This window comes from Pseudoalteromonas sp. MMG033 (assembly GCF_057197785.1).
This window is the reverse complement of record NZ_CM170070.1, coordinates 1,552,672-1,610,342: the sequence shown is the minus strand read 5'-3', so window position 1 is coordinate 1,610,342 and position 57,671 is coordinate 1,552,672. Positions and strand designations below refer to the sequence as shown.

At 44.2% G+C, this 57,671-nt stretch carries 50 protein-coding genes and 4 tRNA genes (2 of these 54 only partly in view); 27 read left to right on the top strand and 27 right to left on the bottom strand.

Annotation, left to right across the window (positions count from 1 at the left end; genetic code table 11):
* From AC2CZC_RS07065 to AC2CZC_RS07045, 5 genes are all read right to left on the bottom strand, one after another.
* Positions 1-444, bottom strand: the beginning of a protein-coding gene (locus AC2CZC_RS07065; RefSeq protein ID WP_484584313.1) for an HAL/PAL/TAL family ammonia-lyase. The gene continues 1,104 nt to the left of window position 1, outside the view; the window shows 444 of its 1,548 coding nt (coding positions 1-444); it begins with the start codon at positions 442-444; the stop codon falls past the left edge of the window.
* Between the two features lie 197 nt (positions 445-641).
* Positions 642-989 (bottom strand): ApeI family dehydratase, encoded by a 348-nt coding sequence (locus tag AC2CZC_RS07060; RefSeq protein ID WP_484584312.1) that lies wholly within the window; start codon positions 987-989, stop codon positions 642-644.
* Positions 982-2,337 carry an AMP-binding protein gene (locus tag AC2CZC_RS07055; RefSeq protein WP_484584311.1) on the bottom strand — a complete coding sequence of 452 codons (1,356 nt, stop codon included), beginning with the start codon at positions 2,335-2,337 and terminating at the stop codon, positions 982-984. The genes AC2CZC_RS07060 and AC2CZC_RS07055 overlap by 8 nt, the downstream gene beginning before the upstream one ends.
* 390 nt (positions 2,338-2,727) lie before the next feature.
* On the bottom strand, positions 2,728-2,994 hold the full coding sequence (locus AC2CZC_RS07050; protein WP_237139103.1) for a phosphopantetheine-binding protein: 267 nt from the start codon (positions 2,992-2,994) through the stop codon (positions 2,728-2,730).
* 218 nt (positions 2,995-3,212) lie between these two features.
* A complete protein-coding gene (locus tag AC2CZC_RS07045) occupies positions 3,213-3,848 on the bottom strand; it encodes a beta-ketoacyl synthase chain length factor (protein ID WP_484584856.1) in 636 nt (211 codons plus the stop codon).
* A 509-nt stretch (positions 3,849-4,357) separates the two neighbouring features.
* On the opposite strand from AC2CZC_RS07045, the gene AC2CZC_RS07040 reads away from it, so the two are divergent.
* Both AC2CZC_RS07040 and AC2CZC_RS07035 read left to right on the top strand, forming a co-directional pair.
* Positions 4,358-4,633, top strand: coding sequence for a hypothetical protein (locus AC2CZC_RS07040; RefSeq protein WP_484584310.1), 276 nt, complete (start codon positions 4,358-4,360; stop codon positions 4,631-4,633).
* 18 nt (positions 4,634-4,651) lie between these two features.
* Entirely contained in the window at positions 4,652-4,930 is a 279-nt protein-coding gene (locus tag AC2CZC_RS07035; protein ID WP_484584309.1) for a hypothetical protein, read from the top strand.
* A gap of 139 nt (positions 4,931-5,069) precedes the next feature.
* Here the strand turns inward: AC2CZC_RS07035 and tuf are convergent, their stop codons facing one another.
* The 8 genes from tuf to murB all read right to left on the bottom strand — a co-directional run bounded on the left by tuf (position 5,070) and on the right by murB (position 9,619).
* A complete protein-coding gene (gene tuf, locus AC2CZC_RS07030) occupies positions 5,070-6,254 on the bottom strand; it encodes an elongation factor Tu (RefSeq protein ID WP_063359275.1) in 1,185 nt (394 codons plus the stop codon).
* A gap of 139 nt (positions 6,255-6,393) precedes the next feature.
* Positions 6,394-6,469 (bottom strand) — tRNA-Thr (locus AC2CZC_RS07025).
* A gap of 12 nt (positions 6,470-6,481) precedes the next feature.
* Positions 6,482-6,556 (bottom strand) — tRNA-Gly (locus tag AC2CZC_RS07020).
* Between the two features lie 45 nt (positions 6,557-6,601).
* Positions 6,602-6,686 (bottom strand) — tRNA-Tyr (locus AC2CZC_RS07015).
* Between the two features lie 43 nt (positions 6,687-6,729).
* Positions 6,730-6,805 (bottom strand) — tRNA-Thr (locus AC2CZC_RS07010).
* 117 nt (positions 6,806-6,922) lie between these two features.
* A complete protein-coding gene (locus AC2CZC_RS07005; RefSeq protein WP_484584308.1) occupies positions 6,923-7,621 on the bottom strand; it encodes a type III pantothenate kinase in 699 nt (232 codons plus the stop codon).
* A complete protein-coding gene (gene birA / locus AC2CZC_RS07000) occupies positions 7,621-8,616 on the bottom strand; it encodes a bifunctional biotin--[acetyl-CoA-carboxylase] ligase/biotin operon repressor BirA (protein WP_484584307.1) in 996 nt (331 codons plus the stop codon). The genes AC2CZC_RS07005 and birA overlap by 1 nt, the downstream gene beginning before the upstream one ends.
* Positions 8,609-9,619 carry a UDP-N-acetylmuramate dehydrogenase gene (gene murB / locus AC2CZC_RS06995; RefSeq protein WP_484584306.1) on the bottom strand — a complete coding sequence of 337 codons (1,011 nt, stop codon included), beginning with the start codon at positions 9,617-9,619 and terminating at the stop codon, positions 8,609-8,611. Before murB ends, birA begins: the two co-directional genes overlap by 8 nt.
* 129 nt (positions 9,620-9,748) lie before the next feature.
* On the opposite strand from murB, the gene AC2CZC_RS06990 reads away from it, so the two are divergent.
* Entirely contained in the window at positions 9,749-11,593 is a 1,845-nt protein-coding gene (locus AC2CZC_RS06990; protein WP_484584305.1) for a M1 family metallopeptidase, read from the top strand.
* A 56-nt stretch (positions 11,594-11,649) separates the two neighbouring features.
* On the opposite strand, the gene AC2CZC_RS06985 is transcribed toward AC2CZC_RS06990, so the two are convergent.
* Positions 11,650-12,249, bottom strand: coding sequence for a DUF2057 domain-containing protein (locus AC2CZC_RS06985; protein ID WP_484584304.1), 600 nt, complete (start codon positions 12,247-12,249; stop codon positions 11,650-11,652).
* A 155-nt stretch (positions 12,250-12,404) separates the two neighbouring features.
* On the opposite strand from AC2CZC_RS06985, the gene AC2CZC_RS06980 reads away from it, so the two are divergent.
* From AC2CZC_RS06980 to AC2CZC_RS06960, 5 genes are all read left to right on the top strand, one after another.
* Positions 12,405-12,776, top strand: a complete 372-nt coding sequence (locus AC2CZC_RS06980) for a histidine triad nucleotide-binding protein (RefSeq protein WP_046354251.1) — start codon at positions 12,405-12,407, stop codon at positions 12,774-12,776.
* Between the two features lie 227 nt (positions 12,777-13,003).
* The gene (locus tag AC2CZC_RS06975; protein ID WP_023400213.1) at positions 13,004-13,660 is read left to right on the top strand and encodes a helix-turn-helix transcriptional regulator; all 657 of its coding nucleotides are present in this window, start codon (positions 13,004-13,006) and stop codon (positions 13,658-13,660) included.
* A gap of 179 nt (positions 13,661-13,839) precedes the next feature.
* On the top strand, positions 13,840-15,999 hold the full coding sequence (locus tag AC2CZC_RS06970; protein ID WP_237138623.1) for an ATP-binding protein: 2,160 nt from the start codon (positions 13,840-13,842) through the stop codon (positions 15,997-15,999).
* 260 nt (positions 16,000-16,259) lie between these two features.
* Positions 16,260-19,580, top strand: coding sequence for an amidohydrolase family protein (locus AC2CZC_RS06965; RefSeq protein ID WP_484584303.1), 3,321 nt, complete (start codon positions 16,260-16,262; stop codon positions 19,578-19,580).
* A gap of 352 nt (positions 19,581-19,932) precedes the next feature.
* Positions 19,933-23,241, top strand: a complete 3,309-nt coding sequence (locus tag AC2CZC_RS06960; protein WP_484584302.1) for a methyl-accepting chemotaxis protein — start codon at positions 19,933-19,935, stop codon at positions 23,239-23,241.
* Between the two features lie 29 nt (positions 23,242-23,270).
* Here the strand turns inward: AC2CZC_RS06960 and AC2CZC_RS06955 are convergent, their stop codons facing one another.
* Both AC2CZC_RS06955 and AC2CZC_RS06950 read right to left on the bottom strand, forming a co-directional pair.
* Complete coding sequence (locus AC2CZC_RS06955) at positions 23,271-24,041, bottom strand: nitrilase-related carbon-nitrogen hydrolase (RefSeq protein ID WP_484584301.1); 771 nt, start codon at positions 24,039-24,041, stop codon at positions 23,271-23,273.
* On the bottom strand, positions 24,029-25,168 hold the full coding sequence (locus AC2CZC_RS06950) for a methionine aminotransferase (RefSeq protein WP_484584300.1): 1,140 nt from the start codon (positions 25,166-25,168) through the stop codon (positions 24,029-24,031). The genes AC2CZC_RS06955 and AC2CZC_RS06950 overlap by 13 nt, the downstream gene beginning before the upstream one ends.
* Before the next feature lie 96 nt (positions 25,169-25,264).
* Here AC2CZC_RS06950 and AC2CZC_RS06945 point away from each other — a divergent pair, with 96 nt between their 5' ends.
* Genes AC2CZC_RS06945 through AC2CZC_RS06935 form a run of 3 tightly spaced genes read left to right on the top strand, consistent with a single transcriptional unit; the run spans position 25,265 to position 27,104 of the window.
* Positions 25,265-25,882, top strand: coding sequence for a methylthioribulose 1-phosphate dehydratase (locus AC2CZC_RS06945; protein WP_484584299.1), 618 nt, complete (start codon positions 25,265-25,267; stop codon positions 25,880-25,882).
* A complete protein-coding gene (mtnC, locus tag AC2CZC_RS06940) occupies positions 25,879-26,547 on the top strand; it encodes an acireductone synthase (protein WP_484584298.1) in 669 nt (222 codons plus the stop codon). Before AC2CZC_RS06945 ends, mtnC begins: the two co-directional genes overlap by 4 nt.
* 14 nt (positions 26,548-26,561) lie before the next feature.
* Positions 26,562-27,104, top strand: coding sequence for a 1,2-dihydroxy-3-keto-5-methylthiopentene dioxygenase (locus AC2CZC_RS06935; RefSeq protein ID WP_484584297.1), 543 nt, complete (start codon positions 26,562-26,564; stop codon positions 27,102-27,104).
* Positions 27,105-27,156: 52 nt separating this feature from the next.
* On the opposite strand, the gene mtnA is transcribed toward AC2CZC_RS06935, so the two are convergent.
* A complete protein-coding gene (gene mtnA / locus AC2CZC_RS06930; RefSeq protein WP_484584296.1) occupies positions 27,157-28,164 on the bottom strand; it encodes an S-methyl-5-thioribose-1-phosphate isomerase in 1,008 nt (335 codons plus the stop codon).
* A 124-nt stretch (positions 28,165-28,288) separates the two neighbouring features.
* Between mtnA and mtnK the strand changes: the two genes are divergently transcribed.
* Positions 28,289-29,491: an S-methyl-5-thioribose kinase gene (gene mtnK / locus AC2CZC_RS06925; protein WP_484584295.1), complete on the top strand. Its 1,203-nt coding sequence runs from the start codon at positions 28,289-28,291 to the stop codon at positions 29,489-29,491.
* 35 nt (positions 29,492-29,526) lie between these two features.
* Here the strand turns inward: mtnK and AC2CZC_RS06920 are convergent, their stop codons facing one another.
* Positions 29,527-31,293 (bottom strand): DUF885 domain-containing protein, encoded by a 1,767-nt coding sequence (locus tag AC2CZC_RS06920; protein ID WP_484584294.1) that lies wholly within the window; start codon positions 31,291-31,293, stop codon positions 29,527-29,529.
* Positions 31,294-31,602: 309 nt separating this feature from the next.
* Between AC2CZC_RS06920 and AC2CZC_RS06915 the strand changes: the two genes are divergently transcribed.
* The 11 genes from AC2CZC_RS06915 (at position 31,603) to hemB (ending at position 41,281) form a co-directional block, all read left to right on the top strand.
* A complete protein-coding gene (locus AC2CZC_RS06915; RefSeq protein ID WP_484584293.1) occupies positions 31,603-32,610 on the top strand; it encodes a GGDEF domain-containing protein in 1,008 nt (335 codons plus the stop codon).
* 106 nt (positions 32,611-32,716) lie between these two features.
* Complete coding sequence (gene ubiE / locus AC2CZC_RS06910; RefSeq protein ID WP_284023022.1) at positions 32,717-33,472, top strand: bifunctional demethylmenaquinone methyltransferase/2-methoxy-6-polyprenyl-1,4-benzoquinol methylase UbiE; 756 nt, start codon at positions 32,717-32,719, stop codon at positions 33,470-33,472.
* A gap of 20 nt (positions 33,473-33,492) precedes the next feature.
* On the top strand, positions 33,493-34,092 hold the full coding sequence (locus AC2CZC_RS06905; protein WP_484584292.1) for a ubiquinone biosynthesis accessory factor UbiJ: 600 nt from the start codon (positions 33,493-33,495) through the stop codon (positions 34,090-34,092).
* Positions 34,093-34,108: 16 nt separating this feature from the next.
* A complete protein-coding gene (gene ubiB / locus AC2CZC_RS06900; protein ID WP_484584291.1) occupies positions 34,109-35,722 on the top strand; it encodes a ubiquinone biosynthesis regulatory protein kinase UbiB in 1,614 nt (537 codons plus the stop codon).
* Between the two features lie 63 nt (positions 35,723-35,785).
* Complete coding sequence (tatA, locus tag AC2CZC_RS06895; RefSeq protein ID WP_237138609.1) at positions 35,786-36,022, top strand: Sec-independent protein translocase subunit TatA; 237 nt, start codon at positions 35,786-35,788, stop codon at positions 36,020-36,022.
* A 5-nt stretch (positions 36,023-36,027) separates the two neighbouring features.
* Complete coding sequence (gene tatB / locus AC2CZC_RS06890; RefSeq protein ID WP_237138608.1) at positions 36,028-36,345, top strand: Sec-independent protein translocase protein TatB; 318 nt, start codon at positions 36,028-36,030, stop codon at positions 36,343-36,345.
* Positions 36,346-36,370: 25 nt separating this feature from the next.
* A complete protein-coding gene (tatC, locus tag AC2CZC_RS06885; RefSeq protein ID WP_237138607.1) occupies positions 36,371-37,117 on the top strand; it encodes a twin-arginine translocase subunit TatC in 747 nt (248 codons plus the stop codon).
* A complete protein-coding gene (locus AC2CZC_RS06880) occupies positions 37,110-37,379 on the top strand; it encodes a type VI secretion system-associated protein TagO (RefSeq protein ID WP_484584290.1) in 270 nt (89 codons plus the stop codon). Before tatC ends, AC2CZC_RS06880 begins: the two co-directional genes overlap by 8 nt.
* Before the next feature lie 215 nt (positions 37,380-37,594).
* On the top strand, positions 37,595-38,386 hold the full coding sequence (locus AC2CZC_RS06875) for a TatD family hydrolase (RefSeq protein ID WP_484584289.1): 792 nt from the start codon (positions 37,595-37,597) through the stop codon (positions 38,384-38,386).
* The gene (locus AC2CZC_RS06870; RefSeq protein ID WP_484584288.1) at positions 38,386-40,260 is read left to right on the top strand and encodes a sensor domain-containing diguanylate cyclase; all 1,875 of its coding nucleotides are present in this window, start codon (positions 38,386-38,388) and stop codon (positions 40,258-40,260) included. The genes AC2CZC_RS06875 and AC2CZC_RS06870 overlap by 1 nt, the downstream gene beginning before the upstream one ends.
* Before the next feature lie 10 nt (positions 40,261-40,270).
* On the top strand, positions 40,271-41,281 hold the full coding sequence (gene hemB / locus AC2CZC_RS06865; RefSeq protein WP_484584287.1) for a porphobilinogen synthase: 1,011 nt from the start codon (positions 40,271-40,273) through the stop codon (positions 41,279-41,281).
* Between the two features lie 65 nt (positions 41,282-41,346).
* Here the strand turns inward: hemB and AC2CZC_RS06860 are convergent, their stop codons facing one another.
* The 4 genes from AC2CZC_RS06860 to AC2CZC_RS06845 all read right to left on the bottom strand — a co-directional run bounded on the left by AC2CZC_RS06860 (position 41,347) and on the right by AC2CZC_RS06845 (position 46,645).
* Positions 41,347-41,772 carry a hypothetical protein gene (locus AC2CZC_RS06860; RefSeq protein WP_484584286.1) on the bottom strand — a complete coding sequence of 142 codons (426 nt, stop codon included), beginning with the start codon at positions 41,770-41,772 and terminating at the stop codon, positions 41,347-41,349.
* A 414-nt stretch (positions 41,773-42,186) separates the two neighbouring features.
* Positions 42,187-44,274: an elongation factor G gene (fusA, locus tag AC2CZC_RS06855; protein ID WP_023400238.1), complete on the bottom strand. Its 2,088-nt coding sequence runs from the start codon at positions 44,272-44,274 to the stop codon at positions 42,187-42,189.
* Positions 44,275-44,437: 163 nt separating this feature from the next.
* Positions 44,438-45,226, bottom strand: a complete 789-nt coding sequence (locus AC2CZC_RS06850; protein ID WP_039611344.1) for a TIGR00266 family protein — start codon at positions 45,224-45,226, stop codon at positions 44,438-44,440.
* Positions 45,227-45,343: 117 nt separating this feature from the next.
* Positions 45,344-46,645, bottom strand: coding sequence for a GntP family permease (locus AC2CZC_RS06845; protein WP_484584285.1), 1,302 nt, complete (start codon positions 46,643-46,645; stop codon positions 45,344-45,346).
* 913 nt (positions 46,646-47,558) lie between these two features.
* On the opposite strand from AC2CZC_RS06845, the gene AC2CZC_RS06840 reads away from it, so the two are divergent.
* A complete protein-coding gene (locus tag AC2CZC_RS06840; RefSeq protein ID WP_484584284.1) occupies positions 47,559-48,968 on the top strand; it encodes a sensor domain-containing diguanylate cyclase in 1,410 nt (469 codons plus the stop codon).
* A 4-nt stretch (positions 48,969-48,972) separates the two neighbouring features.
* On the opposite strand, the gene ylqF is transcribed toward AC2CZC_RS06840, so the two are convergent.
* Positions 48,973-49,917, bottom strand: a complete 945-nt coding sequence (gene ylqF / locus AC2CZC_RS06835; protein ID WP_046354279.1) for a ribosome biogenesis GTPase YlqF — start codon at positions 49,915-49,917, stop codon at positions 48,973-48,975.
* 103 nt (positions 49,918-50,020) lie between these two features.
* On the opposite strand from ylqF, the gene AC2CZC_RS06830 reads away from it, so the two are divergent.
* Both AC2CZC_RS06830 and AC2CZC_RS06825 read left to right on the top strand, forming a co-directional pair.
* A complete protein-coding gene (locus AC2CZC_RS06830; RefSeq protein WP_063360014.1) occupies positions 50,021-50,557 on the top strand; it encodes a YaeQ family protein in 537 nt (178 codons plus the stop codon).
* Positions 50,558-50,565: 8 nt separating this feature from the next.
* Complete coding sequence (locus AC2CZC_RS06825) at positions 50,566-51,171, top strand: esterase/lipase family protein (protein WP_484584283.1); 606 nt, start codon at positions 50,566-50,568, stop codon at positions 51,169-51,171.
* A gap of 1 nt (position 51,172) precedes the next feature.
* Here the strand turns inward: AC2CZC_RS06825 and AC2CZC_RS06820 are convergent, their stop codons facing one another.
* Positions 51,173-51,382, bottom strand: coding sequence for a hypothetical protein (locus AC2CZC_RS06820; RefSeq protein WP_039611328.1), 210 nt, complete (start codon positions 51,380-51,382; stop codon positions 51,173-51,175).
* A 353-nt stretch (positions 51,383-51,735) separates the two neighbouring features.
* Here AC2CZC_RS06820 and AC2CZC_RS06815 point away from each other — a divergent pair, with 353 nt between their 5' ends.
* The gene (locus AC2CZC_RS06815; RefSeq protein WP_046354281.1) at positions 51,736-52,203 is read left to right on the top strand and encodes a Dps family protein; all 468 of its coding nucleotides are present in this window, start codon (positions 51,736-51,738) and stop codon (positions 52,201-52,203) included.
* Here the strand turns inward: AC2CZC_RS06815 and AC2CZC_RS06810 are convergent.
* The 3 genes from AC2CZC_RS06810 to AC2CZC_RS06800 all read right to left on the bottom strand — a co-directional run.
* Positions 52,200-52,601: a hypothetical protein gene (locus AC2CZC_RS06810; protein WP_484584282.1), complete on the bottom strand. Its 402-nt coding sequence runs from the start codon at positions 52,599-52,601 to the stop codon at positions 52,200-52,202. The two genes, AC2CZC_RS06815 and AC2CZC_RS06810, sit on opposite strands and share 4 nt — an antisense overlap.
* Positions 52,602-52,646: 45 nt before the next feature.
* Positions 52,647-54,713 (bottom strand): S9 family peptidase, encoded by a 2,067-nt coding sequence (locus AC2CZC_RS06805; RefSeq protein WP_237138595.1) that lies wholly within the window; start codon positions 54,711-54,713, stop codon positions 52,647-52,649.
* A 280-nt stretch (positions 54,714-54,993) separates the two neighbouring features.
* Positions 54,994-57,671, bottom strand: partial view of an efflux RND transporter permease subunit gene (locus AC2CZC_RS06800; protein WP_484584281.1) — the 3' portion only. 463 nt of this gene lie beyond the right edge of the window; 2,678 of the gene's 3,141 nt are visible here — the last part of the coding sequence; its start codon lies off the right edge, out of view; its stop codon occupies positions 54,994-54,996.

Here is a 57,671-nt window from a genome sequence, read left to right as displayed (position 1 = left end):
GCTGGCCCCTACAGAGCCCTCCTGTGGGATCTGTGGAATAACATCATGGTTAATGAAATCTCGCAGCAGTTCTAACATCGGCCAATCAACCCCAGAATACCCTTGGCATAATGAAGCTAGGCGCGTTGCTAAGATTGCTTTACCTTGCACTTCATCAAAATACGCCCCAAGCCCACAACCATGAAAACGCGTCAGATGCAGTGGCAATTCATTGACAAGATCTAGTGGTATATCCACGGTGACAGAGTCACCATACCCGGTTGTTACGCCATAAATAACGCCTTCTTCTTGCAATAACCCATCTAAAAAAGCCACCGCTGAATTTATTTTTTGTTCAAACTGGGGGTTGCAACTGATCGATGCTGTGGCGCGGCTCATCGCAATATCAACCACATCTTTAATCGTCAGCCTTCCTTCGCCAAACGTGATAAAACTGTTACTCACTCACCTACCCTCTTCACATTAAAATGCGTTGAACCACATGATCACTTTGCCAATGGTTGTGCTTGGTTTGTGACTATCACATCACGACATTCATACCTTGCAAGCACACAACTTTAACAAGCTCATTCAACGTTTCCTTACGTCATTCAAATTGCCCACCCATACGAGACACTTTGAATCCTCAAACTAATCATAAATTAAAACAACAACCTGCCAGTGCCATGCTGCCCCTCACGAGAGTGATATTTAAACATCACCTTGTTGCCCCCTGACTTATTCAGATTTAATATCACCTGACTATTTGGGTGGACAACTTTTTGAAATTTCAGCGCTTGCACTTCCATCACAGGAGCTGAGAAAAATGGAAAATAACGCAGTGCGAAGTACACCGCCCAATCGATCAACACAACACCAGGCAAAACGGGGGCATTGGGAAAATGACCTTGAAAGTACATTACGTCAGCTGTAATACTGAGTTGTAGCACCACCTCTTGCTGGTTTTCAGTGACAACCTGATTCTCGGGTATTTTTATCTCGTTATTCAAACAAACCCTCCAAATTTGCAATGGTCACTTTGCCTTGTTCATTGACTGGCAGAGTCTCAACATAACGCCACTTTTTAGGCACACAGATCAGCTCAAACTTACTTGCTAAGTGTTTTCTTAACTGTTGGCTTAACTCAAACCCTGACCTTTCGCCAACTGACTCATTAAGTACCACAACAGCCGCCAACTGTGGCCTTTGACGCTTAATAATCAGTAGCCGACACGTGTCTACTCCATCATGTTCACAGAGGTAGCGCTCCAAATCTGATAAATTGACCCGCTTTTCTTCGATTTTGACCGTCCTATCAATACGCCCTAACAACTTAAACTGGCCATTTGGATATATCTCAACTTTGTCATCCATCTTGATTTCAACGTTGTCTAAATAGCCAGAGTCCAATATCAAACGCTGCGTATTCGCCTGCGCACGCACCTTAATAAGCTCAAACGGCGTCCAAAGCGGTTGGAACGCTTGGCCGTGAATACGCTGAGCAATGCCACCTGACTCTGTACTGCCATACACTTCATAAAACATGGCGCTAAGGTTTCCATAGAGACTGCTCACCGCATGCTCGCTCAGTACGCCGCCAGAAGATACGAAACAACAAAGCTTATCTGCGTAATCATCAAGCACCGTGTCTTCACTTAATCGCTCAAGAAATGCAGGGCTCGAAACCACCACCACTCGACGAGTTTGTGGCTGAGCTAAAATAGGTAAAAAATGTTCGGGGTATGCCTTTGTCGCATAGGTCGTTGCACCCAGCTGCATAGGTAAAAGCACTCTAAATAGCAAACCATAAATATGATAATGGGGCACTGTTGGAATAAAAGTGGTCGCACCTTGGTGAGGAAACTGACCCACTAACTGATTAAGCTCCCTGAGCAAAGCTACCCAAGACTTAATGATCAATTTACTTTTGCCCGTCGAGCCTGAGGTTGAAAATACGAGCTGTCCAGTACTAGGCCAAATTGCCTGTTGGGCAAACTCATTCTCGCCACGCACAGTCATTTTATCTATATGATGTGACTTAGCTTGCCATGGGGCATTGCCGCACACCAAATCGCAATTTTGCTGCGCTTCAGACAAGGTCTCGGGCTGCATATTGGCGGGTAAAACGACCTCAACGCCTTGGTTGAGTAATGCAAATAACTTGTAGCAAAACGCCCCTGGTTCAGTATCGAATAAGGCAGCCCTTATCGCCGTTGCTTCAGTATTATTGGCCTGTATACGCTTTATTTTTTGCTGGTACTCGGCACAATAACGCCAGAAAGTATCAGCATTCATTTCATTGTGTTCGTGATCCACAAACGAAAAAGCCTGTGGTGAACAGTCGATTGATTCAAGCATAAGTTACTTAGTGTATGTCCTTATTTTCGGCCATTTTAAATGGCCAGTTCTACCAATGCCTGGTGTCATTTGTTATAGCTCGCACAAACTTTGCGGTTGAAAGTGTTTTTCATACCAACAAAGAACAATGCATAAACTAAAAGCCATCAGCGTTGAGAACTAGCTCCCGCTTTACAGCCAATAATCAGACAGGATACACATCCTCACCACCCAAATTCAGCGCAGTTACAGCTCAATATCTGGCATAATTTCCTTTTTAAATCCCTAACAAGGTACTTGACGCTTTTCACAGACAATCAACGCATTTGTGTTAAGCGAGTAGGCTCGTCTTTCATTTAAAGCGCTTTCACAGCCAACCTTGATGAAGATTGACCGTTGGGAAATACAAGTTTATGCAGGCTCATGGCTGGCAATAAAAGCGCATAGACTCGCAACAGAAGCAAAATGCTGCTTCGTGCCTTCGCTGTTTGCGTCAATTTTTACGCCATATTGCTTTTTAATTGCTAATCCCAGCTCAAGTGCATCAATACTGTCCAAGCCAAGTCCATCAATGAATAGAGGCTCATCATCAATGATCTCCTCTGGTGAAATATCCTCAAGATCGAGGCTTTCAATAATCAATTTTTTAACTGCTAAATTCAGTTCAGCGTGTGCCATTTTGTTCAACTCCTTTTTTCGACTCTCGGCAAATCATGCATAACCTAATGCTCTAGAGAGTTTGACCATATGTAGTGAATAGAAGCCCGACCAAACTTTAACAAAAGGTTAATCAAAGGTTCCCAATTGGGATACTATCACTGTTTTTTTGTTAAAACACTTTAATTTTATTAAATTTGAAATGGGCATAAATCTATTAGCTTATGCCTGTATCTGCGCTAATTTAGTCGCTCAATAGCCCAACTTTGCTTACTACCCGATAAGTTTAGCTGCGCTTGATTTGCATCTAACCACTTTGCAAACTCACACACAGGCGGCTCAGCGGTATCATCAGCATGAGGGACATGTTGATCGCGAACAAAACGGAGAGCATGAGGTCGCGAGCCTTGACGCTCATCTACTTTGGACACAACCATCGCGAGTGCATAATCTTTCTGCTGCTCATCACTGTATTGTGCAAACTGCTCTGGCAAACTTTGGTCGACTAATACCACCACAATCTTGCTTATTTGCTTACTTTCCAAGCGTATATACGCGTCTGTTAACGCTGCAAATAAGCCATCTTTGCCCGCAGCAATAGCGGTGATGGGCACTTTCTTTTGCATAAATATTGAGTACATGCCTGCTACGGCATTATGAACGGATAAACTAAATCCTGAAGGAGAAACACTTTCATTTAGCGCTAAGCTGGTAAGTAATTCGCTGGTTTTATGAAAATCACCATGGCGGCTGGCAAACACTAACTCCCAATCTTCATCTTCTAACAGCTGCTCATCTAGGTTCAATAAAGCACCTATCGCAAGCTTTGAAAAGTTGCTTAGACGCCTTTTTTGCATTGGCTTTAATTTGCTGATCGATCTTTTAATTCAATTTTCCCTATTTGGGTAGAACTAATAAAAAAACTGTCATCTATTGCGAGTTCAAATCTCATATGACGCTTCCCATATACATGTTCAGTAAGTTTAAATATTTCTAAACGAGGTATCCTTAACCAATTTATGTTACCTCAATCGATCTGTGCTCGCTATGGGTAATTAGATAAAAAGGTTAAAAAACGCACCAAAAAAGGAATTTATTAATCCAAAAAAATGAAAATAAACATATATTTTATCGATTTAACGGTCTTTTTTTTGTCATAAAATAAAGTGTAAAAGGTTAGCGACAGTGAACGAAGTGAGCCCGCTCTTTTTACGCAAGGTGAATATCGTGCGAAAGGTTTGTGACACAGCGCGAAGCGCTGGCACTCTTTTCGCGCAAGGTGAAATAAGCCATTTTAACCGAACAAAACCAATAGCCCTTTCCAAGCACAGCAGCCAACTCAAGACAGAAAACATGGATCCTGAAACGAGTTCAGGATGACGTAGTGCCAAAGGTTGATGACAACGAACACAGTAAGTACATTTCTTTCACGCAAGAAAGGTGCAAAAGGTTAGCGACAGTGAACGAAGTGAGCCCGCTCTTTTTACGCATGGTGAATATCGTGCGAAAGGTTTGTGACACAGCGCGAATCGCTGACACTCTTTTCGCGCAAGGTGAAATGAGCCGTTTTAACCGAACAAAACCAATAGCCCTTTCCAAGCACAGCAACCAACTCAAAACAGAAGACATGGATCCTGAAAACGAGTTCAGGATGACATAGTGTAAAAGGTTAGCGACAGTGAACGAAGTCAACACGCTCTTTTTACGCAAGGTGAATAACGTGCAAAATGCAACGACAACGAGCGAAGCGAGTACGTTCAATCTGCGCAAGGTGATTAACGTGCAAAATGTAACGATAACGAGCGAAGCGAGTACGTTCAATTTGCGCAAGGTGAATATCGTGCGAAAGGTTTGTGACACAGCGCGAAGCGCTGGCACTCTTTTCGCGCAAGAGGAGTGTAAAAGGTTAGCGACAGTGAACGAAGTGAATTCGCTCTTTTTACGCAAGGTGAAGTGAGCCATTTTGACAAACGATGAGACAAGCACCAACTAAGTTTAAAAAGTGCTAACTCTATTTATGGCAAAAAAACATAAAAAAAGCCGCTCAATGAGCGGCTTTTTACTATTCGTATATCGAATTAGTTAACGTGTAACTATTACTCGATGATTGATGCTACAACACCAGCACCAACTGTACGGCCACCTTCACGGATAGCGAAACGTAGACCTTCGTCCATCGCGATTGGGCAGATTAGCTCTACAGTCATCTTGATGTTGTCACCAGGCATTACCATTTCTACGCCGTCTGGTAGCTGGATGTCACCAGTTACGTCAGTTGTACGGAAGTAGAACTGTGGACGGTAACCTTTGAAGAAAGGAGTGTGACGACCACCTTCATCTTTAGAAAGTACGTATACTTCTGAAGTGAACTTAGTGTGCGGCTGGATTGAACCAGGAGCTGATAGTACTTGACCACGCTCAACTTCGTCACGCTTAGTACCACGTAGAAGTGCACCGATGTTCTCACCAGCACGACCTTCGTCTAGAAGCTTACGGAACATTTCAACACCCGTACAAGTTGTCTTCGTAGTTTCTTTGATACCTACGATTTCAACTTCGTCGTTCACGTTGATGATACCAGCTTCAACACGGCCAGTTACAACTGTACCACGACCCTGGATTGAGAATACGTCTTCGATAGGCATGATGAATGGCTTATCGATGTCACGCTCTGGCTCTGGGATGTAAGAATCTAGTGCTTCTGCAAGCTCAACGATCTTGTCTTCCCACTCTTTCTCACCTTCTAGTGCTTTAAGCGCTGAACCTTGGATTAGTGGTAGGTCATCACCTGGGAAATCGTACTCAGAAAGAAGTTCACGAACTTCCATCTCTACTAGTTCGATTAGCTCTTCGTCATCAACCATGTCACATTTGTTCATGAATACGATGATGTAAGGTACACCAACCTGACGTGAAAGTAGGATGTGCTCACGAGTCTGAGGCATAGGACCGTCAGTTGCAGCAACTACTAGGATCGCGCCGTCCATCTGAGCAGCACCAGTGATCATGTTTTTAACGTAGTCAGCGTGTCCAGGACAGTCAACGTGTGCGTAGTGACGAGTTGGAGTATCGTACTCTACGTGTGAAGTTGCGATTGTGATACCACGCTCACGCTCTTCTGGAGCGTTATCGATTTGAGCGAAGTCACGTGCTTCACCACCGTATACTTTTGCAAGTACGTTAGTGATTGCTGCTGTTAAAGTAGTTTTACCGTGGTCAACGTGGCCGATTGTACCAACGTTAACGTGCGGTTTCGAACGTTCAAACTTTTCTTTTGCCATGACGGAACCTATAAGTTTTTGTGTATCTAGATTACATATAAAAATAATCCACGCGCGCGCGCGGGGACTATGATTATTCTTTACAATTATAAATGTTTTTGTGACAAATCAAAGGAAGTATTTGGGAAGATCCGGAGACTGGTGCTGATAGGCAGATTTGAACTGCCGACCTCACCCTTACCAAGGGTGCGCTCTACCAACTGAGCTATATCAGCACACCAGAAATCTGGAGCGGGCAGCGGGAATCGAACCCGCATCATCAGCTTGGAAGGCTGAGGTAATAGCCATTATACGATGCCCGCTTTAGGAACCTGTTCTTAACTACCTCAGAACCGTCAAGAATAAAGTGGTGGAGGGAGCTGGATTCGAACCAGCGAAGGCTGAGCCGTCAGATTTACAGTCTGATCCCTTTGGCCGCTCGGGAACCCCTCCACATAAAAATTCTTTTCTAAAGCGTGTTCTAAATCTTGAAAAATGGTGCCGACTATCCGAGTCGAACGGATGACCTACTGATTACAAGTCAGTTGCTCTACCAACTGAGCTAAGTCGGCACTGCTTTAGTACGGGGCGAGATATTAGAGCAACCGCTGACACTATGCAACAGTTAAATCAAAAAAAATCGCAATTTCTTGTTTAAATGCTCATATTTACAACAAAAACTCTACTATTTAATCGTTTTGTTGATAATTACGCCAATGAATCAACCCTTGCATGACCAAATCGTCAAAATAGATACCTTTAGGATCAAGGTGTTGCTGAATAATCTCACCATATCCACCCGCATAAATGAGCTGTACTTTTCCACCCATTTGCGTCACCGCACGCTCGGCCAGTGCAACAGTCGCGCTCAGCGCTGCATTTTTTACCGCATTGGGCGTATTGGTCCCCAGCTTTGTATCGAACAATGTATGCGTATCACTGAATACTTTTTGTGTATTGGCCACCAAGCTGTCGATCATCATATCTAATCCAGGCAAAATCCATCCCCCTTGGTGCTGACCCGTTGCATCCAATACATCGACTTTAGTCGCTGTTCCTGAGTCAACAATCACACAAGCTTGGTTGGGGAACAAATGAAAGCAGGCAACCACGGTAAGCCAGCGATCTATGCCTAAGTTTTGAAACTCTGCATACGCACATTTTAGTGCGCCTAAAGTGGGTGAGACTGAAGCAAATAGATAAGGCACTTGATGAGACTGGGCTTGTTGCAATATCGGTGTTAAGTCCTCGTTACTGCCAACTTGCGCTATCAAGACTTCTTCGATTTTGTGCCAAGGCACTTGCGCTTCATTAATAAGCACAATCTCACCTTGCAACTCAGTGGCAACTTTCACGGCAGTATTACCGACATCAACGAGCAAACGCATCACGGCTCCTTACGCAGTGAAATTTCACCGCCATAATAAGTTTTACGCTCACCATCTTGGCGCAAAATTAAACCGCCTTGATGATCAATGCCCTCACAGATCCCCCGCCACTGCCTTTGTCCTGTGCTCAAACTGACTACTTGGTCACGAAACGCATTCAACGCATTCCACTGTGCGACCATGTCACTTAAACCATTTTTTTGATACATATGTAGGCGCTTTTGCAAACATAGGGTCAACACTACGGCCAGCTGATTTTTATCTATCTCGGATACATGCTGACTTAAATCAGTCCAAGCTTGGTCAATATGCTGAGCAGCACTGGTTGGCATGGCCACGTTTAAACCAATACCAATTACCAGATGACATGGCCCTTCCATTTGCCCATCTAGCTCTACTAACACACCTGCCAACTTATGCTCATTAATATAAATATCATTTGGCCATTTAAGCTGAACATCCAAATCATACAAGGCGCTGAGAGTATCATGCACTGCCAATCCGACTGCCACAGACACACCCATAGCCGCCTGCATACCGTCCTCAAAATGCCAGTAATAACTGTAATATAAATTGGCACCAAACGGAGATTGCCATTGCCTGCCGCGTCGACCTCGACCAGCTTGTTGCATTTCTGCCACCAGCACCTGCCCTGATGTTAACGCCGCGTCTTTAGACTGAATGCGACGCATCAGCTCACTGTTGGTCGAGTCAATGATAGGCTGCACTTCTATGTGACAAGGTTTGTCGGTCAGCGCCTGCCAAACCGGTATGATTTTACTTTGGTCTAGTAATGGTAAGCTATGATTTAAGCGATACCCTTTGCCAGTGACTTTAAAGATATCAATGCCCATATCTTGCAATGATTTTATATGCTTTGAAACAGCAGCACGGCTTATCCCCAACTGCTCTCCCAATGCCTGACCAGAAATAAAATGATCTCGGCTCAGCGCACTTAATATTGCTAATTTATTTCCAACAGGTGCTTTAACCATGCATGCCCCCAGCTGAATGTTCTCCTTGCGCTGCGATCAGACGCACTTCAGGCATTAACGCAACCGAAAACTTATCCCATACCGACTGTTGAATATGCGCAATCATAGCAAGTAATTCAGTGCCATTACCCTGTTGATCATTAACCAGTACCAGTGCTTGCTTGTCATACACGCGGATACCCCCAATACGATGATCTTTTAAACCGGCTTGCTCAATGAGCCACCCAGCGGCCAGTTTCACTTTGCCCTTTGTGACCGGGTATATTGGCATATCAGGGTATTGTTCTTTCAATGTATCAACTATTTGCGCTTCAACAACAGGGTTTTTAAAAAAGCTACCCGCATTGGCGCACACTGTTGGATCAGGCAATTTACTGCGTCTTATTTGTATCACTCGATCAGCCACTAATTGTGGACTAACAGCCTGTCCTTGCAACGCTTTCAATGGTCCATATGCCAATATCGGTTGCCACTGCTTAGGGAGTTTTAGCGTGACTTCTGTGATCACAAATTGGCCTTGCAATGGCCCTTTAAAGACCGAGTCACGATAACCAAACTGGCACTGAGCTTTGTTAAGCTGTACAAACTCTCGTTTTACAATATCAAAGCCTGTTAGTGAGTCAAAAACATCTGCCAGCTCCACACCATAAGCGCCGATATTTTGCACCGGTGCTGCACCGACGGTACCGGGTATTAATGCCAGATTTTCAAGTCCGCCTATGCCCATATTCAGTAATTTGATCACCAATTGATGCCAGTTTTCACCTGCAGCGACATGCACATGATAATGCAGCTCGGTTTCGGTGATCTCGATACCACGATTTGCTATCTGCAGTATGCTGCCTTGGAAATCTTCTAAGAAGACGCAGTTACTCCCCTCTCCCAAAATAAAAAAAGGAGGTTCAAAATCTATTTCTTTTAACTGCTCTGGCGCCTCAACCACCACCAATTTTTGGCAATGAGAAGGCAAAGCAAACGTATGTAAGGACTGCAAAGCGTGCACAGAAAGCACCTATAAACTACCAACTATTCCTCCTAGTTTACCTGATTGATGCCGCTAACGCATCCAAGTGCCATTTACGTTGTGAAGTGGTATAACAATGCGGACACTCAATCATGAGCAAGGATAAAAATGAAACTCTCAGCCTTAACATTCGGCCTCACATTGGCAGGCCTCTCTCATACTGTTTTGGCGGCAGATGCCGTCGATGAGCATACTTTTTCGAATCTAAACGATGTAGTAAGCACACACTTGCACCTAGACCTTGATATCGACTTTGAAGACAAACAGCTCGAAGGGTTTGTTGAGCACACCCTAGCATGGCAAAACAGCCATGCACGTATACTGGTACTGGATACACGCGATCTTGAAATAGATAAAATCCTCTATCAATCACCGCAGGGGAAATGGCTACCCGCACAATTCACGCTCGCACCGCGCAGTGGGGTGAAAGGCGCTAAGCTCACTATCCAATTCAAACATCAAGCGAGCAAAGCACGCATTTACTATAACAGCTTGCCACAAGCGTCTGGCTTACAGTGGTTAACGCCAGTGCAAACTGCAAGTAAAACTCACCCTTTCATGTACAGTCAATCTCAAGCCATCCATGCCAGAAGCTGGATCCCTGTACAGGATACGCCCGCGATGCGCACCACCTATACAGCGCGTATTCAAACACCCAAAGATGTTCGCGCAGTCATGAGTGCAGACAACTCCGAAGCATTTGTGAAAGATGGCGACTACTGGTTCGATATGCCACAAGCTATCCCACCATATTTAATCGCCATCGGTGCTGGTAACCTTGAATATAAAGAAATGTCTCATCAAACGGCGATATTTGCGGAGCCGCAAATTCTCGATGCTTCTGTGGCGGAATTTAATGACACACAAGCCATGATAGACAAAACCAATGCCATGTACGGTGAATACGCATGGGGCCGCTACGACTTGCTTATGTTGCCACCGAGCTTTCCATTTGGTGGGATGGAAAACCCACGCTTGTCATTTATTACGCCGACTGTCGTTGCTGGTGATAAAAGCCTGGTTAACTTGATTGCTCATGAACTGGCGCACTCTTGGTCCGGGAACCTAGTGACAAACGCGACTTGGGAAGATCTATGGCTCAATGAAGGTTTTACGTCCTATGTTGAAAACCGCATCATGGAAGAGGTGTTTGGTCGTGACCGCGCTGTGATGGAGCAAGCACTAGATGCTGCTGGCCTGCGCGCACAGCTCAAAAACATTCCTGCACCGGATACACGGTTAAACTTAAAGCTCAATGGTCGCGATCCAGATGATGCCTTCAGTAAAGTACCGTATATCAAAGGCCAATTATTCCTTATTTATTTAGAAGAAAAATTTGGTCGTGAAAAATTTGATGTATTCGTCAAAGGGTATTTCGATGCCTATGCATTTAAGTCGCTTACCACTGCAGAGTTTGTTAAGTACCTTGATAAGCACTTATTGCAAAAGCATCCGGGTATCGTTTCATTAGAAAAAGCCAAAGAATGGATATACCAACCAGGCTTACCAGCCGATGCGCCTAATCCAACCTCTGATGCTTTCAATCAAGTTGATAACCATATGCAAGCTTGGCTCAGTGGTAGCAAGTCTCTAAATACATTGCCTACCAGCAACTGGACAGTGCATGAGTGGCTACACTTTTTAAATAACCTGCCAAGAGATCTCGCTCTAGACAGGATGGCAGCGCTAGACAGCGCATTTAATCTGACCAATTCAACGAATGCTGAATTAGCATTCGCATGGTACATGTTGGCAGTTGGCAATGGCTATCAGGCTATTTACCCTGCACTGGATGCGCACCTGAGTGGCATTGGCCGACGTAAACTCATCGTGCCTTTATACAAAGCATTGGCAAGCACAGATAGACGTGATTGGGCATATCGTGTTTATCAAAAAGCACGTCCAGGCTACCACCCATTAGCGCAAGGTACCGTCGACGCTATATTTGAATAAGTTCCGGCGGAGATAAGGCTAGGCTTTATCTCCGCATGCTTTTTTACGCTTGTTCGTTAGCGCTGTGCATCAATGGTCGTTAAAAACGCAGCACGTTGCTCAGGCGTTGCCTGTTGCCACCAAAATTCCAACATAGATACGGCATCGGGCTTGCCTGCACTGGGCGCAACTTGTTCCACGTTCTCTTGTATTTTAGGGGCTGTTTTTACCGGCATAGGCACTGATTCACGGACGACAGGTACGGGTGCTACGACAATCTGTGCTTTCACTTGCTTCGCTACGACTTTACCGCCTTTTTCTGGCTGCAGCCAGATTTTTGGTGACTTGGCAAAAGCGCGCGCTTGCTCAACAGTATCGATTGGCTGTAAACGTACCTGATAATCATCATCGGTAATGCTTACTTCCACCCAAAATGGCTTTGAATCCACGACCTCATGCTCATCATAATCGAGTTCAAATAAATCTGAATACTTCACTTTTATGCGATGAACACCTGCCGGCAAGTCTAAAGTTCGGACTTTGTTAAAAAATGAGTGCTCTATTTCACGCTCATTAACCTGCAATGGCAGCAATTCTTCTGGGAAATTAACTTCCCCTGCAACAGAAAAACCACTATAAAGTGCTATAAATATTCCAAATATACTAATTTTCTTCATATTTCCTCTTTATTTGATTGCTACCTTGGTAGTGAAAGGTATTTGTGCCAAATTTAGTTACAATTATGAACAAGCGTCAGTTGTAATTTCCCTTGTATCTTGTTGAGTCCACGCTATGCTGAACAGCTAAACTAACGTATATAAGGATAAAAGTAATGGCCCAAGAAACGATTTTTACAAAAATTATTAATCGTGAAATACCTGCAGATATTGTGTACGAAGACGAAAAGGCACTTGCGTTTAAGGATATTAATCCTCAAGCACCTTTTCATGTATTGGTGATACCAAAGCAGCCAATCGCAACAATTAACGACGTAAATGAAGAAAATGCACACTTAGTTGGGCATTTACACTTGGTAGCGTCTAAACTTGCGAAAGAGCACGGATTTGCTGAAGACGGTTATCGCGTTGTAATGAACTGCAACAATGATGGTGGACAAACCGTATACCACATTCATCTACATGTATTAGCTGGACTTGAAATGGGCTGGCCTCCGTACCAAAGTAGGAAAAAAGTAGTATCTTAAATTATTCTTTGTTAAAAAATGTAATTAACTAAGCTATTACTCTACTAAAATTAATCATTAATATAATCAACAAGTTGAAGCTTTCACAAAATGAGTGCGTTTACAAAATAGGCAGTTGTGCCAAACTTTATATTGTAATGTTCTTTTTATTGATGAAATTTCTAATACAAAAGGTCTGATTCACGTGTTAGCATTGCGTTATCAGACAGAATGAGAGTGTTTTTCAAATGAGCAGTACTGCATTTTTATTGCTAGATAAAGAGCCTATCAACACGATAGGAATAAACGTTTTACAACCCCTGTTAAAAACGCAAGGGTTAGACGTCGTCACAGGAACTGATATTTCCGAAGTACCTGAAGATACTCGGTTGCTTTTTATTGAAACAGCAGTCAATGATGCATGGGGCAAACTGAAAGAGCAGTTAGTTAACCTCAAAGTAAGTTGCGACATCGTGCTGTTCAACTTAGATGAAAACCCAGAGTTGGCTAATCGTGCATTGCTAAGCGGTATTCGCGGGGTATTTTACACCACAGACAATGCAGACGTCCTGATGAAGGGGATCCGTTTACTGATGGAAGATCAGTTATGGTATCGTCGTGAAATCATGTGTAATGCGTTGAATCGTATGCTGCAATTCAACAAAGACGCCCTGCACAAGCTGACTGAAGGTGACATCGAGCCTGTTAAACTCACTAAACGAGAAAAAGCCATTATCTCTCTAATGAGTAAAGGTGCTAAGAACAAAGAAATTGCAGAAGATTTAAATATCAGCCCGCACACGGTTAAAACACACTTGTACAGTGCATTTCGTAAAACCAAATGCCGTAACCGTATCGAGCTATTGTCTTGGGCACAGCAAAACATCCCAGACGAAATACGCTAATACTCACTCGAGTACACTTGCAAATTCTGTAAAAAAGCATGCATTTAGCATGCTTTTTTGTTTTCTTCCTAGCATTTAATCAATTCACTTACCATCTCATTATTTTCTCGGCTCATTGCTTTACTGCACTTAGTCTTCGCTCTATCCTAGGTACGTCTATTAATTGTTAACAAAGCTCTATGTTGGACCATAAAACCCTGTATGTAGCCAGTGCAGCCATGACGGCGATGATGACGCTGATCAATTATTTAACTTGGCGTGCCAACAAAAATACGCCAGGTGTACTGTTATACATTTTCTACCCACTCATTTTATTTGCCGCAATCTCTATGTTTGCACTGCACAGCTTTTTGTCTCAGTGGCAGACAATTGGGATTGCCAATACCTTATTATTTTTGGCATCCATCATACACTGTTGGGCAATTAGTCAGTTTTTAGGCCAGCGGGGTATTGAGTTTCGAACTTATTTATTTGCAACGTTAGCCCTGTTGTCTGCGCTGATCTATTACGCCATGGTCGACGACAATTTACGAAAGCGTATTTTAATCTCTGACTTGCAGCATATCGTCGAAGCCATATTGCTGAGCTATTACTTTATCCGCTACGCCCGTAAGCAATATCCTAATGGCAGCATCGTTTATTTAATTGTTTTGAGCTTTATATTCACCGCCTTTATTGGCCGCTCACTGTTTATGGGTGACATTGACCAAGTGTCTCTGTTTGTCGACCCCTGGTTTTCAATTGCGATATTTTTCAATGGCGTACTCGCCCCCATATTTTATGCAACCGGTATGGCACTGCTGTGCAACGAACGACGGGAACTTAACCTCAATAAATTAACCGAAAAAGCACAAAAAGACCTCGAAATTCGCGGCTTATTTTTATCCACCATCAGCCACGAGATCCGCACCCCGTTGAACGGTATTCTAGGCAGTGCGCAACTGGTTCTTAACCGCAGCCATGATCAACATAGCAAAGCCTATTGCGAGGCCATCATCAATTCGGCTGAATCACTCAACTTATTGATAGATAAAGTACTCGATTACGCCAGTTTAGATCAAAGTGACGAAGTGCTCTCTTCCGAAGATGTTGAATTGAAGAGTTGGTTAGATAACCTCTGCTTACTAATGAGCCCACTGGCCGAGCAAAAGAAACTCACTTTTACCTTGCTCTATGATTTGCCAGACCAAGTTTGCTACTACTGCGACCAACAAAAGCTACGGCAGATTTTGCTCAATTTAGTGGGTAACGCCATCAAATTCACCGACAAAGGCGAGGTAAAGCTGCGCGTAGAATTACTCGAAGAAGCCAATATGTCTCATATTGTGCGCTTCAGCGTCGTCGACTCAGGCCCGGGCATCGAAGAGGAAGATATCGACAAGCTGACCGAACCTTATGTGCAGAGTAATGCGGGCAAAACCAAAGGCGGAACAGGCCTTGGCCTTGCCATCACTGCACGCTTGCTGAGTAAGCTAGGCAGTCAGCTTGAAATAATCAGTGAGCTGGGTAAAGGCAGTTCATTTAGCTTTGATGTGAGCCTGCCCGTGGGCGAATTGAGTTTAGTCGAACAGCGCCATCACAATCCAGAATACCCAACAGGGCTGTCTGTTTTACTGGTGGAAGACTTAGATCTTAACCGTAAAATTGCCATTGAGTTTATGGCTGCGGACGAGCATAAGATCAAGCTCGCGTACGATGGCTCCAGTGCCATTGAACACCTCAAAGAACATGTCTTCGATGTGGTCCTATTAGACATGAACTTACCTGATTTTACAGGGCAAGAAGTGCTGAGGCATTTGCAAACTATCGAGCACAAAAACAAACGCACACCGTTTTTGGCCTTTACCGCCAGTTTAAGCCCAGAAGAAATCAAAGAATATCTTTCTCTTGGTATCAAAGATGTGGTGGGCAAACCCATCAAGCAAGAAAAGCTTCGCCAAGCCATCAGTGATTCACAAAAAGCACAAAAGCCAGATATGCGCGTTGAGCTCAGTGACACGCTATACGACGACACTGCGGTTAACTCCCTGAAGAGCGGTTTCAGCGAAGATGAAGTCTCATCCATTTATAACGAGTTTGTTCTATCTGCACGAAATAAGTTAATCCATATTCAGCAGCTTCTCAGTGAAGATGAAGAGCAATGTATTAAATCACTACACCGCCAAGCAAGCACTGCACTGCAACTTGGCTTTAATCGCTATGGATTAGCACTGAAGAAAATCGAGCGTCGCTTACTAGATGGTAAGTCTTGCGATGATGATTTAACGCAAGCGATGGCCTTGTGGCAAAAGAGCCTCGAGGCCTATTTGCAATTTGTCCGCCAGCAAACACTCAATTAGTCCTATCGGTGCAGCATTCAATCATCAATGCTGCACCTGCTGTGTCCCCCTGCAAAGCATACTTTTCAATGCAAACAGCCAAAATTTGTATAAAAACACTGCAAAACTGCCGCATTTGAGCGCACTTTTATCGCCACCTTGTCGACTTTAGTCAAAAAATTCGCCATTCTACGCGGGTAAATAAAAATTAGCTCACAGCAAGACAAGAAACCAACACTCAGCGACAGACTGAGACTTGGCTTAAAAAATAGGAATACACCATGGCACTATTTAAATCACCGATTGCCATTGCTATCGGTGCCGCATTGATCGGCTTAAGTACACCAGCACTCGCCTCCGCTGGTGCACAAGACACTACAGCAAAATGGGATGTGCTTGCACCTCCTGGTGAAAAGCAAACAATCACCATAGACACCAATGAAACCACCTGGAGTAATGTGGATGTAAGCCCAGATGGCAAGCACGTTATCTTCGACATGTTAGGTGATATTTATGTCATGCCAATCTCTGGCGGTAAAGCAACTGCAGTCACTGCGGACCGCGCATGGAACTTCCAGCCGAAGTTTTCACCGGATGGCAAACATATCGCGTTTATTTCTGATCGTGCTGGTGCTGAGAATCTGTGGGTAATGGATATTAATGGCGACAACATGCGTCAGGTGTCTGATGAGTCACACAACCTTTTACACAACCCTGCTTGGTCTCCGGATGGTCAATATATCGCTGTCAAACAAGGTCAGGTAACAGGACGTACTATTCCAGGTGGTTCGATTCGTATGTACCACATTTCAGGTGGTAAAGGCGTATTAGTGCGTGAAAGGCTGCATGGCGCAAAATCACAGAAAAACATTGCTGAGCCAGCTTTCTCTACCGACGGTAAAAAGATTTACTATTCTGTTGATGCCACAGCGGGTGTGCAATGGCAATACAATAAAAATGCGCTGACATCTGTCTTTGAGATCCGTTCATGGGATTTAGCGACAGGTGAAGAAGAAACGGTGATCCGTGGTGCCGGTGGTGCAATTCGCCCAACGCCAAGTCCAGACGGTAAATCGATTGCGTTCGTAAAACGTGAAGACAATGGCGAGAAAATGATCAGCGCTTTATATGTCAAAGATTTAAAGTCAGGCATTGAAACGCAAATTTTCACCGGTCTTGACCGCGACTTACAAGAAGCCAATGGCGCGCAAGGTAATACGCCAGCATTTGCTTACACACCTGATGGCAAAGCCTTAGTATTTTGGTCTGGTGGTGTCTTCCATAAAGTGGACATTGCAACGAAGCAGGCACAAGTTATTCCAACACGCGTCGTGGCGGAAAAAGACATCACACCGGCCCTAAAATTTGCTGTAGATGTTGCCCCTGATAACTTTAAAGTCAAACTAGCACGTTGGTCACAAATTTCACCAGATGGTGAAACAGCGCTATTCCAAGCGTTAGGCCATTTATACATCAAAGACATTGAATCAGGTAAAGTTCGTCGAGTAACGAAACAAAACGATCACTTTGAGTTTTACCCTAGCTACTCTCGTGATGGCAAATACATTGTATACACCACATACGATGACCAAGAGCTAGGCAGTATTCGTATCGTTTCTGCAAAAGGCGGAAAAGGTCGCGTCATCACGCAAGATCCAGGTCACTACACTTCACCTAGCTTCTCGCCAGACGGTAAAAAAGTCCTGTTCAAAAAAGTCACGGGTGGTTACCTACTCAGCGGCGACTGGTCAATGCACCCAGGTATTTACATCGTGGACGCCAAAGGCGGTGAAGCAAAACGCATCGTGAAAAGCGGTGACAACCCACACTTTGGCGCGAATCCTGAGCGTATTTACTTCTCAGTTGCTAGCAGTAGCACCAGCAGAGAGCTAAAGAGTGTTGATTTAAACGGTCATGAAGAGCGCAGTCACTTCAAAGGCGAATTCATCTTTGATTATAAAGTCTCACCAGATGGCAACTATGTTGCATTTATCGAGCACTTCAACACCTTTGTCGCCCCATTTACTAGTACAGGTAAAACACTGTCAATCAATAAAGGGGGTAAAGCCTTCCCAGTGAAACAAGTGTCTAAATACTCTGGCGACTTCTTAAACTGGAAAGCAGACAGTAGCGCATTAACTTGGGCATTTGGTCCAAACCTATATCAGCGCAAACTCACAGATACTTTCTCATTTGTTGACAATGCATCTGACAACCTTGATGAACTGACAGCTGAAGGCATTGATCTGAGCTTCGAGCAACCTTCAGACAAGCCAAAAGGATTGCTAGCACTGGTTGGTGGTAAAGTTGTGACAATGCGCGATGCAGAGAATCAGCAGGAAATCATCGAAGACGGTGTAGTACTGATTGAAGATAACCGCATTGTCGCCGTCGGCGCTCGCAGCGATATGACTATCCCAAGTGCAGCGAAAGTAATGGATATCAAAGGCAAAACCGTGATCCCAGGTTTAGTCGATGCCCATGCACACGGCAGCTACGGCAGCCATAACTTGCAACCTGAGCAAAACTGGAACCAGTTCTCCAACGTCAGCTTTGGTGTCACAACCATTCACGATCCATCAAATAACTCTAACGAGGTATTCTCGATGGCAGAGCTACAACGTGCAGGTTTGACAGTCGCACCACGTATTTATTCTGTGGGTCGTATCTTATATGCAGGTGAAGCGCCAGGTTACAAAACCCCAATCAACAACTTAGAAGATGCCCAGTTCCACGTTAAGCGTTTAAAAGACGCTGGTGCAATCACGGTGAAAAGTTATAACCACCCTCGCCGCGATACTCGCCAGCAAGTGCTAGAAGCCGCGAAGCAAATGGAAATCATGGTCGTGCCTGAAGGTGGCTCAAAGTTCCAGCAAAACATGAACATGATCATCGATGGTCACACAGGCCTTGAACACGCCTTACCAATTCCAAATATCTACTCAGATGTCACACAAATGTGGAGCCAAACTGAAGCAGGATTTACACCGACTTTCAACGTGGCATATGGCGGTATTAAAGGTGAAGACTACTTCTACAACACAACCAATGTGTGGGAAAATGAGCGCCTGATGAGCTTTGTGCCTGAGTATGTTGTTAAACCAATGTCTATCCGTCGTGAAAAAGCGCCTGAGCACCACTACAACCATATCAATGCTGCAAAATCAGCGAAACAACTGCGTGATAAAGGCGTAACCGTACATATCGGTGCGCATGGTCAACGTGAAGGATTGGGCGCACATTGGGAATTATGGTCAATGGCACAAGGTGGATTTACGCCTTGGGAAGCTCTGCGCAGTGGTACGATTGATGGCGCAAGATACCTAGCAATGGATCACGATATTGGTACTATTGAAAAAGGCAAGCTTGCGGATCTGGTTATTATCGATGGTGATGTACTGAACGATATCCGTGAGTCTGAAAAAGTGACTTACACCATTTTAAATGGACGCGTCTATGATGCTGCCACCATGAATGAAGTCGGTAATTACCAGCGTAACCGTCAGCCGTTCTTCTTTGAGAATGGTAACAAAACGCCAATGCACCCTGATACTGAAGCGTATATGGAAGAAAAAGCGCATAAGTATCACTGGAAACATTGATAACCACTTATCGTAAGATTTAAGAAGCAGCGCATGCTGCTTCTTTTTTGTCTTTATCAGCATCATCAAAAATTCACACTGTCTTTTTATTTCATCTTTCTTATTCATGCAATAGCGCAATCGCAGCACCATCAAGCGATGCTGTCTTGTATTTCTTTTTTTGTGCAAGTTAAAGAAACACCTAGCGCCTAGATCTTACTGAGAACTGTTCTACACTAAGCTTAAATCTGTACAATTATTGACCACAATTTTTATAGGGTTATACCTGCTTGGCCAATAATCTTTTGACAGTGCAATGTAGCAAACAGGCATCAAACCGATGTCAGAAATACAAGGATCGGAGGGCAATTTTATGTCTCGCATACACCAATTTTTAAAATCACTCGATCTCGCCAAAAAGCTCATGGCCGCTTTTTTACTTGTCGCCCTCATCCCCGCCACTGTCATCATTACTTTTTCTCTTATTCAAGCTTCCAATGCCATCAGTGAACAGGTTTATGCCCAACTGGGTGCCGTGGGTAAAGTGAAAAAACGCGCCATAGAAAGGCATTTTAAAACAGTTGAAGACAAGCTTCACGCCTTAGCCATCAACCCCTACCTGATACAAGCAACACAAGACTTACTCGATGGCTTTGACGAAACACAAGCGGCGCAAACCATTCCTAGTAACCTACAACAGTTTTATCAAGACGCCTTTTTACCTCGCTTTGAACAGCAAACAAATAGTAAGGTCGCGCTCAATTCATTATTAGACTCACTCTCTGGTCAGGGCATGGCATTGCAGGCACGCTATTTAGCAGATAATCCCCACCCAATCGGTGAGAAAGATGCACTGAACGCCACAGGACATTTAGATGCTTATGATCTTGCACACCAGCGCCACCATGAATTTTTCCGCGAGATCACTGACGTTTACCAGCTTTATGATATTTTTATCGTCGATAATTACAGCGGTAATATTGTGTACTCAGTATTTAAAGAAGTCGACTTCGCGACTTCTTTGAGTACGGGCCCGTATGCCAATAGCAGTATCGCCGACGTATTTAATCGCGCCCTAATCGAACAAGACCAAATGCTATTTGCAGACTATGAGCCATACTTGCCCTCATTTAATGCGCCCGCCAGCTTTGTAGCTATGCCACTGGATTTTGATGGTATTTCTCAAGCCACCTTAATTTTTCAACTTTCCATTGACGCACTGAACGACATCATGAGTGAGCGCCATGGACTGGGAGAAAGTGGTGAAACCTACCTTGTTGGCCCCGATGGGTTAATGCGCTCTGACTCTTACTTAGATCCCATTAACCACTCCGTCGTGGCTTCCTTTGCAAACCCAGATAAAGGCACCATCGCAACAGAGTCCTATCAATTAGCGATGCAAGGGCAGCAAGGACAAAAAGTTGTCACCGACTACAATGGTAACCCTGTACTCTCCGCATACAGCGACTTACAAGTCTTTGATGTGAGATGGGCCTTGTTAGCAGAAATTGACGAAGCAGAGGCATTTGCTCCTGTCGGCGCGCTGCGCCAAACCATGGCAATTGTCATGCTGGTGAGTATTGGCGTAATTTTGTTAACTGCACTATGGTTTGCCAGAAGTCTTGCTCGCCCCGTACACAATTTAGTCAACACCATGCGTGAAGTGCAAACGCGAGGGGATTTTTCGCTGCGTGCTGACGTCAGCTCCCGAGATGAGATTGGTCAAAGCGCACAGGCCTTTAACTCCCTACTCGACGCCTTGCAGCTTTCCATTTCAGAAGCGAACCGTGTCCTCAATCAAATGGCCAAAGGCAAATTCAATGATCGGATAAGCGTGCCATGCAATGGCGAGCTCAAAGAGTTAAAAGAAGCCACCAATGAGTGCTCATCCAGTTTGCAAACTGCATTAACAGAGATCAACTTGGTCATGCAAGCCATGGCCAAAGGGCGGTTTAATCAACAGATCACGGCTCCGCTCAGTGGCGACTTAGATATGTTAAAAACCAATATAAATCGTTCTGTAATCTCTATTGACGACACCATGAACGATATTGTCAATGTCATGAGTTGTGTTGAAAAAGGAGGATTTAAGCAGCAAGTCACTGTCGAAGCGCGCGGCAGTTTAGCCCGCTTAAAAGACAGTGTGAACAACTCTATACAGGCATTGAGTGGCGCCATTGATGAACTCAGCTTAACCATGAGCGCCATCAGTAATGGCGATTTTTCGAAACGGATCACCCACCCACTGTCCGGTCAGCTCGCGCAATTGAAACATGACACCAACTTAAGTATGGATAATCTTGAAGCGATCCTCAAAGACATTGGCAATACCATGGCCGCGGTCAGTGAAGGCGACTTCAGACACCCGATAGAAGCATCAGCCCATGGCCAATTGGGGCAATTAAAAGCCAATGTAAACCTGTCAATTGCAAGCTTAGACCAAGCCATCAGTGAAATTTCATCTGTTATGATGGCCATCAGCCATGGCCGCTTTGACCGCACGATACAAACGCCTTTAAAAGGGCAGCTTGCAACATTGCAAAACGACATTAATCATACCGTCAACAATTTAAGCCAAGTTGTCGAAGAGCTTGCCAGTGTCATGGCGGCGATGAGTGAAGGCGATTTTTCCCATAAAATCGAGTCCTCATTGCAAGGCCAGTTACTACAACTAAAAGAGGATGTTAACAGCTCCATAGATACTATCTCTACCGCCATTCACGCGGTGACAGACAGCCTCAGCGCTATCGCAAGAGGGGATTTATGCACCTCAGTCCAAGGGCATTATCAAGGCGTATTTGCCACCTTGCAGCAAGACGTGCATACCACTACACACAAGCTCACACATGTCATTGAAAGCATTCAAAGCGCAGCAAGCTTGGTTGCTCACAGCACCGAAGAAATAGCCGCAAGCAATGCGGAGATCAGCCGACGTACTGAAGAACAAGCTGCGAATCTGGAAGAAGCTAACGCGAGTACTGGGCACATTCTGGAAGAACTAACTCAAGTCGCTTTGCAATCAGAAACCGCCGTAGAGAAATCACACAATGCAGAATGTATCGCCAAAGAAGGTGGTACGCTATCACAAGACACCGTGCACGCCATAGGTGAAGTCAATGCAGCCAGCAAAGACATCAATGAAATTGTCTCTGTGATCGATGAGCTGGCGTTTCAAACCAATTTATTGGCTTTGAATGCTGCCGTAGAAGCTGCCCGTGCAGGAGAGCATGGACGAGGCTTTGCGGTCGTCGCCAATGAAGTACGCGAACTGGCTGGGCGCAGTGCGTCATCGGCAAAGCAAATCAAAGAGATCATTGCCAACAGTAACGATAAAGTGCAGCAAGGCACCACGCTCGCCAATAGTTCAGGTGAAAAACTCGAGCATATTGTGCAAGCCGTTGCTGATGTAAATCAAAACATTGTGAGTATCAATCGTTCTACCTTGACGCAAAAGCAAGCCATTGCAGAGGTTGATGTGGTCGTGCAAAGGCTCACAGATCTCATTCAAGAAAACTCAGCCATCACCGAAGAAACCATGGCGGCTGCAAAACGCATGGCAGCCCAAGCAATGGAAATGAAAAACTTACTGGGGTACTTTACACTGCCGGACGATGATCATGGGCAATCTACTGAAGTCGCCACTCCTCAGCAAGCCCTATTGGTGCATCAATATAACGTCTAGTGATAAGGAGCAGCGTAGGCTGCTCCTATTTATAAGGGGAGATCAAATACATCCGCGTCTAAGTGTGCTGGAAATTGGCGTTTAAACTCAGCTAATTTGGCTTTATCGAGCGTCACCGTCACAACACCCGCTTCATCATCAGCGACGTGTGCCATAGGCTGGCCTACATAATCTAGTGCCACCGTTCCGCCGTTATGAGCGACGCCTTTGCCATCTTCGCCAATGCGATTAGCAGCTAAAACAAAGCACTGATTTTCAATCGCTCGAGCACATAATAATGTATCCCAAGCATGGCGTCTTGCCGATGGCCAGTTTGCGACATTCACCATTACATCATAGTCATTTTTACTGCGCTGGAAGACCGGAAAACGCAAGTCATAGCACACTTGAGGTAAGAGCTTAAAGCCGTTTATTTCAAAAATTTTTCGCTCGTTACCTTGCACTACGTGGTCCCCTTCATTGCCCAAGCAAAACAGGTGGCGCTTATCGTAACTGCGCTCAGTACCATCTGGCCAAGTCCAGTAAAAGCGATTGGCTTTTTTGCCTTTATGAGGCACCAACACAGACCCCGCGACAACGCACTGTAAACGTTTAGCCAGCTGTTGTATGAATGCCCTCGCCTTCGCTGCTTGTTCATCCGTTGCCTGTTGCAACGCAAATCCAGTGGCAAAGGTTTCAGGTAGCAATAGCAAATCACCAGGAGGCACATCCGCAACCAGCTTTTCAATCGTTGCGAAATTCTGCTCTGGCGCTAACCAAGCAATATCATATTGCACTATATTTACGGTTAAAGTTGACATAATTTCTCCGCTGCAGCGATTAAGGTCTCGGTTTCTTTGGCAAAGCACAGGCGAATAATTCTATCGCCATTAGGCTTGTCATAAAATACACTTAACGGGATCGCCGCCACACCAATTTGCTCAACCAATTGCTGGCAAAAAGTCACATCATCTACGTCTGATATATCACTGTAATCAAGTAACAAGAAATACGTGCCTTCACTTGGCAGGATCTTAAAACGGCTTGTCGCCAATGCCTCAACCAGTACATCACGTTTTTGTTGATAAAACAGCCCTAATTCATCCACATGTTCAGGTGTATCTCGCAGCATATCAGCCAAAGCCAATTGTGCAGGCGTAAAGCTTGAGAAGTTCACAAACTGATGGATTTTTCTAAACTCAACCGTCAAATTTGCAGGTGCAATACAGTAACCCATCTTCCAACCAGTACAGTGAAATGTTTTACCAAAACTGGATACCACAAAGGCCCGTTCTGCAAGTTCAGAGTCACGTAAGACACTCAAATGTGGGGCACCATCAAAGGTAATATGCTCATACACTTCATCACTGATCAAATAAATATCATGCTTATTGAGCAGCACTTTCAATGCATCGAGATCCGCTTGTTTCAGTGTTTTTGCACTCGGGTTGTGGGGGCTATTAATAATGATCGCACGCGTTTTTTGCGTCACAGCAGCACTGACTTGTGTCCAGTCAATGGCATAATCTGGTGCACACAAAGGAATATGTACCGTGCGACCACCGGCCAATTCAACCGCAGGGCGATATGAATCATACGCTGGGTCAAATACAATCACTTCGTCACCTTTACGTACTAGCGCCTGAATCGCCACAAACAATGCCTCTGTCGCACCTGCAGTGACCGTCACTTGTGCTGCCGCATCAATGCCTTGCTGATATCGACGCGCAATAAGTGCCGCAATCTCCTGCTGTAATACTGGCAACCCAGGAGAGGGGGCATATTGGTTATATCCCGCTAACGTATGTGCTGACAGCGCATGTTTGAGCTGGCTTGGGGTATCAAACTCAGGAAAACCTTGAGAGAGGTTCAGAGCACCATGCTCATTAGCAAGCCCTGTCATGGTAGAGAAAATACTGGTACCGACGTCTGGTAATTTACTTTCCATTTTGTAACTCTTTTGGTTATGGCGTAGGCGATAAAGCGATGCTATCATTGCCAAAGATAGAAGTATAGCCGTCCAAACCTCTTAGGATGATCGAATATGCAAACAAAGGCAGCAAAACAAGCGCTCATAGATGCTGGCCGTTGGGTTAGCCAACAAGGCTGGGTGCCCGCGACTGGCGGCAACTTTTCTATGAAAACCGATGATGGCTTTGTCGTCACCGCCAGCGGCTTTGATAAAGGCCACCTCACGCCAGAGCAGTTTTTAGAATTAGACCAGCATGGCCAAATCGTCTCAGGTGACGGTAAACCCTCAGCTGAAACTGCCTTGCACCTCAAGTTATATCAGTTACAACCGCAAGCAGGATGCATCTTACACACGCACTCAGTGGCGGCGACTGTCCTGTCACGCTTTATACGCAGTAACCAGTTTTCAGTGACAGGCTATGAGATGCAAAAATCACTGTCTGGGATTAAAAGTCACCTAGATACGCTATCCATTGCCATCTTTGATAACGATCAGGATATTCCCGCATTGGCGGCACGGGTTGCCAAGTACCATGAAACATACCCTGTCACACATGGGGTCTTGATCCGTGGTCATGGTTTATATGCATTGGGCAACAGCATTTTTGAAACTCGCCGTCATATCGAGGGGCTTGAGTTCTTGTTCGCCTGTGAATTAGAGCGAATAAAATTAGAAGGAGCAGTAAAGTGATAAAAGCCATTCTCACTGATATTGAAGGCACGATTGCCCGTATTTCATTCGTCAAAGACATTCTTTTCCCCTATGCCGCAAAGCACTTAGCTGATTTTGTTAAAGCGTCACAAGATGACCCTCAGGTGCAAATTCAACTTGATGCCGTCAGAGCAGAAATCGCTCAGCCAGAAGCAAGTTTAGATACCGTAATCGACACCTTACTTGGCTGGATTGAAGCCGATAAAAAAATCACGCCACTTAAACAGTTACAAGGTTTGATCTGGCAAAATGGCTATCAACAAGGCGACTTCACAGGCCATATCTACCCAGATGCCCATGCCTATTTGACTGCACAGCATCAAGCAGGCACAGCACTGTATGTATATTCTTCCGGTTCAGTGAAAGCCCAGCAACTGCTTTTTGCTCATTCAGATTTTGGCGATATACGTGCCTTATTTAGCGACTATTTTGATACCCGAGTGGGTGCAAAGCAGCAATCTGAGTCTTATCGCAACATAGTGCAAAGCCTGCCTTTTGAAGCAGCTGACGTCCTATTTTTAAGTGATGTCGTCGCAGAACTTGATGCGGCCAAAGCAGCCGGCCTACAGACTTTACAGCTGTGGCGCGATGATCAACCCAAAAGCACTCACCATGCTTTTATTACCAGTTTTGAGCATATTTAAAACGAGACACCGTCATGAGTTACTTACATATCTATCAAGAAGCGCAGCCACAAAAAGCGACGTTCCAAAGCGAAGAGGCAAGTATCATTGCTGAAAAACTGGCTGAGGTTGGGGTGCGCTTTGAGCAATGGCAAGCAACACAAATCTTAGCAAAAGAAGCCACTGAAACTGATATCATTAACGCATATAGCCAAGATATCGAGCGCTTAAAAGCACAAGGGGGCTACCAAACCGTCGACGTCGTTGCGCTACAAAAAGGCAATCCAAATGCGCCAGCGATGCGCGAAAAATTTCTTTTTGAACATACCCACAGTGAAGATGAAGTGCGTTTTTTTGTGGCCGGGTATGGGCTATTCTGCCTGCATATCGCAGATAAGGTCTATCAAGTATACTGCCAGCAAGGTGATTTGATCTCTGTGCCAGATCACACACCACATTGGTTTGATATGGGCAGCGACCCTGAATTCACCGCGATTCGCCTATTCAACAATACAGAAGGTTGGGTTGCCCAAGAGACAGGCTCAAGTATTGCCAAGCAATTCCCGCTTTTAGATTAACCCCTTATTCGCAAATTACACAGCAGGCGACTGCCCATGCCTGCTGTCATCATTACAAATTAATAAATTCCGGTGTGGTGTAAACACCACTATCAAACACCCACCCAGTAACTAACTTTGCTGGCGTTACATCAAAAGCAGGGTTGTACACTTCAGCCTCAGAAGGTGCCCACTGGCATTCACCAAAACTGCCACTCACCCCTGTCACCTCACCCGCACTGCGTTGTTCAATTTCAATCTCTTGGCCGCTAGCACAGGCCGGATCAAAGGTGGTTTTAGGTGCCACAACATAAAAAGGCACATTGTGGAAATGTGCTAACACAGCCAAATTATACGTGCCCACTTTATTTGCAAAATCCCCGTTTGCCGCCACCCTATCAGCCCCCACAAATATCTTATCGACCTTGCCCGCAGCCATTAAAGATGCAGCCATACTATCGCACAATAAAGTATAGGGGATCTGCCATCGCGCCAGCTCATACGCAGTTAAACGCCCACCTTGTAATAAAGGACGCGTTTCATCTACCCAGACATGGATATCACCATGACGCTGCATCGCTTGGTAAATCACACCAAGCGCTGTGCCAATACCTGCTGTGGCGAGCGCACCCGTATTACAATGAGTCAGGATATTGTCACCGGCATCCACTAGGTCCACCCCATGTTCTGCAATTCGAGCACATAAGGCGATGTCTTCTTCGAATAATTGCTCGGCCACTGTGATCACTTCAGTTATCTTTTGCTCGCTATGTAGCACCGCGCGGAGCCTGTCCATACAGTGTTTTAAATTTACCGCCGTTGGACGCGTGGCTTCTAAGTCGTCTATCGCATGACATAAGTCTTCTCGGGAACTGCCCTGCTCGGCGAGATAAGCCACCAACAAAGTCGCAGCTAAGCCAATTAAAGGCGCGCCCCGCACTTGTAAGTTGTTAATGAGAGCCTGCATTTCACTGACCGTTTTGCAGACATGCCAAACTTCTTGATGCGGCAACAAATATTGGTCAAGTACCTGCACTTTTCCATCTTGGTATTTCAAACTTTGAGCGATCAAATCTTTCATGTTGATTAAAGGGTGTACAGTTGTAATTACTGCTCATTCTACATAAAGATCTAAAGATGTATAGACATCTAAACATTTAAAAATATAGAATGCTAAAAGTTACTTTAATTTTTGGTGAATAACAGTGAGCAAATACGTTGCCTTTAATAACGACACGGCCTTAAGTTACGTCCAAGAACTGGGGCAATTTTTTCCAGCTAATGCAGAATTATCTTGCTATGAGTTTGGGGATGGTAATCTCAATTTAGTCTTCCGAGTTCAAGACACAGAAAAGCGCAGTGTTATTTTGAAGCAAGCACTGCCATATGCTCGCTGTGTCGGTGAAAGTTGGCCACTGACATTGGATAGAGCCAGAATTGAAGCCAGCGTATTGAGAAAGCATGGTGATGTTTGCCCTGAGCACACCGCACAAGTTTTACATCATAATAGTGAGCTCGCTGTCACCATATTGGAAGACTTGGGTGATATGGCGATTTTGCGAGGTGAGCTGAATCAAGGGAACACATTCAAACACCTGGGTACACACGTCGCAACTTACTTGGCAAAAACCAGCTTTTTCTATTCAGACTTTTCTTTATCTGCTGCAGACAAAAAAGCATTGGTACAAGAGTTCACCAACCCTGAACTGTGTTCCATCACCGAAGACCTATTTTTCGATGACCCCTATCGAATACATGAACGTAATAACTACCCAACAGCATTAGAAGAGCAAGTTTCTCTGCTGAGAGACAATACCGCCTTGTTAATTCACGTTGCGCAATTGAAGAGTAAATTCTTTTCATCACCACAAACCCTGCTGCACGGCGACGTCCATACTGGCAGCCTATTTGTGTCACCAAAAGAGACTAAATTTATCGACCCTGAATTTGGCTTTTTCGGTCCAATTGGCTTCGATTTAGGCTCTTTTATCGGCAATTTGCTACTCAACTATTGTGCGCAAAATGGCCGTGTTTCTGAAGCCCCTAAGCGACGTGATTTACATTCTTATTTATTACACACGATTTCCACCTGCCTGCAAGCTTTCGAGCAGCAGTGGTTAACACTGGCCAGCACACAGACCCGCGATTTAGCACTTCAAGCACCCGGCTATGCCGAACAATTTTTACAAGCAGTGCTGCAAGATACAATGGGATATTGCGGTACTGAACTGATCCGTCGCACCATCGGATTGGCACATGTGGCAGATATTGATGAGATTGAAGATGATGTAAAGCGCTTAGCGGTACAAAAGCAAACGTTACTTCTTGGCGAGCAATTGATTTTAAATGCAAAAAGCTGCCACTCAACGGATGACTTTTATCAGCTGATTATCAGCTTTGTGCACTAAGTAAAAAAGGCCGCTTTATAGCGGCCTCTGTTATTTTACTTTTGCTTTTGTGCTTGTTCAATATATTGCGCGATTTGCGCTTCAAGTACAAACAGCGGGACAGAGCCATTTTTCAGTATCTGATGGTGAAATTCACGAATATTAAACTGCTCACCCAGCGCCTGCTCCGCTTCTGTACGCAAGCGTCTGATTGTCAGCTCACCGAGCTTGTATGACAGCGCTTGGCCAGGCCAAGAAATGTAGCGATCAGTTTCTGTTTTAACGTTGTGTAGAGACAGTGCTGTATTATCTTGCATAAATTGCATCGCCTGCTCGCGACTCCAACCAAACATGTGCATACCTGTGTCCACAACTAAACGCGCTGCACGCCACATTTCATAAGTAAGTCGGCCGAAATTACTATATGGGTCTTGGTAAAAACCAGCTTCCAATCCTAAATATTCAGCATACAACCCCCACCCTTCACCAAATGCTGAAATGTATTCATTGCGATACTCAGGTAAATGTGTGAACTCGTCATTTATGGCAATTTGTAAATGATGACCCGGCACCCCTTCGTGCAAGGTCAATGCCTCCAAAACATAAAGAGGCCTTTTATCAAGCGCATAAGTGTTTACCCAATAATAGCCAGGATCTGTTTCTTTGGATGGTGGTAAGTATCTTCCAGTGGTGTACTTAGGTGCGATGCTATCAGGCACTGGGGCTACGCCATAAGGTACTCTGGGCAAAGTAGACACATAAAAGAACTGTGGCAGCTTAGCATCCATCTTCTTGGCGATAAATGATGCCTCTTTTAGCAACTCTTCAGGTGTCTTTGCATAAAACTGCGGATCGGTACGCAAAAACTCGACGAACTCAGCAAAAGAACCTTCAAAGCCTACCTGTTCGATGATGGAGTTCATCTCACTACGAATACGCGCCACTTCCTGCAAACCTAACTCATGGATTTGCTTAGGCGTCATATCGGTTGTCGTGAAATGCTTGGCACGATTGATATAAAATGCTTCACCATTGGGTGTACTCGACCAAGCAATGTCTTTTTTTGCGGCTGGTCGGTATTCATTGACGAAAAAATCTAAGTAACTTTGATAAGCTGGGTTAGCATAATTGGCTATCGCTTGCTTAGCTTGTTGCTGAATCTTGCTAAAAGCGTCATCTGATATGCCCGCCTGATTCGTCTTAAACGGCGCATAAAATGGCGAGTGCTCAACATCATCAATGGCGATATACGCCTCTATCGATGATTCGAACCCCTGTAGTACAACTTGCGGCTGGGTCAACCCAATAGCCATGCCCTTTCGCATCCAGTTCATCTGCTGCGAAAAATATCGTGGTAGCTGCTTAATCTGAGCTATCAACTTTTGATAACCCAGCTGTGTAGAAAAGTCATGCTCACGGATCTTAAATGACATGTCTGTATGGAATCCAGATTCCGACAACAGTGGTACATAATGATGTTTGAAGTGATATTTATCGACTTTATCCTGCACCTGTGCGCGCAAAATTGCGAAGTTAATTTGATTCTCTGCATTTAATTGTGTTGTGTCTATCACATCAAACTTATCCAGCAGTGCTAAACGACGCTGATTTTTGCGTTCTAAGTGCGCTGGAGACATATCAGGCAACAAAAATAGCTCGTCTAGTGACTTGGTATGATTAGTGCTAATGTCGGCACGAAAGGTCATCACTTGTTTAGACAACGCCACAAAGGCCTGATCTGGATTATTCTGGGTCATCTGGCACGCAGACAAACTGAGTACCAAAGCAATGGCACTAAGAGGTTTAAAAACGGCGTTCAACACTGAGGTTCCTTAACTTTCGCTGGGGTATGCACCTTAACGAAGGCACTTGTCTCTATGCAAGTATAATCGACCAAACATCATGCAAATGCGATCATCGATACGACACCACATATACAAAGGGCAAAGTTGTCGATAAATTCGCCTAATAGAATAAATTGGGTAACTTTTTACCATCAAAAGGGCAAATTTTACTTTCAAAAAGTCACGATTACGATTAATGTAGCGGGGCTTCAAATAGGATGAAATCATGACTTGTGCCAAAGGACGTTAAGGCTTCAAGATTAACTTTAATGTGTGGTAAAGAAGTAGATGACGTTCCATGATCCAATGGCAATAGCCCAAGAAAAAATGACCAAAGTTTGTCATTTTCTGGAACTGCACGCACTGCCCCCTACACCATTACATTATCAAGTCGCTTATACTTTCATCAGTCGGACTAACGACGCCTTAACGACGCGCTTAGAAAGAGACCTTCGTAGTAATGTTGACATTGACACCGTCTACATTGAGCAATTGTACTTTGAGTTTATCTACACAGAACATCAAGAAGAGCTAGCGGTATTAAAAGAAGTCGACAATGTCATCGATGAATTATCCGCGTCCTCCTCACGCTCACACCATAGCATCACAAAATTCACGCAGAGTATTCGTAAATGCCACAGTGAGTTAGACCCACAAGATATTGCCAAAAGCAAAAAGGCACTTGGTGAATTAACTCAGCAAACAGAGCGCTATATAGAGCAACAACAGCGCTTTAAGCAGAGCTTACAAAAAGCCAGAGCCAGCCAAAGTCAGCAGTACATGGTGCTCAATAAAATACGTAAGCAACGTTTGATTGATCCCCACACTGGTCTTTACAAAAGACACTACTTAAATCAAAAAACTCAGCTTTGGTTAGATCAGGAAAAAATGTTGTGTGCCATTTCCATTCAAGTAGATAACCTCAGTGATTTTAGTGAACGATTTGGTGACATGATTGGCGAGACCGTTTTGCAACGGGTTGCGCATAAGATCAAAAAATATGTATTAGAAAGCGGTGTACCGGGTCGTACAGGCAAGCAGGAGTTCACTATTTTACTGGCTGATATTGAACCTGAAACAGCCAAAGTCATCGCGGAAAAAATCCGTAAGGGTGTTGAAAAGCTCAAATTCATTAGCAATAAAGGCAATGTGCAATTTCCAGACATCCAACTGGCTATTGGTATTGCCAAAAGGCAATCCGAGCGAGATTTTAACGAATTAGCCAGCCAAGCTTCGTTTGCCGCGCAAAAGGCACATGCGTTAGGGCGCGACTGTTATATTTCTGGTGCCCTCTAAGCGCTTTTGTGCGATAAAATTTTACGATTAACACGCACTATAAATTGCACCTAAGTGTCGCAATCAAGTACACTATACCCATCTAAACTGTGTCACCAAGGCCAACATGAAAGAAGAAAATCGCGATACCACCCACTTTGGTTATAAAACCGTAGAGTCCACTCAAAAAGAGTCTCTGGTTGCAGATGTTTTTCACTCTGTCGCAGCCAAATACGACATCATGAATGACTTTTTATCCTTTGGCATACATCGCCTTTGGAAACGCCAAACCGTGGCGTGTGCAGGGGTTCGAAAAGGTCATCGCGTATTGGATTTGGCAGGTGGTACAGGTGACCTGACAGCTAAGTTCAGCCAACTTGTTGGCGATACCGGTCAAGTGATCCTTGGTGATATCAATGATTCAATGCTGAAAGTTGGCCGTGATAAGCTACGCGACCTCGGCTTAGTTAATAACATTGAATACGTACAAATGAACGCCCAAGCGTTGCCATTTCCAGATAACAGCTTAGATGTTATTACTATCGCATTTGGATTACGTAACGTCACAGACAAAGACGAGGCATTGCGTTCAATGTACCGAGTTCTAAAACCGGGTGGTCGATTGTTGGTGCTAGAATTCTCTAAAACGGATAACGAAGCGTTATCTAAACTTTATGACTTCTACTCATTTAACATCTTGCCAAACGTCGGCAAGATTGTGGCGAATGACAGTGAATCTTACCGCTACTTAGCAGAATCAATCCGCATGCACCCAGACCAAGAAACTTTAAAGGGCATGATGGAAAACGCAGGGTTTGAGCAAACAAGCTATCAAAACTTCACTGGCGGCATTGTTGCGCTGCATAGAGGGTTCAAGTACTAACGCAAGTAAAGGGTAAGTTTATGTGGGTATCTGTTTTAACAGCCGTCGCCGAGCAAGCTGTAAATCGTCTCTTAACTCTTGAGCCAAACCTTGCTGCAGATCTGCAAGGCGCTGCACATAACGTACTGGCGCTCACATTGACTGATTTAAACTTATCCTGCGCACTTCACTATAATGGTGAATACTGCTTCGTATATGGCAACTATCATGATGATGCTGATTGTCATATCACCACCTCTGTCGATTGCTTAGGTGAATTGAAAGACCCGAGTCAATTGACGCGATTGATCCGCAGTGGCAAATTAGATTTGGAGGGCGACCTTCACCTTGCACAGCTTTACAGCAAAGCATTTGGCAATTTAGATATCGATTGGGCAGAGCACTTATCCCGCTACCTTGGTGATGCTGGCGCTGAACACTTAGTGAGTAGCGTAAAAGCGTGCAACAACAAAGCCCAACAGCATAAAAAGTCATATCAGCAAGTCATGACTCAACTGTGTCAAGATGAGCTCAACGTCACCATTCACCCTCTGGAGCTACAGCAGTTTAAAGCACAAACCAGAGCCCTTTCATCGCAATTGGCTGCGCTAGAACAACGCATTAATGCACTAACAGACTGACTTTAAGGAGCAGGAATTGTCCATCGCTCGCCTATATCATATTGGTAAAACATTTCTTAACTATGGCCTAGATGAACTGCTGCCTCAGCATTTGCAGCCTTGGTACGCTAAGTACCTTCGCAAGTGCTTATTTTGGCTGCCCAACAAACACCAAGATAAGTCTGAAGGCGCGCGTTTACGTTTGGCATTGCAAGCTTTAGGGCCAGTGTGGGTTAAATTCGGCCAAATGTTATCTACTCGACGTGACCTATTACCTCATGATATGGCTCAAGAGCTGGCACAGTTACAAGACAATGTCGCGTCATTTGACGGCGAAAAAGCACAGCGGCTTATCGAGCTCGCGCTAGAGCTTGAACATATTAGCGACTTATTCGAGTATTTTGAGCAACAACCTCTGGCTTCAGCCTCCATCGCGCAAGTTCATACTGCGCAGCTGCAAACTGAACAGGGCTTAAAAGACGTGGTTGTGAAAGTGATCCGTCCGGACATAGAAAAGCAAATCCTCGCAGATCTGTCCTTAATGGAGCAATTTGCCAAAGTGCTTGCAGGCTTGGTGAGCGAAAGCCGTCGTTTAAGGCCTGTTGAAGTCGTACGCGAATATCGTAAAACCTTGCTCGATGAGCTCGATTTAATGCGAGAAGGCGCCAACGCCATTCAGCTAAGACGCAACTTTGAGGGATCTGAAGCCTTATATATTCCAGAAGTCTATAGCGATTACTCAAGACAAAACGTATTAGTGATGGAGCGCATCTACGGTATCCCAGTATCTGATACTGAAACACTGGAAGCGCAAGGCACGGATATGAAATTACTTGCAGAGCGAGGCGTCGAAGTCTTCTTCACGCAAGTATTCAGAGACAGTTTTTTCCATGCTGACATGCACCCTGGCAATATTTTTGTCTCCTATGAACACCCTGAAAACCCACAATATATCGGAATTGACTGCGGTATCGTTGGTACGTTAAATCGCGAAGATAAGAGATATTTAGCTGAAAACTTTATTGCTTTTTTCAATCGTGATTATCGCCAAGTGGCCCAGCTTCATGTGGACTCTGGTTGGGTGCCAGCAGACACCTGTGTGGAAGAGTTTGAATTTGCAATTCGCACTGTGTGCGAGCCGATTTTTAATAAACCACTGGCAGAAATTTCATTTGGACACGTCTTGGTCAACCTGTTTAATACAGCAAGGCGTTTCAATATGGAAGTGCAACCTCAGTTGGTGCTGTTACAAAAAACCCTGCTATATGTTGAAGGATTGGGTCGTCAACTCTACCCACAACTCGACCTTTGGCAAACCGCAAAACCCTTCTTAGAACATTGGGTGCAAGAGCAAGTTGGCCCCCTCGCAGTGGCCAAAAAGTTATATCAAAATCTACCTTTTTGGGCTGAAAAAATGCCTGAATTACCTGATTTAGTTTATCAAAGCTTGAAGCGCCAACATCATCAAGTACCGGCACCGCAATCTGCGATAAGTAAGCAAACAATACAAAGCGTTTTATTGGGCATGGCTGCATCCACTTTCGCGATCATTGCGGGTCTGTGTTTTATCGCCGAATTAAATGGAGCAAGTCTAGGCAGCGCGCTTTTTGCATGCTTGCTATTTATTTGTGCATGGCGTAAAACAGGGTGATATTTTATACGCGCGGCGTATAATCAAATCAGTAATTACAAATAAGACGTAAACGGAGTCGTTATGGGATTAGGTGGTATCAGTATTTGGCAACTATTAATTGTTCTTGCAATCATTGTATTGCTTTTTGGCACTAAAAAGTTGCGTGGTATGGGTGGAGACCTAGGTAACGCCGTTAAAGGGTTTAAAAAAGCCATGTCTGACGATGAAAAAACAGAAGCAGACAAGCCAAAAGACGCCATTCAAAATCAAACCCAAAGCAAATCTACCAGCACTGAAACTGATAAAGAAAAGGTTTAACTTACATGGGCATGTGGGAGCTCGTCGTCATATTAATTGTCGGCTTAATCGTATTAGGTCCAGAGCGTTTACCGGTGGCTATACGAACGGTTAGTCGCTGGATCCGAACCGTGAAATCTGTTGCTAATTCGGTGAAGGCTGAAGTGAATGAAGAGCTCAGAGTACATGAGTTGCACACTAATCTTAAAAAAGCTGAGCAACAAAACATGAATAACTTAGCCCCCGAGCTGCAAGAGTCCGTGGATGAGTTGAAAAAAGCGGCCGAGTCTGTGCGTCATAGCTATCAAACGGATGCCACGGACACACATTCGAAAAAAGACTAATCCCTCAGAAGTAACAGGAACACCCATGTCAGAATCGGACAACAGTGGTTTTATAGGTCACCTAATTGAACTCAGAGATCGCCTCATTAAAGCCCTCTTAAGCGTCTTGGTGATCTTTCTATCCTTGGTCTATTTTGCCAACGATATCTATGCATTTGTCGCAAACCCGCTGGTTTTAAGTTTGCCAGAAAATGCCACCATGATAGCCACAGATGTCACTGCACCTTTTTTTGCACCGTTTAAACTGACCCTCTTTGTCTCTTTGTTTTTAGCGATCCCTTTTATATTGCATCAGTTTTGGGGGTTTTTAGCACCCGGCTTATACCAACATGAAAAGCGCATGCTCATGCCCATACTCCTATCTAGTGTGGTGTTGTTTTATGCCGGTATCGCATTTTGTTATTTCGTGGTTATGCCAATTATTTTGGGCTTTTTTACCGCGGTTGGCCCAGCGATGATGACTTTATCTCCGGATATCAGCAGCTATTTAGCCTTTATTCTCAAATTATTTTTCGCTTTTGGCGTCGCTTTTGAGATCCCGGTCGCTATTATGCTACTGTGCTGGAGTGGCGTCACAACAACTCAAAGCTTAAAAGATAAACGTCCTTATATCGTAGTAGGTGTGTTCGTGGTGGCCATGTTTTTAACACCACCCGATGTGCTATCGCAAACCTTGCTCGCTGTGCCCATGTTATTATTATTCGAAGTCGGCATCATCCTAGCGGGCATCTATAGCAAAAAGTCTGAACAACAGGAAATGAACAATGAATAAGTGGTTCACTGTACTAGCATTGGGTGTCTCACTCTGTGCTCACGCCCAAAATGAAACGCTTGAACAGTTGGTTCAGTGTCAATCTATTGCATCCGACACTCAGCGCTTACAATGCTATGACCAAGCGACTGCAAAACTTCAATCTAAGCAGCCAATGGCTACCGTATCAGCCGCACCAGTTGCAACAAGCATATTGAGTAAAGAACAAAAACAAGCACGCTTTGGTATCGAAATAAAACCATCCAAAACGATCAACGTGTAGACAATATTGAAGCTACAATAGTAAAGCTGGCTAAGTCAGCACATGGTGTTCGTACCTTTGAGCTCTCAAATACACAAGTATGGAAGCAAATTGGCAGTGATGCCTTTTTTGCAAAGCAGGACGATACGGTCACCATAAAACGTGGCTCATTTAACTCATTTTTGATGAGCAAATCGGGCTCAAATCGAACAATTCGCGTAAAAAGAATAAAATAAATGCAAACGATGATTGATGCTGGTGTCAACTTAACCAGCTCACAATTTGATAAAGACAGAGCAGATGTTGTCTCAAGGGCCAGAGCAAATCATATCAGTAATATGTTATTGATTGGCTGTGATCTTGCCTCAAGTGAGCAAAGCCTTGCTCTGGCAAACACGCATAGGCTCGTCAGTACTGCAGGTATACACCCTCATGATGCCAAGAGTGCGCCAGATGATTTCATTGCGCAAATCACTCAATTGGCCAATTCCCCCCAAGTTGTCGCAATCGGTGAGTGCGGATTAGATTTTAATCGTGATTTTTCACCAAGAGATATACAAGCCCATGTATGCAATGAGCAATTTGCGCTCGCGCAACAGCTTAATATGCCAGCTTATATTCATGAGCGAGATGCACACGAGCATATGAAAACCTTGCTATCTGGGCACCAAATACAGGGCGTTCTACACTGCTTTACAGGCGACAAGCAAGCACTTAAATTTTATCTCGATTACGGTTTAATGATTGGTATTACAGGATGGGTATGTGATGAAAGACGCGGTCAGCAACTGCGTGAATTAATCTCTTACATTCCAAATGATAGACTACTTATTGAAACGGATGCACCTTACTTACTGCCAAGAACTCTTTCTCCAAAGCCCAAATCTAGACGCAATGAACCGGCTTATTTATCAGCGGTTGTTGCGCAAATAGCTGAATTGAAAAATACAGATTACGCAACCATTGCTATGCACAGTTCTGTTAACTTCAATACGCTCTTTATGGCGAATCAATCGAGTAATTCCTGATGAAGCTATGGTTACTGTTCGCACTGATATTGAATACCTTTCCGGCAGTTGCCAGCATCTCCTTTAATACAAACTCAAACATACATGTTTTTGAACTACCAGCGCAGTTTAGGCACCAAGCTTCACTGCCATTTAGCTATACGGTAGCTCCTCAGGATACACTTCAAGATTTACTCAGTAGCAGCACTACGTGGCATTATCATGATTCTGGCGCACTTAATTTAGGTGAAGTAGAGCAGCAAGTTTGGATAAAAGTTGTATTACGAAACGATAGCTTAATTGAAATCCCACTTTTACTCAGTGTGAACAATAACCTACTGGATAGTATTACAGCCTACATAATGCAACCAGATCATGCAATTTTAACACTCGATTTGGGTGATAGTCGCCCGCTCATGCAGCGACCCATAAAGCATGAGGCTCAACTCATCCCATTGGAGTTACCAGGTAAGCGACAAACCACGCTCTACTTAAAAGTGAAGCACCATGGTGCACTCAATATTCCGCTTAGTCTCTGGCACCCTGTGGAATATCTAAAATATAAGAGTAAATTCAACCTCATCTATGGCATTCTAGCGGGCTTTTTGCTGGCAATGATAGCGACCAACTTTACCATGTATAGCTTCACGCGGCGCAAATACTTCCTCCATGGCACCTTGCTCATGACGAGTGTCTGGTTACTATTGGTTCACTTATACGGTTTTGGATACAGGTACCTCTACGCAGACTGGCAATGGATGCAACAGTATGGTCAGAGTATTCTTGTATTACTTTCAACTTTAGCCATGACCCCAATTATACGCAGTCAAATCTTACCCATCAGTAGCGCCCCCAGAATTGATAGTGGTCTAAAATACTTACTATTAAGCGGCTTTGGTATTACCCTACTGTGTACATTTTTACCTATTACGCTGGCACTCAAAACTGCATATATTTTTGCCATACTCGCGGTAGTTTACTTTTTTGTGATCACTGTCAAAGCTTCTCCACAAAAGCTCACTAAGAAGATACCCACACTTACTGTCCACCTATGTTTAATGATATCTTTGTGCTATCAGTTTGGTTTTGAACTTGGTTTATTATCAGGCGCCTTGCTTGAACGTCCAGTGACTTATATTTGCTCCTTATTTGTCTGTGCGTACATTAGTTATGCGCTGGCTAAGCAGTACATATCGGAGCGTGAGCGCCACATCAAGGCACAAGAACAGAAGTTAGCGAAAACTCGCGCAGAAGATGCACTGCTCAAAGAAAAACTAAGTATTCAAGAGCAGGCCCAGCAAGACTTAGAAAGCAGTATTGACGAACGCACATTTGAGTTACAAGTCACTTTACGCGAGCTAGAAGAGAAAAACCGCGAGCTTGAACGACTCAACATGGAAGACCCACTTACCAAAGTGAAAAACCGTCGCTATTTCGATAAACGCCTCATGATGGAAGTCAGACGCTCACGCAGGGAGCAAACTACACTCAGTGTGATCATGCTAGATATAGACCATTTTAAGCGCGTTAATGATGTATACGGCCATTTAGCAGGTGACCAAACCATATGTGCTTTTGCTAACACAATTAGCCAGCATTTGAAGCGCCCCCATGATGAAGTATTCCGTTATGGCGGAGAAGAATTTGTTATTTTACTGCCCAATACAGATGCCCATGGCGCTTTAGAGCTTGCAGAAAAAATTCGCCTCGCAACAGCATCATGTGCAGTCAATATCGCAGATCAGAATATTCAGTTCACAACCAGTGCGGGTTTATATAGCGCCATAGCGAAAGATACACAAAACCCAACTTTATTTACCGACTTCGCCGATAAAGCGCTGTATGAAGCAAAGCAAAGTGGGCGAAATCAAGTTTGCATTTATCAACACACCTAGGAGACTTAATGTGGCTCAATCAGGACTAGATCTTTTTCCTTATACACGTATGCGACGCATGCGTCGCGACGACTTTTCTCGCCGTTTAATGTGTGAAAATACATTGACTGTCGCTGATCTAATTTATCCTGTGTTTGTTTTAGAAGGCACAAATTGTCGTGAATCTATCCCCTCAATGCCAGGGATTGAGAGGCTTTCAATTGACTTATTGGTAGAAGAAGCAAAGCAACTTACTGCTCTAGGGATCCCTGCTATCGCTATCTTCCCTGTCACACCTGCAGAGCAAAAGTCATTGATGGCTGAGGAAGCATACAACCCTGAAGGGCTTGCACAGCGTACTGTAAGAGCCCTTAAGGCAGCCTGTCCAGATTTAGGTGTAATAACAGATGTTGCGCTAGACCCTTTCACCGTTCATGGCCAAGATGGCATCATTGATGAGAGTGGTTACGTGATGAATGACATCACAACAGAAATCCTCATAAAGCAAGCATTATCGCATGCCGATGCAGGTGCTGATGTCGTTGCGCCTTCAGACATGATGGATGGCCGTATTGGCGCTATTCGCGAAGCTTTAGAAGCCGCTGGACATATTCATACTCGCATCATGGCCTATTCTGCAAAATATGCATCAAGCTATTATGGACCATTCAGAGATGCCGTTGGCTCAGCGGGTAACCTCAAAGGTGCAGATAAAAAGACTTACCAAATGGATCCTGCGAACTCAGACGAAGCAATACGAGAAGTTGCTTTGGATTTACAGGAAGGGGCAGATATGGTCATGGTAAAACCAGGTATGCCGTATTTAGATGTGGTTAGACGCGTTAAAGATGAGTTTGGTGTCCCGACTTTTGCTTATCAAGTCAGTGGTGAATATGCCATGCACAAAGCTGCAATCGACAACGGTTGGCTGGCAGAAAAGCCCGTAGTCATGGAGTCACTATTAGCATTTAAACGCGCTGGTGCTGATGGTATCTTGACCTACTTTGCCAAGCAAGTCGCATTATGGCTCAATGAGAAATAACTCTAATATTCGCCCGATTAAAGCTCCGAACTCCCTTTCTTACTAAAAAGCGCCATACGGCGCTTTTATGCTTTCACTTGAGATTGTGTTAAGCCAGTCACAGGGCAGCTAAATAACTTAGCCGCTTTTTGTATTTCTTCCAAGCTTGCTAACCAGTAAGGGAAGGATACCTGCTTATTTGTCTTTAACTCTACAGTGACGATGTACACATTAAGCACTTTAGTTGCTTTTAAAGCCGCAATTTCATCACCATGCAAGTAGTGTGTGTTTAATCCATTGTGATGGCTAAAACCTGCTTTATCTATATGCACATATTTTTTACCCAAAATGCCCGCAACTAGAGAAAGCATTGTCAATGCTACACCCGAAGCAACTAATATCTGAGCAACGGTCACAAAGCCTAAGTTCAATAACACCACATAGAGTAAAACAGACACGAGAAGCTGTATTGTGTACAAATACCAATTAATTTGTAAGTTGATTGTCTTCATGAGTACCTCCAAATTTTACTCAAATTACCTACTTTAGGACTACGAATAGGGCATGATAAATTCGCTTTGTTCCTAAATCAAGCTCGTCCTCAGCTTTTTTCAACAATCAATGTTTTTGACGTGGACTTAATTCTATAAGTTTGCATTACATTAGATAAATTAACTTTTTAGATAGGTATATATATTAATAAATTACGTAAAAAAGATGTACTTACAGGTCAAAAAACAACCCAAAAGGATGAAGATTAGCATTATACAATTATTTACATTTTACAAATAAAAAAATTCATAAAATGTCCGTGTAGAAAGGTTAAAAACTAGCTAGGTAACTCATCCAGCTACATCGCCACCAGTTATTCAGCACATAAAAAAACCGCCCTAAGGCGGTTTTTTCAAAAGAAAGGAGTTAGCTAATTACTTAGCAGCTTTCTTTTCTTTCTCAGCAGCGATTACCGCGTCAGCAACGTTTTGCGGACATGGTGCATAGTGAGAGAATTCCATTGAGAACTGACCACGACCAGACGTGATAGTACGTAGGTGACCAATGTATCCGAACATTTCAGATAGAGGTACTTCACCCTTGATACGAACGCCCATTGCGCCAGCTTCTTGGTCTTTGATCATACCACGACGACGGTTAAGGTCACCGATTACGTCACCTACGTTGTCATCTGGCGTGAACACGTCAACTTTCATGATTGGCTCAAGAAGTTGTGCACCCGCTTTAGGGATAGACTGACGGAAAGCGCCTTTAGCAGCGATTTCGAATGCGATTGCTGATGAGTCAACTGCGTGGAAACCACCGTCGAATAGCTCAACTTCAACGTCTAGTACAGGGAAGCCAGCTAGAACACCTTCTTCCATCATTGACGCAAAGCCTTTCTCAACTGCAGGCCAGAATTCTTTAGGTACGTTACCACCAACAACTGAAGATGAGAACGTGAAACCAGAACCAACTTCACCTGGCTTGATGCGGTAGTCGATCTTACCGAACTGACCAGAACCACCAGACTGCTTCTTGTGCGTGTAGCTGTCTTCAACTTCTTGCGTGATAGTTTCACGGTAAGCAACCTGAGGCTGACCAACAACTAGCTCAACGCCGTAAGTACGCTTAAGGATGTCTACCTTGATGTCTAGGTGAAGTTCACCCATACCTTTAAGGATAGTTTCACCTGAATCTTCGTCAGTCTCAACCTGGAATGACGGATCTTCTGCAACCATCTTACCGATAGCGATACCCATCTTCTCGTTACCACCTTTATCTTTAGGTGCAACAGCGATAGAGATTACCGGATCAGGGAAGATCATCGCTTCTAGAGTACATTCGTGCTTAGGATCACATAGAGTGTGACCAGTTTGAACGTTCTTCATACCTACAACAGCGATGATGTCACCCGCTTGTGCTTCAGTAAGTTCGTTACGCTCGTCTGCTTGCATCTCAACCATACGGCCGATACGCTCAGTTTTACCAGTTGCAGAGTTAAGGATCGTGTCACCTTTCTTCATGCGACCAGCGTAGATACGGATGAACGTAAGTGCACCGAAACGGTCGTCCATGATTTTGAACGCAAGCGCTTTAAGTGGCTCTTCTGCGTCAACTGTCGCAACGTCACCAGTAGGCTCACCAGTTTCAGGATCAGTTAGAGGCTGAGGATCAACTTCAGTTGGAGACGGTAGGTAATCAACAACTGCGTCTAGTACTAGCTGCATACCTTTGTTTTTGAATGCAGAACCACAGAAAGTTGGGAAGAAAGCAAGGTCACGTGTACCTTTACGGATACAAGCTTTGATTTGCTCTAGTGAAGGAGTTTCACCTTCCATGTATGCTTCCATTAGGTCGTCGTCTTGCTCAACAGCAGACTCAACTAGCATCTCGTGGTACTCTTCAACTTTCTCAACCATGTCAGCTGGAACGTCAGTGATTTCGTAGTTTTCTGGAAGGCCAGTCTCGTCCCAGATGTATGCTTTTTTCGTTAGTACGTCAACAACACCTGTGAACTGATCTTCGATACCGATAGGAAGAGTCATAACTAGTGGGTTTGCGCCAAGTACTTTCTCTACTTGACCTACTACGCGGTAGAAGTCAGCACCCATACGGTCTAGTTTGTTTACGAAGATACAACGTGCAACTTCTGATTCGTTAGCATAACGCCAGTTAGTTTCTGACTGAGGCTCAACACCACCAGAACCACAGAATACACCGATACCACCATCAAGAACTTTAAGTGAACGGTATACTTCAACTGTGAAGTCAACGTGTCCAGGAGTATCGATAACGTTTAAACGGTGGCCTTTCCACTCACAAGTAACAGCTGCTGACTGGATAGTAATACCACGCTCTGCTTCCTGTTCCATGAAGTCAGTAGTTGACTCACCATCGTGTACTTCACCAGTTTTGTGAATCTTACCAGTAAGCTTAAGAATACGCTCAGTGGTCGTAGTTTTACCCGCATCAACGTGCGCGAAAATACCAATGTTTCTGTATTTCGATAAATCTGCCATTGTTTTACTCTATTTAAAGTAGAAAAATTATTCGGCGGGAGTATATCACCTCTTTAGGCGAACATCATCCTTGAAGTCGATTAAAATGCAGCCAATTTGCAATTAAAACGCATTCGCTGCGATATTGCATTGTTGAACTGCATTAAATAAGCCATTTTTAACCTTAATCACCATCAATGATATCGCCAACACTGCCTAATACAGAGCCTTCGCCCTGCCTGCTACCGCCCTGTTTTGGTGCGTGCTCAAGCACACGATCCGCTAATCTAGAGAATGGTAAGCTTTGGATCCACACCGTACCATGGCCTTTTAGCGTCGCTAAAAAGAGTCCTTCACCGCCAAAAAACATACTTTTCAGGCCTTTTACCCGCTCAATATCAAATTCGATGCCTTCGCTGAACCCAACTACACAGCCGGTATCAACGCGCAGTGTTTCACCATTAAGTTGCTTTTCAACCACAGTGCCGCCTGCATGGGCAAATGCCATTCCATCGCCCTGTAAGTGCTCTAATATGAACCCTTCTCCACCAAAAAAGCCCGCGCCAAGTTTGCGCTGAAATGCAATATCCACTTTGGTGCCCAGTGCTGCACATAAAAATGAATCTTTTTGTAAGTAAACAGATTGACCTAAGGTCGCCATATCTAACGCCAAAATAGAACCCGGAAAAGGCGCTGCAAATGCCACGCGTTTTTTGCCCACACCTTCATTGGTGAAGTGCGTCATAAATAACGACTCACCACTAATTAAACGCTTACCAGCACTGAATAACTTGCCCATAAAGCCTTGATCTACATCAGAGCCGTCACCCATTTTTGCCTCAAAACTAATGCCATCTTGCATGTAGTTCATCGCGCCGGCTTCAGCAATAACCGTTTCATTGGGATCCAACTCCACTTCAACCATCTGCATAGATTCGCCAATGATTTCGTAGTCAATTTCATGACAATGCATATTTTATTCTCCTTTTATGTGCCCAAATTACTGTGTCTTCACAGCCTTTTTGTCTGTCAAAGTTAGTACAATGCAATGAATTTTGCATGACAACAGCTTCCCCATTGACACCTTCAGTTAAAACCAAATAAATAGCCCCAAGATCAAAGCCACCCCTAATAAAGGCACGCATACCGTCAAAACTGCCAGTGGCCAATAAGCATCTTGGTGTTTCTCACCACAAATCGCCCGTACCGTTGTCACGACATAGCCATTGTGTGGCAAAGTGTCCAGTGCACCCGAGCTAATAGCGACGACACGATGCAGCTGGTTTTCATCGACCCCTAAATCTAAATAATGAGGTGCGACCAAAGGTAGCGCAATTGCTTGCCCACCAGAGGCAGATCCCGTCAATGCTGCGATGACGCTCACCGCTATTGCCGCGCCAAGCAACTCATTACCTGGAATAGACGTCATTAAGGCCACAGCCTCTTGAAACGCAGGCGTACCTTTAGCAACGGCACCAAAACCGACCACTGCCGCGGTATTACCGATTGCCACTAACGCGCCAGTTGTGCCGAGATTAATTGCCTGAGATAAACTTTTAAAGTACTTAAAATTAATGATAAAAATAGACACGACGCCACCGAGCAGGGCGACAATTAAAGCACTTTGCTGGAGCTGTTCATGTAATAGAAATGACAAACTCAGTACCACGAGTAAGGGTAAGAGGCCTGTGATTGGATGGGGCAAATGGCGCTTATCTTCGACAGGGTCGCCCGCTCTCGCTTCAAAAGACTCGCCATTGGCGACTGCCTTTTTAATCATTTTAACGAGTAAAAAATAGCCCAAGGCAGCCATAAATATGGCGACAATCAAGCTTTCTTGCCATGCAGCATAGGGAGACGTGCCCAAGTATTTTATTGGGATCCAGTTTTGTATTTCAGGGGAGCCCGCCGAGGTCATGGTAAATGTCACAGAGCCAAAAGCCAGAACAGCAGGGATAAAACGCCGGGGAAGATCCGCATCCTTAAATAAGCTCAGTGCCATCGGATAAACAGAAAACGCCACTATAAAAACACTCACCCCGCCATAAGTGAGTAAAGCACACGCAAATACAATTGCGAATACAGCGTGCTTCATTCCTATTTTATCGGTAATGTAGCGCGCAATGGCATCTGCAGCGCCCGTATCTTCCATAAATTTGCCAAACAAAGAACCCAGCAAAAACATAAAGAACCAAGCTTGAATAAAGCCGCTGAATCCGGACATATAAATTGAAACAAAGTTACCGTCATTTATGCCATTAAATATTGCAATATCACTACTAAGTGCGACCAATAGCGCACATATCGGCGCAGCAATAAACAGATTCATCCCTCTTAAAGTCAGCCAAATCAATGCTGCCAATGCACCGATCAACCCCAATGTACTGACCATTAACCCACCTCTTTTGTTATTTTTATGTAACTGTTATACGCCGAAAAGATCAGGAAATAAAGTGTCTTAGCACACAGAAAAGTAAGGGTAAGCAAGGCCTTGGTCAACTACAGCGATGAATACAACAAAATTAAATGAGAATTATTTGCAAATAAGTATTGACACTGAGCCAGATGTTATTGATAATCAATCTCAACAAAGTAAGTGACGGTTTATTTTGTTGAAGTACTCTAATTTTGTTTCTCGACCCTGAAACACGTTGAGCGAACGTTACACGCTAGGTAATAACGCGTTGTTTTACGCCCCTAAAACAACTTGTAAAAACCGACTATTTTACTTGCTACATTGCTCATATCGGTGACGGTAGATATGATCAAAAAAGGCCCGCAATTGCGGGCTTTTTTATTACCCTCGATGTATCACCACTCATTTTTGAGCTGCATTCCCACAAAATATATCTGTACAAACGAATGCCACACACTCGCTATATCAACGACATCAATGCACGTTAATCACTGCAAAACCCACCAACAAAACTAAATGAGAATTATTTTCAAATAAGTATTGACACCCACTCAGATCTAATTGATAATCAATCTCAACAAAGACGGATAAACACACTTTGTTGACGTACTCAGATTTTGTTTCTCGACCCCGAAACACGTGTGGCGCACGCAAACAGCTTCTGGTTGTCAGTGATGAACATTAACGCCCCTTAACGCGATTCACTAACAACCAACTTACTATTTTACTTGCTACATTGCTCATATCGGTGACGGTAGATATGAACCTAAAAGGCCCTTACAGGGCCTTTTTTATTGCGACTAATAAAGCTGTTGTAATCAAGTGTAATAGTTTACCTATGTACCTACTTGATAAACTCTGACTCCTTTTTGTTTCGAACAACAGTGCAATGACTCAAACACGCTACCGCTATAACTTCATCTTAACGGTGCTGCTCCTAGCAGGCTTCATTTTTACCAGCTGGTTTAGTTTAATCATTGCTAAGCAATCGTTATTTCGTGGCATTGAAAATGATGCACTCCCCCTCACTAGCCATCTGATCCATACCGATCTTCAAAAGCAGCTGCAAGCTCCCATTATTATTTCATCGCAAATGGCCAACAACACCTTTTTGCATGCTTGGTTGGCCCAACCCGAAAAAGACACAGCATTCTTATTTGAATATCTCAGACAGACACGCAGTGATTTTGATGCTGTCACCAGCTTTCTCGCTACCAGTCACGACAAAACCTATTATCGCTATGATGGTAGTACCACGACGTTAATCAAGCAGGATACCTGGTACCAAGATACCCTAGACAACGATGCCTTATATACGCTCAATGTTGACTTAGACCCAAGAGATGACCACCAAGCAACCATCTTTGTCAATCACAAAATCATGGTGAACAATCAAGTAAAGGGCGTCACTGGGGTTGGTATCAAGCTAGATCATCTAAAACGTCTCATCGATAAGTATCAGCATACTTACGATCGGAAAGTTTATTTTATCGATCATAAAGGTCGCTTATTGTTTTATAACGACGCTACCTTCGCAGACTACTCATTAAGCGACAAGTTTGGTCAACATGGTACGAAATTATTAGACAACCAAACCTATAAATTACGCTTAGAGCAAGACGGTAAAACTTTGTTTATCAACTCTCGTTATTTGGCTCACTTTGGTTGGTATCTCATTGTTGAGCAATCACTTGACCAAAATAACTCCCTATCGGAAAGCCTCTACATCAATTTGTTGATGGGTGTTGTGATCACGGGCGTCATATTATTTAGCGCTCAGCTCACCTTTAACCACTACCAAAAGCGGCTAGAAAAGATGGCGACGTTTGATAAGCTGACAAACACCTACAATCGACAAGCATTTGAACCTAGGCTGCAATCTGAGCTACAAAAAGCGCGCAACCAATTCAAGCCATTGGTGATGATGATGTTAGACATTGACCACTTCAAGCAAGTAAATGACAAACACGGGCACCTAGTCGGTGACAAAGTTCTTAAGCATGTTGCACATATTTGTAAATCAGTCGTCAAAAATCACGGTTCAGTATGTCGCTGGGGTGGCGAAGAGTTTGTGATATTGCTCCCCAAAACAGAGCTCAATCAAGGCCATGAACTGGCAGAACATATCCACCAAGCGCTTAATGCCAGTGAGTGCGAAGTCAAAGTCACGGCCAGTATTGGCCTTGCACAATATCATATTGATGAATCTGAGGATGGATTGTTGAAGCGCGCAGACGCTGCTTTATACAGCGCCAAAAGCACTGGACGCAATCGTTCAGTGCTTGCAAAAGCCGCCTAATGAATTAGCGACGATTCTTTCGTGCACGAGCGCGACGTTGACGCTTTTCTTCCTCGCGGGCTGCCTTTTTCGCTTCTGCGGCTGCACGGATCTCGGCAACCATTTGCTCTTCCTCTTCACGCATTTGCGGTGTTTCCATGGTTACATGGCCAAGCACCGCATCGCGTAACTCATTGATCAGGATCTCTGACATTTTATGAGTATCTACCTGATTGCCACCGCGGATACAGCCTCGTTTTCGCCCGGCCATTTCAATAAATGTCCAATCGCAATCTGGCAACTCATCAATTTTATAACGACTTTTCAGTAGTTCAGGGTACGCCTTCAACAAATATTCAGCGGTATAACTTGCCACTTCTTCATAGTTAATGGCTGTATCGCGGATAGCACCCGTTGCGGCTAGACGATAGCCCGAGTTTTCATTTTCAACCTTTGGCCACAACATACCTGGCGTGTCATACAGCATGATACCATCTTCTAAGCGAATGCGTTGCTGCGCCTTGGTTACCGCAGGCTCATTGCCTGTCTTAGCGACAATACGACCAGCTAGTATATTGATAAGTGTTGATTTACCAACATTAGGAATACCCATGATCATGGCTTTTAACTGCTTGTCTTGACCGACCTTGTGCGGCGCTAACTTTTTACACAGCGCATTAATGCGATGAACTTCCGCCGCCTTGTCATGACCAAATGATAAGGTTTTTACCCCATCCTCTTGCTCAAAATACGCCATCCAAGCTTTGGTCATCTCGGGATCTGCTAAGTCCGCTTTGTTTAAGATTTTGATGACCGGTTTGTCACCGCGTAATTGCGCCACCATTGGGTTTTCACTGCTATACGGAATACGCGCATCAAGTACTTCAATAATGACATCCATCTGCGGCATGATTTCTTTAATCTCATTGCGCGCCTTATTCATATGTCCAGGAAACCATTGGATGGCCATAAAAATCTCTCCAAAACTAAAATCTGTGACTATTTTAACGTAAAACGCACCAGATAGATAAATCTTGATATACTGGGCCTTTAAAAACTCTCAGCATAATAACATGGCCCTAAAATCTACAATTCTAAAAGCACACCTAAATATCAGTGATATGGATAGGCATGTCTATACCGATAAGTCACTCACTTTGGCGCAGCACCCTTCAGAGAACGAACAGCGATTGATGGTGCGTCTACTTGCTTATATCTTGCAATACACTGAAGAGCTGAGCTTTACTAAAGGGCTATGTGTGGATGATGAGCCTGCCGCGTGGCAAAAAAATCTGACCGATGACATTGAGCTGTGGGTTGATGTTGGTTTGCCAGATGAAAAGCGCCTGAAAAAAGCAGCTGTGCGTTCGCAGCAAGTGGTCTTGTACACGTATGGTGAAAACACCCAAGAGATTTGGTGGAAGAAGAATCAGTCTGCTGCCAATCAATATGATAATTTGCGTGTTTACAGCCTACCTTATTCAGCCACTTCACAAATGGTGGAACTATTCGCACGTTCAATGGATTTGACAGCGACCATCCAAGATGGCGAAATATGGCTCAGTGACTCACAGCACAGCGTGCAAATTGTGCCAACCCAGCTTAAATAAGGAAGCATATGAATATAAAGCGGATTGTCGTCCTTCACGGACTATATATGTCAGGGTTTGTGATGCAGCCGCTTTGTACTCGGTTAGAAAAAACCGGCTGTGAAATTCTCAATTTAAGCTACAACACCTTGGCCCCCGACAGACAGTCTATCTTCAAACAAATAGATGCATTTATCGCTGATAAACCCACTGCGTTTGTATGTCATTCTATGGGTGGACTGGTCGCCAGAGATTATCTCACCCATGCCTCAGCACAGAGCCAACATGTTGAAAAAGTCATTACCCTTGGCACACCACACAAAGGCAGTGCCATCGCAAAACATATGCATGATAAAGGGTTTGATCGCTTATTAAAAAACAGTGTGGAATATTTATTGAGCGAGACCAACACATGGCCTTTTAATGCGCGTTTATATAGCATTGCAGGCGACTTACCGATTGGGTTGATGCCCTTATTGCAAAAAGGCAGCCGCTCGGACGGCACAGTGTTGCTCGATGAGACAAAACTAAAGGGCATGGCCGAGCATAAAGTGTTTCACCGCAGCCATACCACCTTAATTTATTCACGTAGCGTGATGGACTATATCATTGACGTGATCAGTCGCGATAAGTAAGTTATTTATCTGCCTTTTGCGCGACTTTATATGCGACCAAGGCAATGATACCCGTAATTAATGGAACCGGTGCTGCCAAATAGCCAAAGCTGTCTGAGTTTGCATAACTAGCGCCTGCTAAATGCCCCACTAGCCCAACCACAAAAGCCACCAGCGCAATAACAACAACGGTAATTTCACCTTTGTGCTGGGATTCTGTTTTACCTTTCATAGAGCTCTCCTTAAAAATGAGCGCCCTAGAAATGGCCTAAAAAATAAAACAGGGCGCTTTGCCTTTTCATTATGGCCTTGATGTCGGTATGAAAATTGACCTAAATCAAGCTGGAAAACCGCTTTATACATACACCTATTCACATTTGCGATGGATCAACAAAGCGCTGACTTTTTAGTCAAAGTGGCAAGCTTTAAGCAAGTACTAACGACTTTTTCGATGGCTATAATCGCTTTTAGTCGTTGGCCTTTCTCGCCTCCATCCGCCACACTGTACAACATACAAAGTCACACAGTGACAAGCATTTAAACACGCCGCATCCGCTGCGGAAAAACATCATAAGGTAGCGAACAATGACAAATAGCATAGGGTTAGACAAACAGAAAAGTGAGCAACTGGTTGCAGCATTAAACGTGCTTTTAAGTAGCTACCAAATTCAATATATGAATGCGCGCAGCTTCCACTGGAACATCAAAGGGAGAGAGTTTTTTGAACTACACGTTAAATTTGAAGAAATTTACAACCAGCTATTACTCAAAGTGGACGAATTAGCAGAGCGTATCTTAACCATTGAAGGTATCCCACTGCATGCATTTAGCGATTACCTCAACGCCAGTGAAATTGCCGAAGCAAAAGATATTCAAAATGGCCCTGAAGCAGTCGCAACCCTGCTTGCCGGTTTCACTCAACTCATTAAGTCGCAACGTACTATACTGGCGCAAGCCGCTGATGCCGAGGATGAGGGCACCGCGTCTCTCATGGGAGATTACATCACGGAGCAAGAAAAGTTAGTTTGGATGCTCAAGGCTTATTTAGGCTAATCCAGCCATGAGGCGGCACCGCGATAGCTCGGATGTTGGCTCAGGTAGGCTGCCACATCAAGGTACATCTGTACCTTGATGTCACTGTCTGTCCACAACTCACAAATGAATTTTCGGGTTAGGGCATCAATGCCAATGTAGTCAATCTGACGATAACCACGCTGTTCCATGTCTTTGCAATAAACTTTCAGTGCAGCAATGCTATCAGCAGTGGTCATTTCAAACTGGCTGAGATTAACGACAGCACAGTGTAATTCACCAGGCTGATAGTCTTGCCAACGCGTGCGAGCTTCTTTCACCAACGCAGCGACGCCTTCGCTATTGAATGCGCCCACTAGGTTTACAAAAACCGTCGGTGGAGTAATGTCTATTTGCCACTGTCCATGTACTGAAAACATACTGTCCTCCTAAAACCCAATACGCGAAGTCAATCACCAAATCAATTAGTCAGCCTGCTGCGGTAACAAAGAGATAAAAAAGGCCATTTCCAACGCTTTCTCATTTAAGCTCTTAAACCTGCCAGACGCACCACCATGTCCAGAGTCCATGTCTGTTTTAAACACCAGTACGTTATCATCCGTTTTAAGCTCTCTGAGCTTAGCAACCCATTTCATAGGCTCCCAATATTGGACTTGTGAGTCATGCAGACCTGTTGTTACTAGTGTATTAGGATAGTGCTTTGCGGCTAAATTGTCATAAGGCGAGTAAGACAAAATACTCTCATAGTCAGCCAAGTAATTTGGATTCCCCCACTCATCATACTCATTGGTTGTGAGAGGAATAGACTCATCCAACATAGTGGTCAGTACATCTAAAAATGGCACATGACAACCAATTCCTAAATACAGCTCAGGCGCTTGGTTCATTACCGCGCCCATCAATAGGCCACCTGCACTGCCACCCGATGCAAATATTTTATCTGCCGCACCATATTGCTGCTCGACTAATGCACGAGTGACATCCACAAAGTCGTTAAAGCTATTTTCTTTATGGGCTTTTTTACCATTTTCATACCATTGACGGCCCAGCATTTCTGAACCCCTGATATGAGCGATTACATAAACAAAGCCCCTATCCAACAAGCTCAAAGTCGTGCTTGAGAAAGTTGGGTCAACGGTATAGCCATAAGCACCATAGCCATATTGTAATAATGGATTTGTGCCATCCTTATTAAACATCGACTTTCGATAAACAATAGAGACAGGGACTTTCTCGCCATCGCGTGCTGTAATGTGTAAGCGCTCAGATGCATAATCCTGAGGTTTAAAATCCCCCAGCACTTTGACTTGTTTTTTCAAGGTTTTTTGGCCAGTTGCCAAATCACATTCATAGACACTGCTTGGCGTCGTCAAACTAGAATAAGTGATACGTACCGAGGTTGATTTTGGCTCTGGGTTATAGCCAACCCCCGCATAATAACACTCGTCATCAAAGCCTAATTGATAACTTGCCCCCGTATAATCATGAATGACAAAACGGATTTGCCCCATCTCTCGCTCAGTGATCACAAAATGTGACTCAAATAACTCCAATCCCTCTAGCAGGACGTGTTCACGGTGCGCAATCAACTCTTCCCACTGACTAGGATCGTTCACCACGTCTAAGCCAGCTCGCACCATGCGAAAATTCTTTGCATCACTATTAGTCAACAAATAATAGTGTTCGCCAAACTTATCAAGACCATATTCATGCCCTTCTTGTCGTGCTAACAAGCGCTTGAACTCGCCCATCGGCTGCTCAGCATCGAGATAAAGCACATCGCTCGTCTCTGTCGCAGACAAGTAAATATAAATTTGGCTCTCATCACGGCTTTTACCAAGACCCATGTAGTATTGGCGGTCTTGCTCTTCATACACCAAGACATCGTCACTTTGTGGTGTACCAAGTACATGGCGGTAAACTTGGAATCCCAGCAAGGTTTGCAGATCTTTTTTCACATAAAAGACAGTGCGATTATCATTTGCCCAAACCACTTCGCCTTCAGTTTCAACCAAGCAATCTTCCAGCATTTGGCCAGTATTCAGATCTTTAAACTTTATCGTATAAATTCTTCGACCATCTGTATCTTCACTGTATGCAAGCAGATCATCATCTGGACTCACAGCCATATCGGCGAGTTCATAAAATTCAAATGCTTTGGCCAACTCATTCACATCGAGTAATAAAGTTTTGTCGTCCATCGCTTCATTCAAGGCGCGATAATGACGACCATACTCTTCCTCACCACTTACCTCATTGGTATACCAATAGCGGCCATCTTTTACTGGCACAGAAGAATCATCTTTGACGATACGCCCTTTCATTTCCTCAAATAGTGTTGCCTGCAAACCTTTATGCGGTTGCATTATCGCTTCACAATACTCATTTTCTGCTTTTAAGTGAGCTAATATCTCGTCATTTTGACGCTCATCATCGCGCATCCAGTAATAGTTATCTGTCCTTTGATGCCCGTGTATCTCCATATCATGGGGTACTTTTTTTGCCACTGGCGGGGTAAGCGCTTTGGTCATATAGATGTTCCTGATTTGTTATTATTCATCCAGTCTAACATAGCTAAAGGTGAGGTACAGCTTTGTGCCATAACTGGCCTAGTGCGCCAAACAGTATCAAATACATATACTGTTAAGGCCAAATTTTAACGTTAAACGAAACGTCAGCTAAAACTTAAGACGAAGGTAGAAAGTGTTACTTTATAACTTTAAATATCAAAACGGAATAGCACATCTGATTACGTAGTTAGAAATGAAAAAAGCCCAGCATGGCGCTGGGCTTTAATATATTGACTATCAACTATACTGCCGACTGAGTCGAGTCTTTCTTGAAGCGTTTCGTCGATTGTCCAAGCTTCGAAAAAGCACTCTTAATATCCACCAAAATAATGTACAAGCAAGGTACTAATATCAAGGTAATTAACGTTGCAAACAAGACCGCGAAACCAAGTGAAATCGCCATTGGGATAACAAACTTAGCTTGTAAACTGGTTTCGAAGATGATCGGTGTAACACCTGCAAACGTTGTAATGGACGTCAAGGTGATTGCTCTAAAGCGCGCGCACCCAGCCTCAATCACCGCATCTTTGAGCCTCACGCCTTCTTTGCGTACTTGGTTGACATAATCGGTCATCACCAAGGAGTCATTAATAACAACCCCGGCAGCCGCAATGAGACCAAAGGTCGACATCATGCTCATGTCTAAGCCATTTAACCAGTGACCCCAAACTGCACCAATCAAACTAAATGGAATAACCGACATGATAATCAGCGGCTGAGAATAACTCTTCAATGGCACTGCCAGCAAGATGTACACAATCATCATACCCGCAGCAAAGAACATGATCTGCTCATCGGCTTGCGCTTGCGTCTCTTCTACAGAGCCACCAAGTTCAGTTTTCACGCCTGGGAACTGCTCAAATAACTTAGGCAATAGGTTTTCTTTGATGTTATCAACAACCGCAGAAGGCTCAATTGCCTGCTCATCAATGCTGCCATAGACATACACGGTACGGTAACCACCTTCACGGCGTATATAACTCACACCCGGTTTTTCAGTAAATTCAACCACATCGCCCAGTACTACTTCACGTCCATCCGGTGTTTTGATCAGCGCATATTTCAGTGACGCTACCGCTTCTCTATCCAGTTTTGGATAGCGCACCATCACTCGTATTTCTTCACCATCACGGATCAGACGCTGCGCCTCACCACCATAGAAACTATCACCAATCTGATTAGCCACATCGGCCAAATTCAAACCTAAGTCATAGGCCACTGGCTTAAGCGACAACTGCATTTCTTTACTCGGTGGGTCGATGGTTGAACTGATATCAAACAAACCTTTTTCTTGTTGCAGCATAGAAATAAATTGTCTGCCCGCAGCATTGAGCGTATCAATATCTGGCCCATAAATCAGGTAGCCAAACTCACCGTCACCACTGCCCTCATCATTAACATCATCAATAACAAGTAACGATTTAACACCAGGAATTGTGGGCATGGCTTCTCGCCAGCGGCGGGACAATTCAAAAGCATCAAATGGACGCAAGTCTTCATCAACAAGTACGGCGAGCACATTACCTTCACTACGGCCTTCATTCCATACCAAGATGTCTTTCACCATCTTTTGGCCATGCTCACGCTCGATGTCTTTGTCTACAGTCAGCATCATAGTTTCGATTTGCTGCAGTGCCGCCATCGTCTGCTCATCAGACACATTGTCATTGAGCATGACTTTCACTTGTGGGAAGTCATGTGGCACTTTCGGTAACGGGATAAAGCGCACTTGATTAGAGGTGATCAATGACATACTCACAAGGAAAATAGCAATAAAACCGCAGAATACCGCCCAGCGCCACTCCACCGCTTTTTCAACAAAATTACGATAAGGTCCATTCACAAATGCAAAGAAATGCTTGTTAAACTTAGCGCGTCGGCTGTTTTCACGCAGCGGTTTAAATTTAGTATGACCTATGTGAGCAGGTAATATCCATTTTGACTCAATTAAACTGAATATCAGACACAGTATCACTACAATAGAAATCGATTTAAAGAAAGCGCCTTGAGGCCCGCTGGACATGATCATCGGCGCAAATACCGCCATGGTCGTCAAGACTCCGAACGTCGCAGGAGTCGCAACGCGTTTTGCACCACGCACAACACTGTCAACACTTGGGCCACTGCGTTCAACCTCGGTATAGGCGGCCTCTCCTATGACGATAGCATCATCGACCACAATCCCCAGTACCATGATAAATGCGAACAAGGACACAATATTAATACTCACGCCAAATGCAGGCATCAACATAATGGCGCCTAAGAAGCACACAGGTAATCCTATCATCACCCATAGTGCAAGCTTAAAGCGCAAGAAGATTGATAGCATGATGGCCACTAATAGCGCACCTTGCAGCATATTCTTCTTCATCATTTCAAGACGTGCATCGAGGTAGTAAGTCATGTCTACGATAGGTGTGAGTGACACGCCAGCTGGTAGCGTCTTATTCTTTTCTTCAATATAAGCGTGGACTGTTTTAGCAACTGGGATCATGTTTTGGTCTTTGGTTGCTTTGACTGATAAGAATGCGGCATTGATGCCATTTTGTTTGAAGTAAAACTCGCCTTCAACAAACTCATCTTTGATCACCGCTACGTCTTGTAAATAGACTTTTGCGCCGTTATCACCCACTTTGACGGGGATGCGTTTGAATTCATCTCCACGGTATTTTTGGTTTTCAACCCGCACTGAAATAATCCCAGCATCCGTACGTACTTCACCGGCTGATATATTGGCTGAGTATCTGCGAATTGAATTACTCACATCGCTAATGGTCAGGCCGTAACGGCGTAGTGTATCTGGGTCAATCTCAATCGCGATTTCATACGCAGGGGTGCTACGCTCAACCAAGGATACATTGGATAGCTGTAACAGCTCATCTTCAACTTCCTTAGCAAGAGGTTTAAGATCCTTTAATG

Excerpts from the sequence above, each read along its gene's own strand:
- AC2CZC_RS07055 (WP_484584311.1), bottom strand. The coding sequence starts at position 2,337 with ATGCTTGAATCAATCGACTGTTCACCACAGGCTTTTTCGTTTGTGGAT.
- AC2CZC_RS07050 (WP_237139103.1), bottom strand. The coding sequence starts at position 2,994 with ATGGCACACGCTGAACTGAATTTAGCAGTTAAAAAATTGATTATTGAA.
- tuf (WP_063359275.1), bottom strand. The coding sequence starts at position 6,254 with ATGGCAAAAGAAAAGTTTGAACGTTCGAAACCGCACGTTAACGTTGGT.
- AC2CZC_RS07005 (WP_484584308.1), bottom strand. The coding sequence starts at position 7,621 with ATGCGTTTGCTCGTTGATGTCGGTAATACTGCCGTGAAAGTTGCCACT.
- birA (WP_484584307.1), bottom strand. The coding sequence starts at position 8,616 with ATGGTTAAAGCACCTGTTGGAAATAAATTAGCAATATTAAGTGCGCTG.
- AC2CZC_RS06990 (WP_484584305.1), top strand. The coding sequence starts at position 9,749 with ATGAAACTCTCAGCCTTAACATTCGGCCTCACATTGGCAGGCCTCTCT.
- AC2CZC_RS06985 (WP_484584304.1), bottom strand. The coding sequence starts at position 12,249 with ATGAAGAAAATTAGTATATTTGGAATATTTATAGCACTTTATAGTGGT.
- AC2CZC_RS06980 (WP_046354251.1), top strand. The coding sequence starts at position 12,405 with ATGGCCCAAGAAACGATTTTTACAAAAATTATTAATCGTGAAATACCT.
- AC2CZC_RS06975 (WP_023400213.1), top strand. The coding sequence starts at position 13,004 with ATGAGCAGTACTGCATTTTTATTGCTAGATAAAGAGCCTATCAACACG.
- AC2CZC_RS06970 (WP_237138623.1), top strand. The coding sequence starts at position 13,840 with ATGTTGGACCATAAAACCCTGTATGTAGCCAGTGCAGCCATGACGGCG.
- AC2CZC_RS06965 (WP_484584303.1), top strand. The coding sequence starts at position 16,260 with ATGGCACTATTTAAATCACCGATTGCCATTGCTATCGGTGCCGCATTG.
- AC2CZC_RS06960 (WP_484584302.1), top strand. The coding sequence starts at position 19,933 with ATGTCTCGCATACACCAATTTTTAAAATCACTCGATCTCGCCAAAAAG.
- AC2CZC_RS06955 (WP_484584301.1), bottom strand. The coding sequence starts at position 24,041 with ATGTCAACTTTAACCGTAAATATAGTGCAATATGATATTGCTTGGTTA.
- AC2CZC_RS06950 (WP_484584300.1), bottom strand. The coding sequence starts at position 25,168 with ATGGAAAGTAAATTACCAGACGTCGGTACCAGTATTTTCTCTACCATG.
- AC2CZC_RS06945 (WP_484584299.1), top strand. The coding sequence starts at position 25,265 with ATGCAAACAAAGGCAGCAAAACAAGCGCTCATAGATGCTGGCCGTTGG.
- AC2CZC_RS06935 (WP_484584297.1), top strand. The coding sequence starts at position 26,562 with ATGAGTTACTTACATATCTATCAAGAAGCGCAGCCACAAAAAGCGACG.
- mtnA (WP_484584296.1), bottom strand. The coding sequence starts at position 28,164 with ATGAAAGATTTGATCGCTCAAAGTTTGAAATACCAAGATGGAAAAGTG.
- AC2CZC_RS06915 (WP_484584293.1), top strand. The coding sequence starts at position 31,603 with ATGACGTTCCATGATCCAATGGCAATAGCCCAAGAAAAAATGACCAAA.
- ubiE (WP_284023022.1), top strand. The coding sequence starts at position 32,717 with ATGAAAGAAGAAAATCGCGATACCACCCACTTTGGTTATAAAACCGTA.
- AC2CZC_RS06905 (WP_484584292.1), top strand. The coding sequence starts at position 33,493 with ATGTGGGTATCTGTTTTAACAGCCGTCGCCGAGCAAGCTGTAAATCGT.
- tatA (WP_237138609.1), top strand. The coding sequence starts at position 35,786 with ATGGGATTAGGTGGTATCAGTATTTGGCAACTATTAATTGTTCTTGCA.
- tatB (WP_237138608.1), top strand. The coding sequence starts at position 36,028 with ATGGGCATGTGGGAGCTCGTCGTCATATTAATTGTCGGCTTAATCGTA.
- tatC (WP_237138607.1), top strand. The coding sequence starts at position 36,371 with ATGTCAGAATCGGACAACAGTGGTTTTATAGGTCACCTAATTGAACTC.
- AC2CZC_RS06880 (WP_484584290.1), top strand. The coding sequence starts at position 37,110 with ATGAATAAGTGGTTCACTGTACTAGCATTGGGTGTCTCACTCTGTGCT.
- AC2CZC_RS06875 (WP_484584289.1), top strand. The coding sequence starts at position 37,595 with ATGCAAACGATGATTGATGCTGGTGTCAACTTAACCAGCTCACAATTT.
- AC2CZC_RS06870 (WP_484584288.1), top strand. The coding sequence starts at position 38,386 with ATGAAGCTATGGTTACTGTTCGCACTGATATTGAATACCTTTCCGGCA.
- AC2CZC_RS06860 (WP_484584286.1), bottom strand. The coding sequence starts at position 41,772 with ATGAAGACAATCAACTTACAAATTAATTGGTATTTGTACACAATACAG.
- fusA (WP_023400238.1), bottom strand. The coding sequence starts at position 44,274 with ATGGCAGATTTATCGAAATACAGAAACATTGGTATTTTCGCGCACGTT.
- AC2CZC_RS06850 (WP_039611344.1), bottom strand. The coding sequence starts at position 45,226 with ATGCATTGTCATGAAATTGACTACGAAATCATTGGCGAATCTATGCAG.
- AC2CZC_RS06845 (WP_484584285.1), bottom strand. The coding sequence starts at position 46,645 with ATGGTCAGTACATTGGGGTTGATCGGTGCATTGGCAGCATTGATTTGG.
- AC2CZC_RS06840 (WP_484584284.1), top strand. The coding sequence starts at position 47,559 with ATGACTCAAACACGCTACCGCTATAACTTCATCTTAACGGTGCTGCTC.
- ylqF (WP_046354279.1), bottom strand. The coding sequence starts at position 49,917 with ATGGCCATCCAATGGTTTCCTGGACATATGAATAAGGCGCGCAATGAG.
- AC2CZC_RS06830 (WP_063360014.1), top strand. The coding sequence starts at position 50,021 with ATGGCCCTAAAATCTACAATTCTAAAAGCACACCTAAATATCAGTGAT.
- AC2CZC_RS06825 (WP_484584283.1), top strand. The coding sequence starts at position 50,566 with ATGAATATAAAGCGGATTGTCGTCCTTCACGGACTATATATGTCAGGG.
- AC2CZC_RS06820 (WP_039611328.1), bottom strand. The coding sequence starts at position 51,382 with ATGAAAGGTAAAACAGAATCCCAGCACAAAGGTGAAATTACCGTTGTT.
- AC2CZC_RS06815 (WP_046354281.1), top strand. The coding sequence starts at position 51,736 with ATGACAAATAGCATAGGGTTAGACAAACAGAAAAGTGAGCAACTGGTT.
- AC2CZC_RS06810 (WP_484584282.1), bottom strand. The coding sequence starts at position 52,601 with ATGTTTTCAGTACATGGACAGTGGCAAATAGACATTACTCCACCGACG.
- AC2CZC_RS06805 (WP_237138595.1), bottom strand. The coding sequence starts at position 54,713 with ATGACCAAAGCGCTTACCCCGCCAGTGGCAAAAAAAGTACCCCATGAT.